Here is a 49,071-nt window from a genome sequence, read left to right as displayed (position 1 = left end):
CAGGGTACGGGTCCTGGCCCCCGGCGTCCGGGGAGGCAATGCGCGGGCGGCTATGCCCAGAGCTGGCCCTGCAGCGTTTCGATCGCCGCCTCCGTCGTGGGCGCGGTGTAGACCCCCGTCGACAGGTACTTCCAGCCGCCGTCGGCGACGACGAAGACGATGTCGGCCCGCTCGCCGGCCTTGACCGCCTTGTTGCCCACGCCGATCGCGGCGTGCAGCGCGGCCCCGGTGGAGACGCCCGCGAAGATGCCCTCCTGCTGGAGGAGTTCGCGGGTGCGGGTGACGGCGTCGGCCGAGCCGACGGAGAAGCGGGTGGTGAGGACCGAGGCGTCGTAGAGCTCGGGGACGAAGCCCTCGTCGAGGTTGCGCAGGCCGTAGACCAGGTCGTCGTAGCGCGGTTCCGCGGCGACGATCCTGATGCCTTCGACGTTCTCGCGCAGGTAGCGGCCCACGCCCATGAGCGTGCCGGTGGTGCCGAGGCCCGCCACGAAGTGGGTGATCGACGGGAGGTCGGTGAGGATCTCCGGGCCGGTGGTGGCGTAGTGGGCGCCCGCGTTGTCGGGGTTGCCGTACTGGTAGAGCATCACCCAGTCCGGGTGCTCCGCCGACAGTTCCTTGGCGACGCGGACGGCGGTGTTGGAGCCGCCCGCCGCCGGGGAGGAGATGATCTCGGCGCCCCACATGGCGAGCAGGTCGCGCCGTTCCTGCGAGGTGTTCTCGGGCATGACGCAGACGATGCGGTAGCCCTTGAGCTTGGCCGCCATGGCGAGCGAGATGCCGGTGTTGCCGCTGGTGGGTTCGAGGATGGTGCAGCCGGGGGTGAGCCGGCCGTCCTTCTCGGCCTGCTCGACCATGTGGAGTGCGGGGCGGTCCTTGATCGAGCCGGTGGGGTTGCGGTCCTCCAGCTTGGCCCAGATGCGGACGTCGTCCGACGGTGACAGCCGCGGCAGGCGGACGAGCGGGGTGTTGCCCACTGCGGCGAGCGGGCTGTCGTAGCGCATCAGTTCATGCCACCGGCGACGGCCGGGAGGATGGTGATGTTGTCGCCGTCGCTGAGCTTGGTGGAGATGCCGTCGAGGAAGCGGACGTCCTCGTCGTTCAGGTAGACGTTCACGAAGCGGCGGAGCTGGTCGCCGTCGACGATGCGCTCACGGATGCCGGTGTGGCGGCTCTCCAGGTCCGTGAAGAGGTCGGCGAGGGTGTCCCCGTTGCCCTCGACGGCCTTGGCGCCGTCGGTGTAGGTGCGGAGGATGGTCGGGATGCGGACCTCGATGGCCATGGCGTGGGCTCCTGTCGAAGCGGAGTGGTGGCGGTGGGCGTGGGGCGCGCGGCTCTGCCCCCGCGCAGGGGTGGGGCGTGTGTGGGTGGGGCCCGGACGGGCGGCGCCGGGCCTCGGCCGGGCTCAGGCCTCGCGGCCGGCGGCCCGGTGGTTCGTACAGATCGCGCTGGAGAGCCGGCACAGGTCGACGTGCAGGCGCGCCACGAGCAGCATGCCCGGCGTCTTGTCGCTCACGTCATGGAGAACCATGCGGTCATCGTATCGATTCCCGGCCCGGGAATCGGAAGGGGATCTCACCTGATGGACGATTGGTGTTCGACAGGCGGACAGGGCCGCGGTCGGCGGCCCTGTCCGGCCGGTGCGCGGGGTACCGGCGGCCGCGGTCAGACGGCGGTGTAAGCGTCGACGACCTCGACGTCCTCCTCGGTGATCTCTCCGTCCACGATGCGGTACGAGCGGAACTGGAAGGGTCCCTCCCCGTCGGCGTCGGCGGTCGATACGAGGACGTAGTGGGCGCCTGGTTCGTTGGCATAGGTGACGTCGGTACGGGAGGGGTAGGCCTCGGTCGCCGTGTGCGAGTGGTAGACGATCACGGGTTCCTCGTCGCGGTCGTCCATGTCGCGGTAGAGCTTGAGGAGGTCGGCCGAGTCGAATTCGTAGAACGTGGGTGAGCGGGCCGCGTTGAGCATGGGGATGAAGCGTTCGGCGCGGCCGGTTCCGGCCGGCCCGGCGACCACGCCGCACGCCTCGTCGGGGTGGTCGGCGCGGGAGTGCGCGACGATCTGGTCGTACAGCGCCTGGGTGATGGTCAGCATGGCGCCAGGATAGGACGGCGGGCCGCCGCGTACCGAGGAGTGGTACACGGCGGCCCGTATCGTGGACGCGGCCCTTGGGGCGGCTGACCGTCCGGGGGATGCGCCAGTGGGTTCAGCGGCCGGCGAAGGCCTTGTTCCCGGGGTTGCGGGCCTTGAGGACCAGGTACGAGACGCCGAGGATCAGGGCCCACAGGGGTGCGCAGTACAGCGAGATCCTGGTGTCCTTGTCGATGCCCATCATGACGATGACCAGGCCGAGGAAGGCGAGGGCGAAGACGCTGGTGTACGGGGCTCCGGGGGCCCGGAAGGCGGACTGCGGGAGGACTCCGCGGTCGGCCAGCCGGCGGTAGCGGATCTGGCTGATCAGGATCATGATCCAGGCCCACATGCCGGAGATGGTGGCGAAGGAGACGACGTAGGTGAAGGCGTCGCCGGGCCACTGGTAGTTGATCCAGACGCCGACGAGCATGAGGGCGGCCGAGACGGTGGTGCCGACGAGCGGGGTGCCGCTCCTGGTCAGCCGGGTGAAGAACTTCGGGCCCTGTCCGTTGAGCGCGAGGTCGCGCAGCATGCGGCCGGTGGAGTACATGCCGGAGTTGCAGGAGGAGAGTGCCGCGGTCAGGACGACGAAGTTGACGATGCCCGCGCCGAGGCCGAGGCCCATCTTCTCGAAGGCCTCGACGAACGGGGAGACGCCCGGTGAGAACTCGGTCCAGGGGACCACCGAGAGGATCATGATGAGCGCGCCGACGTAGAAGACGGCGATGCGCCACGGCACGGTGTTGATGGCCTTGGGCAGGACGGTCTTCGGGTCCTTGGACTCGCCCGCGGTGACGCCGACGAGTTCGACGGCGAGGAAGGCGAACATCACGATCTGCAGGGTCATCAGGGTGCCCTTGATGCCGTGCGGGAAGAATCCGCCGTCGGCCCAGAGGTGGGTGACGGTCGCGGTGTCACCGGCGTCGGAGAAGCCGAGGGTGAGGATTCCGGCGCAGATGAGGATCATGCCGATGATGGCGGTGACCTTGACCATGGAGAACCAGAATTCGAGCTCGCCGAAGAGCTTCACGGAGATCAGGTTCACGCCGTACAGAATGATCGTGAAGATCAGTGCGGACACCCATTGCGGAATGTCGAACCAGAACGTCATGTACTGGGCCGCTGCGGTGACTTCGGTGATTCCGGTGACCACCCAGAAAAGCCAGTAGGTCCAGCCGGTGACGAATCCGGCGAAGGGCCCGATGAATTCGCGGGCGTACTCCGAGAAGGAGCCCGTGACCGGGCGGTACATGAGGAGTTCGCCGAGCGCCCGCATGATGAAGAAGATCACCAGGCCCGCGATGGCATAGGCGAGGATGAGGCTGGGTCCGGCCTTGGCGATGGCCTTGCCGGCACCGAGGAAGAGGCCGGTGCCGATGGCGCCGCCGATCGCGATCATCTGGATCTGGCGTGCGCCGAGGGCGCGCTGGTAGCCCTCGGCAGAGGTGGTGCCCGCGGCCGCGGCCTGCGGGTCCTCCTGTCCCTGGTCGACCTTTGCCGATGTCATGTGGTGCGCCTTTCTCCACGCCGATCCGAGCCTTGCGGCTGCGGATCAGGTCCTGATCCCCCCGGATATGGATGGAGTGCCACCGGCTGTTGCCGGTTCTTAGCGCCCTCGGGAAACAGGGGTGGCGTCCCCCGAGTGGTCGTGAAGATTTATCACGGGCACCTCGGTGATCCACCGGACATTATGTGGCGCACACCACAGGAAAAAGCGGACAACGGGGTCCAGCTCACTGCAAAGAAGGCCGATCAGGTGACGTGATCGTTATTTGGATTTGAGCGTCCGTTGAGCGAACACGATGCGGTGGCGCGTATGCGCCGGGTTACGGCATCAGGGTCTCGACAAGCGTTTCCTGGAGTGCGCCGAGCCAGAGATAGGCCATGACCATGGGCTTGCGCGGATCACTGTCGGGCAGCCGGTAGAGCGAGCCGTCCTCGCCGCCGTCCTCGTCGGAGACCTCCAGCCGGGTGCCGATGGTCAGCCTCAGGTCGTTGAGGGAGCCCAGCCAGCTGCGGCACTCGTCGGCGGTGAGCCCGAGTACGGCGCCGCTGTCGTCGGCGGGCGTGAGCGCGTCGAGAGTACGGACGACGACCAGGGCGTCGTCGCGCTTGCGGGTGCGCAGGTCGTTCTCGGTGAAGCGGCGGAACTCGGCGGACGCGGCTCGCAGTTCGCTGTCCTCGTCGCCGTAGGCCTCCGGGAAGAGCCGCGCCACGGCCGGGTCGCTGGGCGGCTCGCTGGGGCCTTCGGTGAAGAGCGCGGCGAGCGGGTCCTCGCCCTCGGCGGGTTCGTCGCCGGGGCCGATGAGCTCCAGCAGCTGGACGGCGAGGGAGCGCAGGATCGCGATCTCCACCTCGTCGAGCGCGACGGCCGCGCCGCCGCCGGGGGTGGCCTCGAAGTGGCCGGCCATGGGTTGACTCCGATGGTGGTCGGGCGGGGACGTCGGTGCGGTGCGGGTGCCGCTGCGGCGAGCCGCTAGTTGCGGTCCTGGGTGAGTGTGGCCCACAGCCCGTAGCCGTGCATGGCCTGGACGTCGCGTTCCATCTCCTCGCGGCTGCCGCTGGAGACGACGGCGCGCCCCTTCTGATGGACGTCGAGCATCAGCTTGTGCGCCTTGTCCTTGGAATAGCCGAAATAGGCCTGGAAGACATAGGTCACATAGCTCATGAGGTTGACCGGGTCGTTGTGGACCAGCGTCACCCAGGGGACGTCGGGCTCGGGGACAACGAGGTTCTCCTCGGCCGATTCGGGACGTTCGATCTCTACGGGGGCGACGCTCACCTACCCCATGCTGCCACCCGGGAGGGGTCATCGCACAAACGGCCCCGGCATCGTGGCGGGCCCGGCACCCCCATCTCGTCACTTTGACGAAATAGGGGTAGCATCCCCGGCATGAACTCTGCGGACCTTGGGCGACGGGTCGGTGTGCCCTCGACAGCGCTCTTCACCGACCAGTACGAGCTCACGATGGTGCAGGCCGCGCTGAAGGCCGGCACCGCCGACCGGCGCTCGGTCTTCGAGGCGTTCACCCGCCGGCTGCCCGAGGGGCGGCGCTACGGCGTCGTCGCGGGCATCGGGCGGGTTCTGGACGCCGTCGAGAACTTCCACTTCGACGACGAGATGCTCACCTTCCTGCGCGACCAGAACGTCGTCGACGGGCCGACGCTCGCCTATCTGGCCGATTACCGCTTCAGCGGGGACATCTGGGGCTACCCGGAGGGCGAGGTGTACTTCCCCGGCTCGCCGATCCTGCGCGTCGAGGGCTCCTTCGCCGAATGCGTGCTGCTGGAGACGGTGATCCTTTCGATCCTCAACCACGACTCGGCCATCGCCGCCGCCGCCTCACGGATGTCGGCGGCGGCGGGCGGCCGCGGGCTGATCGAGATGGGTGCACGACGCACCCATGAGCTGTCGGCGGTGGCCTCGGCCCGCGCCGCGTACATCGGCGGCTTCGACACCACATCCGACCTCGCCGCGGGCTTCCGCTACAACATCCCGACCGTCGGGACGAGCGCCCACGCCTTCACCCTGCTGCACGACTCCGAGCGCGACGCGTTCCGGGCCCAGGTCGACTCACTGGGGCGCGACACGACGCTGCTGGTCGACACGTACGACGTCACGGCAGCGGTCCGTACCGCGGTCGAGGTCGCCGGGACGGAGCTCGGGGCGGTACGGATCGACTCCGGCGACCTGCTGCTGGTCGCACACCGGGTGCGCCAGCAGCTGGACGAGCTGGGTGCGACGGGTACGAAGATCGTGGTGACCTCGGACCTGGACGAGTACGCCATCGCCTCGCTGGCCGCCGCGCCGGTGGACGCGTACGGGGTGGGCACCCAGCTGGTGACCGGCAGCGGGCAGCCGACCTGCTCGATGGTCTACAAGCTGGTCGCCCGAGCCGGCTCCGCCGATCCGGCGGACCCGCTGCGGCCGGTGGCGAAGAAGTCGCTGGGCGCGAAGACCTCGATCGGTGGCCGCAAGTGGGCGGCGCGCCCGCTGGACGAGGACGGGGTGGCCGAGGCCGAGGTGATCGGGACCGGTCCCGTGCCGCCGGAGCTGGCCGACCGGCAGCTGCTGGTCGAGCTGGTCCGGGACGGTGAGGTGGTCGCGGCCGCGCGGGAGCCGCTGGATGCGGCGCGTGAGCGGCATATCGCGGCGCGGGCGGGGCTGCCGATGTCCGCGATGCAGTTGTCGCGGGGTGAGCCGGTGCTGCCCACGTTGTACGTGTGAGGGGGCGAGGTGCGGTGCGAGGTGCCGGGGGCGCCCGGTGGCCGCTTTGTCCTCAAGCGCCGGACGGGCTTGGTTGGCCCGATGGGCTCGATGTGCCGGACGGGCTTGGTTTTGCCCGACGCGCTTGATATGGCCGCGCCTCTCCCTAAGGGGTGGCCGAGTCTCTAGGCTCGGTGTCACCCCCGTAACCGCCTCTCCTCCCTCTCCCCCACCTAAGGACACCCGCCATGCACCGCGCCTTGATCGTCGTGGACGTTCAGAACGACTTCTGTGAGGGCGGCAGCCTCGCGGTGACGGGGGGCGCGGATGTCGCCGCCGCCATCACCGATCTGATCGGTGACGCCCAGCCGGGCTACCGGCACGTGGTGGCCACCCGTGATCATCACATCGACCCCGGCGACCACTTCTCGCAGGCGCCGGACTTCGAGCACTCCTGGCCGGCGCACTGCGTGGCCGGGACGGAGGGGGTGGGCTTCCACCCCAATTTCGCGCCCGCGGTCGCCTCCGGCGCCATCGACACGGTCTTCGACAAAGGTGCCTACGCCGCCGCGTACAGCGGCTTCGAGGGCCTGGACGAGAACGGTGTGACGCTGGCCGAGTGGCTGCGCGACCGCGGGGTCGACGCGGTCGACGTGGTCGGCATCGCGACCGACCACTGCGTCCGGGCCACCGCGCTGGACGCGGTCCGTGAGGGCTTCGCCACGCATGTCCTGCTCGATCTGACCGCGGGCGTCTCCGAGGCGACGACGGACCGGGCGCTGACGGAGCTCCGGGGCGCGGGCGTGGTGCTCACCGGCAAGCCGGTGGTCTGAGCCGTCGGAGCGGTCAGCTCTGCCGGGCCGGCAGGGCGGGCCTCAGGAGCGCCTGGATCGGGTGCCAGAGCTCCTGCGCCCGCTCGGGTCTCGCGCGCCAGAGCAGGCCGTCCGGGTGGTGCAGGACGGCGGTGATCTCGTCCGGGGTGGGCGGTTCGGCGTTGCCTCGGAGGTAGACGGCGCGCAGTCCCAGATTGCGCAGCCGGGTCAGTGCGCGGGCCCGGTTCACCGCGTGCACGAGTACGCGTACCGGGGTGTCCGGTCCCACGCTCTGCGCCGGACTCGACAGGGTGATCGCGACGACCACGCTGCCGTTCGGCAACTTGCTGAATCCTCCGCCGGCCATACTCCGAGCTCCCCCGTAAGACGTGGTGTCAATAAGAAACGGAACAAGAGGCACCTAAACACGATCGGCCGCCGCCCGCTAGAGGGCGACGGCCGATCATGCTGTGACCTGCGGTGATAACGGATTACTTCTTCGAGGCACCAACCTGGACGGTCATCGTGTCGCCGCTGAGCGGCTCGCTGATGATCGAGATCTTGGTGTTGGTGTCAGCGACCTGAACGCTTCCGGTCTTGTTCTCCTTGTACCAGTAGGTTCCCTTGTGGTCGTCGAAGGCCGGCACGCCGAGCTGCGGCTTGATCTTCGTGGCCACGTCACCGTTGTGCAGCGTGAAGCCGTCGGTGGGGTACCAGCTGAACGGGGCGTCGAAGGGCTGGATCTTGTTGCGGATGACCGTGCCGTCCGACCACTTCAGCGGCTTGGCGTGCGCGTCGACCGGCAGGATCAGGCCCTGGCCCGGGTGGACCGAGACGTTGTTGTCCTTCTGGGAGGTGTCCCAGAGCCAGATGAGCAGACCGTTCTGGTACGGGAAGTGCTCGACCCAGTCCGGACGGGTGTTGGAGAAGCCGAAGTTGTACGGGCCGACCTTGAGGGTCTGGTCGTAGCTGACGTACTGGCGGTTCTCCGCGAGGTAGTACTGCGGGTAGTCCTTGGTGAACGACTTGCCGACCCGCGAGAAGCCCTTCGCGGTCCAGCCGTTGTCGTCGCCCTCGGCGTTGTCCGTGAAGAGCGCGGCACCGTCCGCGTTGACCGCGATGGTGTCGGCCGCGAAGCCCACGCCGCCCGCGCCGCCGTCGGTGGCGTAGCGGAAGCGGATGTCGATCTTCTTGCCCGCGTAGGCGTCCAGCGAGTACGAGAGCTTCTGGTACTTGCCGGAGACGTCGGTCAGGGCCGGCTTGTCACTGGCGTCGCGCGGGATCGCCTTGCCGTCGGCGGTGCCGTCGATCGCGGTCCAGCTGGTTCCGCCGTTCTCGGACACCTCGGTGTAGAGGTAGTCGTAGTCCGCCTCGATGTCCCACCAGCCGGCGAGGTCGAGGGAGGCCTTGGACTTGCCGGTCAGGTCGACCGGGCGGGACAGGGTGTTGCTGAGGTTGTCACCCATGTCGCTCCACCACTGCTTGGCGCCCTCCGCGGGCTCCGTGACAGAGGTGGTGACGGCCTTGTCGGGCAGCGTGACGACGAGCGCCTGTTTGTCCTTGGTGTTGTACTCGGACACGCCCAGCTTGTGGGTGGACTTCGTCGCGGCCTTGGCCTCGCCGTAGTTGAGCCAGCCCAGCTGGAGCTTGTCCCAGGCGGTCATGTCGCCGGGCAGGTCACCGATGCTGTTCTTACCGGTGCCGAGCCAGGAGCCGGCCGACATCAGGGACCAGAAACCGACCGAGTTCTCGGCGGTGTTGGTGGTGTCGTAGAGGTCCGGCAGACCGAGGTCGTGGCCGTACTCGTGGGCGAAGACGCCCAGGCCGCCGTTCTCGGGCTGTGCGGTGTAGTCGCCGACCCAGACGCCGGTGTCACCGATCTGGGTGCCGCCGGCCTTGTTCTCGGCCGGGCCGGTCGCGCCGGCGTCCGTGCCGTAGGCGTACCAGCGGTGCGCCCAGATGGCGTTGGTGCCCTCGACGCCGCCGCCGGCCGACTCGTCCTCACCGGCGTGCACGACCTGGAAGTGGTCGATGTAGCCGTCCGGCTCGTTGAAGTCGCCGTCGTTGTCGTAGTCGTAACGGTCCCACTGGTCGTACTGGGCGAGATCGGTCTTGATCTGCTCGGGCGTACGGCCCTTGGCCTTCTGGTCGGCGGCCCAGGCGGTCACGCCGTCCTTGATCATGTCCCAGGCGTTGGAGCAGTTGGTCGAACCGCAGTAGTTCGAGCCGTAACGCGCCTCGTTGTACGGGACCTTGACCCAGTCGGAGACCTCGCCGTCGACCGAGTAGCGCCCGGAGGACGTCTTCTCGTAGTAGGTCTTGAGCGAGTCCTTGCCGGCACCCTCACCGAAGTACAGGTCCTGGAAGTGGGCCTGGTTGTAATCGGCCTGCCAGGCGGTGCTGTTGTCCTTCTTGGGGTCCGGCTCGGCTATCTTGTTGTGCGCCGGTCCGGGCGTGCCGCCGTACTTCGGGACGGGCGGCTTGGGGCCGTCGCCGTCCGGGTCGTACGTGGTCGTGTTGTCGACCTTGTCGCCGAACTCCACCAGGATGGTGAAGATCTTGTCGGTCTTCTCCCGGCCGAGCTCGACGTACTTGTTGGTGTCGAGCTTGACGACGTTGGAGCCGCTGCGCGCGGACACCTTCTTGTCGCCGGATATGACCTGTTCCAGGGCGGCCTGACGCTGAGCGTCCTGCTGCTTGCTGAACGGGCCCTCCAGGTTGTGCGCGTCGCCCTCGGCCGACCCCGGGTCCCGGCGGTCGATGCTGGTGGCGGCGGTTCCTGACGCCTTGTCATCAGCCTGAGCGGTGGCGAAGGCGGATGCGGTTGCGGCGGTCGCGGCCATGGCCACGACAACCGCTCCGGTGCGAAGCGCCCGTCTCTTAATGATCACGTGATGCAGTCCTCCCCGGCGCCCGCGGCTGCGGCCTGGGAGTGTGAAGGGGCCGCGCGCGGAAACGCGTCACAAGTGACGACATTCGACCGGAGTTACGTGAGAAAAGACAGACCTTGACTTGAACAGACCAAGTGCACTATGCAGGAGGACATTTCCGTTATCCGGACGAGTGCTCCGCGGCCAACCGGCGCGCCGAAGCCCTCAATTGGAACAGAGAATGACTCCGTGCGCCCCCCGTGCTCCGGCACTGTGGGTTAGGTCATGCTTACTACACGTTCCGCCAGGGCATCCACCGTCGTAGAGTCGCTTGACAGTGCGACCGTGTTGAGAGACCGCCCATCCGACGTCCCGAGGACGGATAACGCCATGCCGCGTCCTACAGCTGCACAGCTCTCCTACGGTTCGGTCACCGTCGTCTTCTCGACCCTCGCCATGCTGCTGCTGTCCCGCACCAGTTCGGACCTCGGCATCGCCGTGATCGGTACGGTCGCGCTCGCGCTCGGCCTGCTGGTGGCCGTCACCGTGCCCGCCCCGGCGCGCCGGCGGACGGCAGGAGCGACGACGGGAGCCACGGTGCCCGCACACCGGGGCACCCGCCCCGCCGCCGGACCCGAGGGCCGCTCCCTCGATCACGTACAGCGCAGGATCCCGGCCGCACGCGAGCACTCGCTGCGGCGCTGACAGCCGACCGGGCCGGGAGAGTGCCGACACGCCCTCCCGGGCCGATCCGCCCCTGATCCACCGGACAGCCCTCAGGTGTTGGTGGTCACCACCACCGTCTTGGCCGCCTTGTCCTGCAGCCCCTGCCGGTACGGCTTGTCCGTGAACATCAGCACGATGTTGATCAGCCACCACAGGCACGGGCAGCACAGCAGCGCCGGGAGCCACAGCACCACGGCCCGCAGGAACGAGCTCCCGGTGTCCGGCACACTGCCGTCGTTGAGCATCGCGACCCGCAGCTTCAGCAGCCGCTTGCCGAGGGTCCGGCCGTCCTTGTGCGTGAAGTACGTGTCGTAGCCGACGTAGATCACCAGGCCGATCAGCGACCAGAGCAGCTGATGGCCGCTGTACGTCTGGGCGAAGATGTCGCCCACGTCGTCGTTTCCGTTGTCGTTGTTCGACACCTCCACCGCGCCGCCCCAGGGCAGCGAGATGAGGTACAGCGGGATCGAGATGATCAGGAAGTCGATCAGCCGGGCCAGGATGCGCTTGCCGGGCTCGGCGAGCGGTGGCATGCCCGCGAGCGGATCCGCGCCTCCGAACCCACCTCCGCCGTAGGGGCCGGGATCGTACGGCGGAGGTGGCGGCGCGCTGTCGTAGGGCGAACCCGATGACGGCGGCTGGGGCTCGTGCGGCTTCTTGAGGAACGGGTCGTCCTCGGGCGGCTGACCGGACGTCGGCTGATCGTTGCTCATGGGGGCAGTGCACCCCGCCGCACAGGCCCCCGCAACGGCTCAGGTGCGTTCGGGGGAACGGAAACCGTCCGACGGCCCTCACCCGATGAGCCGTCAGCCGTGCGGGTCCGTTCCCGACCCGGGGGCAGGGGCCCGCTCAGCCGGCCACGAAGGTGCGGGCCGCCTTGTCGTGCCAGCACTGGCGCCACGGCTTGTCGATCAGGCACCACAGCACGTTGACGACCCCGATCACCAGGACACCCAGCACGCCGTAGACCAGCCAGCGGCGCAGCGCGGCGCCGAAGGTGGGCGCCTCGCGGGATTCGATGTCCTGTACGTCGAGCCCGCAGAGCTTCTTGCCGAGCGTACGGCCCCACTTCGCGGTCGGCAGCGCCTCCAGGAGGACGCCGAGCACCAGGAAGGCGCCGAGGACCGCGGCGGCCAGTCCGGCCGTGGTGGAGTCCAGCAGCCAGACGGTGACCGTCTCGCCGGACACCTTGGCCGCGTCGATCTTCTCGTCGATGTGGTCCGCGGCCTGTGTCGCGAGGGGTACGGCGACGGCGCCGACCAGTGCGGACAGGACGACGGTGTCGATGAGCCGGGCGGCGAACCGCTTGCCGAGCGCGGCCGGCCGGGCCGACGTCCGGGCGGCGGCGAGTTGCTGGAAGTGGTCGTCGACCGGGGGCTTCCAGGGCACGACGGGCTGGTCCGGCTGGGATTGCTGAGCTGCCTGGGACTGCTGAGGGAAGGCGGGCCGCTGCTGCGCGGGCGCCCGCGGCAGGGCGGTCTGCTCGGGCCCGGCCTGCTGCGGGCCCTGCTGGGCCCAGGAGGCGGCGCCGGGGCCGGGCGCCGGCGGGCTGTTGAGCCGGGCCGGGTCCTGGGCGGCCGGATCCTGCCGCGCGGGCCCCGGAGCGGGCGTGGAGGGCCGGGGGGAGGCCGGTGCGGCGGGCCCGGAGGATCGGGGGGAGGCCGCAGCGGCGCCGGGGCCGATCGCGCGGATCGTCATCGTCCCGTCGGCGGGCGGCTGTTCCGCGTCGCGCGGGGCCGGCGGCGTGCGGCCCGGGCCCAGGGCGCGGATCGCGACCGTGCCGTCGGCGGGCGGGTGCCCGGTGTCCCGGTCGCCGCCGCCGGGGCGGCCGGGGCGGGCGACCCGGATGGCGACGGTGTTCTCGGCTCCGTCGCCGCCGTCCCGCATGCCCGGCAGCGCGCCGTCTGCGGGCTCCGGCCGCACGGGGCTGCGGGGGTCGGCCGGCGTGCGGTCGGCCGGGGTATCGGCTGCGGGGGTGCGGACGGCCGGGGAACGGTCGCCGGAGGAACGGACGGCCGGGGAGCGGTCGGGCGTGTCGGCCGCCGGGGCACCGCTCGCGGGCGTACGCGGACCGGGGCCGGGCTCCGGCTGTCCGCCCTGCTGCGGGGGCTGTCCGGTGCCGCCCCAGGAGACCCGGCGGTCGCGCTCGCCGCCGAAGCCGTTCTGCCGGGAGACATCGGCCTGCCAGGCGGTCGACGGTTCGGGCCGGCCGGCGTCGTCGAGCGGCTCCTCGTCGAAGAAGAGCGGACCTGTCTCGTCCACCGGGGCGGGGCCGGGCTGCTGCGGTCCTGCCGCCTCCGCGGTGGGTGCCGCGGGCATCGCCTCGCCCCCCTGCGGGGCGGGCCTGCTGGTGCCCGGCACCCACGAAGCGCCGTTCCAGTACCGGACGTATCCGGGAATGGACGGGTCGGGGTAGTACCCCTCGCGGGGGCTTTCGTCACCGGGTGCCGGGGTTGGGGCGCTCATCACCGTGGTCCCGTATCTCTTCGAGGCTTTGGACCGGCCGGCAGTTGGGGGGAGCCGGTCCTCATACAAGGGTCCACATCTATCAGACGCCCGCGTACCCCCGGGCCCGTCCGGGTGTTTGGGACACTTTCCGGTCACCCCGAAATTTTTTCCCGAAGTCGCGTAATGGATGGCGGGCAGGGCGCTCTCTCCCTGTGCAGGCCGGTCGTGGGACCGGCTCACAGGCCTGGAAAGGACGCCTCATGGACACCGTCGTGGAACGCGAGCTGGAGCTCAAGCTGGTCCTGTCGCCCGAGCGCAGCATCCCCGTGCCCGCCCGGCTGACGTATCGCACCCAGGACCCGTACGCCGTGCACATCACCTTCCACATCGGCTCGGACGCCCCCGTCTACTGGACGTTCGCCCGCGATCTGCTGGTGGAGGGCGTGTTCCGGCCGTGCGGGCACGGGGACGTGCGGATCTGGCCGACCAAGGTCGACCGCCGCAGCGTCATCTGTGTGGCGCTGACCTCGCCCGACGGCAACGCCCTGCTGGAGGTGCCGTCGGTCGCGGTGGCCACCTGGGTGGAGCGGACGCTGGTGGTGGTTCCGCCCGGTACGGAGAGCGGGCGGCTCGGCATCGACGAGGGCCTCGCCGAGCTGCTGGCGCCGCTGCCGGCCGACGACCTGTGGATGAGCGACCCCTGGCCGTCGGACGAGTCGCAGGACGGGGAGAGTTGAGATGCCCGCGGGGGCGCGGTCAGAACACCTTGCCCGGGTTGAGCAGCCCCAGCGGGTCGAAGGCCTGCTTGATCCCCCGGTGCAGTTCGACGCTCACCTCGCCGAGTTCCCGGGCGAGCCACTCCTTCTTGAGTACGCCCACGCCGTGTTCGCCCGTGATCGTGCCGCCGAGTTCGAGGCCGAGCGCCATGATCTCGTCGAAGGACTCGCGGGCCCGCCGGGACTCGTCGGCGTCGGTGTGGTCGAAGCAGACGACGGGGTGGGTGTTGCCGTCGCCCGCGTGGGCGCACACGCCGATGGTGAGGTCGTACTTCTCTGCGACGGCCGCGGTGCCCTCCAGCATGGCGCCGAGCCTGGAGCGCGGGACGCACACGTCGTCGATCATCGTGGCGGACTTGACGGTCTCCAGGGCGGTGAGCGACATCCGCCGGGCCTGGAGCAGCATTTCGGACTCGGCCTCGTCGTCGGCGGGGACGACCTCGGTGGCGCCGGCGGCCGTGCAGAGCTCGGCGACGGCGGCCAGATCGGCCGCGGGGTCGGGAGTGTCGAAGGCGGCGAGCAGGAGCGCCTCGGTGGAGTCGGGGAGGCCCATGTTCGCCATCTTGTTGACGGCACGGACTGTTGTACGGTCCATCAGTTCGAGGAGTGACGGGGTGTGCCCCCGCTCCATGATCCGGCAGACCGCGTCGCAGGCGCTCGCCGCGCTGGGGAACTCGGCGGCCAGGGCGAGCTGCCGGGGCGGCTGCGGCTTGAGCGCGAGCACGGCCTTGACGACGATCCCGAGGCTGCCCTCGGAGCCGACGAGGAGCCGGGTGAGGTCGTATCCGGCGACGCCCTTCGCGGTGCGGCGGCCGGTGCTGAGGAGGCGTCCGTCCGCGAGGACGACGTCGAGGCCGAGGACGTATTCGGCGGTGACCCCGTACTTCACGCAGCACAGCCCGCCGGACGCGGTGCCGATGTTGCCGCCGATGGTGCACATCTCCCAGCTGGAGGGGTCCGGCGGGTAGTACAGCCCGTGCTCGTTGACCGCCCGGGACAGCACCGCGTTGATGACGCCCGGCTCCACCACGGCGATCCGGTCGACGGGGCTGATCTCCAGGATCCGGTCCATCCTGACCAGGGAGAGCACGATGCAGCCGTCGGAGGCGTTGGCGGCGCCCGACAGGCCCGTGCGGGCTCCCTGGGGGACGACCGGGACGCGCAGCGCGGTGGCGGTGCGCATGATGTGCTGGACCTGCTCGACGGTGCGTGGGAGGGCGACCACGGCCGGGGTGCCCGCCTCGCAGAAGCTCGCCATGTCGTTGGCGTAGGAGGCGGTGATGTCCGGATCGGTGATCAGGGACTCGGCCGGCAGCCCCGCACGCAGTAGTTCGAGAAGATCGTCCATGATCCAAGACTGGCACCCGGGCCCATTGGTGTGAACCCGTATGCGGCAGCCTTCATAAGACGCGGTGCGATCTTCGTACTGACGCAGAGTGATCGGCATGGACGTCACTCCGCAGCAGCCCCCGGCGGCCCCCGGGTCGGACCACTCCCCCGACACCGCGTACGCCCCGCCCTGTGAATCCCCTCCCCCCTTGCCGCCGGACCCCGTGTCTCTGGCCGAGCCGCCGCCCGCCTCGATGCGCACGACCCTGCGCCGGGCCGCGTTCGGCGCGGTGGCGGGTGCGGTGCTGGTGACGGGTGCGGTGGTCGCCGTGCCCGACGAGGACAAGGACGCCGCGCCACCGCTCCCCGGTCCTGTGTCCCGGGCGATGACGGCCACGACGGCCGGCTCCCCCGCCTCGCTCTCCGATCTGACGGCGCTCATCGGGGACCGGCAGAAGTGGGTGGGCACCCACCCCTCGGACGCGCAGTCGTGGGCGGTGCTGGGGTCGGCGTACGTGGAGTGGGGCCGGCGCGCCGCGGACGCGGCGTACTACACCCGGGCCGAGCAGGCGCTGAAACGGTCGCTGAACGTGCAGCCGGGCGACCGGGGGAACGAGGCGGCCTGGGTGGGTCTCGCCTCGCTCGCCAACGCCAGGCACGACTTCACCACGGCGAAGAAGTGGGGCGAGACGGTACGGTCCCGGCAGCCGAAGCAGTGGGCGGTGTACCCGGAGCTGATCGACGCGTACAACGGCCTCGGCGACCTCAAGTCGGCGACCACGGCGGTGGAGAAATACGCGGCGCTGCGGTCGGGCGTCCCGTCGCTGGGCCGGACGGCGGAGATGTACCGGGACCGCGGCTGGCGCGAGGACGCGCTCGCCACCGCGCAGGACGCGGCCGGCCGGGCGGGGACGCCCGCGGAGAAGGCGGCCTGTCTGTCCCGGCTGGGCGAGCTGGCCTGGGAGCGGGGCGAGCCGGAGGAGGCCGTGGCCCAGTACGGGGCCGCGCTGCGCACCGACGGCGCCCATCACCCGTCCCTCGCGGGACGGGCGCGTGCGCTGGCGGCCCTCGGCCGCACCGACGAGGCGCTGCGGGACTACCAGGCGGCCATCGCCAAGTCCCCCCGCCCCGAATACCTGCTGGAACTGGGCGAGTTGTACGAGTCGCTCGGTCTGGACGGCGACTCCGTCAACCAGTACGCGCGGCTGCGCAAGGCGCTGGCCGGTGCCGGGAGCCAGGGGGTGGACGACGCGCTGCTCCTCGGCCGGTTCGAGGCGGCGCACGGGGATGCGAACGCCGCGGTGGAGCAATTGCAGTCGGAGTGGGACCGCGGGCACCACAGCGCGGCCGTGTCCGACGCGCTGGGCTGGGCACTGCACCGCTCGGGCGATTCGGCCTCGGCTCTGGAGTACGCGCAGAAGGCGGTCGACTCGGGCGGCCAGAACGCGTCGTACGCGTACCACCTGGGTATGGTCCAGCGGGCGTTGAACGACTTCGGTCCGGCCCGCCGCCATCTGGAGGAGGCGCTGCGTACGAACCCGAAGTTCTCGCCGCTGGACGCACCCCTGGCGCAGGAGGCGCTGGACACCCTGGGGACGCCGCCTGCGGGTGGCCCGCAGGACATGCAGCCGGCCCCGCCGCCGGCGCCCGACCCCGCGCAGCCCCCCGCGCCCGAGCCCGATCCGGTGGAGCCTGCGGCGCCCGCCGGGGGTTCCGGGCAGGCTCCGGCTGCCGCGGCGGGGCCGCAGGGGCAGAAGGCGGAGCCTGCTCCGCGGAAGTCCGCCGCGGGGGGTGCCGGCAGCGCCCCGCACACCCCGGCGAAGCCGTCCGCCAAGCACTCGCCGGCTGCCGGCCACTGACGCGACGCCGACGGGCGGGCCGGAATCCGGCCCGCCCGTGGTGGTCGCCCGCGCCCCGACCGGGGCGCGCCTGGGATCAGAGGTTGCCGCGCCGCTCCTGCTCGCGCTCGATCGCCTCGAACAGGGCCTTGAAGTTGCCCTTTCCGAAGCCCATCGAGCCGTGCCGCTCGATCATCTCGAAGAACACGGTGGGCCGGTCCTGGACCGGCTTGGTGAAGATCTGCAGCAGGTAGCCGTCCTCGTCGCGGTCGACCAGGATCTTCAGCTCGCGCAGGGTCTCCACGGGCACCCGGGTCTCGCCCGCCCACTCGCCGAGCGTGTCGTAGTAGGAGTCCGGGGTGTCGAGGAACTGGACACCGGCCGCGCGCATCGCCTTCACGGAGGCGACGATGTCGTTGGTGGCGAGCGCGATGTGCTGGACGCCGGCGCCGCCGTAGAACTCCAGGTACTCGTCGATCTGGGACTTCTTCTTGGCGACGGCCGGCTCGTTGATCGGGAACTTGACCTTGAGCGTGCCGTCGGCCACCACCTTGGACATGAGTGCGGAGTACTCGGTGGCGATGTCGTCGCCCACGAACTCCTTCATGTTGGTGAAGCCCATGACCTTGTTGTAGAAGCCGACCCACTCGTTCATCCGGCCGAGCTCGACGTTGCCGACGCAGTGGTCGATGGCCTGGAAGGTGCGCTTGGCGGGCGGCTCGACGATGGGGGCGGCCGCTGCGTAGCCGGGGAGGTAGGGGCCGTCGTAGCCGCCGCGCTCGACGAGGGTGTGCCGGGTCTTGCCGTACGTGGCGATGGCGGCCAGGACGACCGTGCCGTGCTCGTCCTTCACCTCGTGCGGCTCGGTCAGGCCGAGAGCGCCGTGCCCGACCGCGTAGGCGTACGCGGCGCGGGCGTCGGGGACCTCGATGGCCAGGTCGACGACACCGTCGCCGTGCTCGGCCACGTGCTCGGCGAGGAAGCGGCCGTGGTCCGTGGCCGGCTTGATGACGGAGGTGAAGACGAAGCGGGCGGAGCCGGTGGTCAGTACGTAACTGGCCGTCTCGCGGCTGCCGTTCTCCGGTCCGGAGTAGGCGACCAGCTTCATGCCGAACGCGGTCGAGTAGTAGTGCGCGGCCTGCTTGGCGTTGCCGACCGCGAAGACGACCGCGTCCATGCCCTTGACCGGGAAGGGATCGGCCTGCCGGGAGGTGTCGGGGGTGCTGTGCATCGTCTCAGTCATGTCCGAAGGTTCCCGCCGCTTCGCAAGGTGCGCAACAGTTCGCGTATTCGCTGGGCATTCTGCCCAGCGGATGGCCATGATGGCCGGACTATCTGTACATCGTGACCATCCCTGTGCCCTCCCGGAGGCGGACCGTGGCGATCGATCATCTGGACGGGCGGCTCATCGTGCTCCTGGCGCGCGAGCCCCGGATCGGCGTGCTGGAGGCATCGCGCCGGCTCGGCGTGGCACGCGGGACGGTGCAGGCGCGGCTCGACCGGCTTCAGTCGAATGGCGTCATCCGCGGATTCGGCCCGGACGTGGATCCGGCGGCGCTCGGCTATCCCGTCACGGCGTTCGCGACGCTGGAGATCAAGCAGGGCCAAGGCGTCGACGTGCGCACGCATTTGAGCTCCGTACCGGAGGTGCTGGAGCTGCACACCACGACCGGGCAGGGCGACATGTTCTGCCGCCTCGTGGCCCGTTCCAACGCCGATCTTCAGCGGGTGATCGACCGGGTTGTCGGATTTGATGGCATTGTCCGGGCCTCCACGGCCATCGTCATGGAGAACCCCGTACCCCTGCGCATCATTCCGCTCGTCGAACAGGCGGCGCAGGACACCGACTGAGCCGAGGAGTGCCGTGTGAGCTTCTGGGAGTATCTGAGCAACCGGCACCAACAGCTGCTGACCGACGCGTTCCAGCACGTCAGCGCAGTCTTCCAGTGCATGGTCATCGCGACGCTGCTGGGCGTTCTGATCGGTGTCGTCAGCTACCGCAGCGGCTGGGGCGGCTCGCTGGCGATCACCTCGACGGCGACCGTCCTGACCATTCCGTCCCTCGCCGCGATCGGTCTGCTGATCCCGCTGGTCGGCCTCGGTGTGGCACCGACCGTGATCACCCTGACGCTGTACGGGCTGCTGCCCATCGTCCGTAACTCCATCGTCGGACTGCGCGGCGTCGACCCGGCGCTCGTGGACGCGGCCAAGGGCATCGGGATGTCGCGGGTCGCCCGGCTCCTCAAGGTGGAACTCCCGCTCGCCTGGCCGCCGATCCTCACCGGCATCCGGGTGGCCACCCAGATGCTGATGGGCATCGCCGCCATCGCCGCGTACGCCTCCGGGCCGGGCCTCGGCAACGAGATCTTCCGCGGCATCGCCTCGCTGGGCAGTGCCAACGCGATCAATCAGGTGCTCGCCGGCACGCTCGGCATCGTCATCCTCGCCCTGCTCTTCGACGCCGCGTACGTGCTGCTGGGGCGGCTCACCATCCCGAGGGGGATCCGTGTCTGAGACCGCCGCCGAGACCGATCCGGCACCGCAGGTCAACGCCACCTCCGGCGCCACCATCCAGCTGGAGAACCTGACGAAGCTCTATCCGGGCAATCCCAACCCGGCCGTGGACAACGTCTCGATGGACATCAAGGCGGGCGAGACCGTGATCCTCGTCGGCCCGTCCGGCTGCGGGAAGTCGACCACACTGAAGATGATCAACCGGCTGATCGAGCCGACGTCCGGCCGGATCCGGATCGGCGACGAGGACGTCACCGACATGGACCCGGTGAAGCTGCGCCGGAAGATCGGTTACGCGATCCAGTCGTCCGGGCTCTTCCCGCACATGACGGTCGCCGAGAACATCGCCCTCGTACCGAAGATGATCGGCTGGTCGAAGTCGAAGGTGAAGGACCGGGTGGAGGAGATGCTCGACCTGGTCGGCCTCGACCCGCGCGAGTACCACGGCCGCTACCCGCGCGCCCTGTCCGGCGGCCAGCAGCAGCGGGTGGGCGTGGCCCGGGCGCTGGCCGCCGATCCGCCGGTGCTGCTGATGGACGAGCCGTTCGGCGCGGTCGACCCGATCACCCGCGACCACCTCCAGGACGAGCTGATCCGGCTCCAGCACGAACTGCACAAGACGATCGTCTTCGTCACCCATGACTTCGACGAGGCGATCAAGCTGGGCGACCGGATCGCCGTGCTGCGCGAGCGCTCCCACATCGCGCAGTTCGATACCCCGGAGGCCATCCTCACCAACCCGACGGACGACTTCGTCTCCGGTTTCGTCGGGGCCGGTGCGGCGCTGAAGCGGCTCAACCTCACCCGGGTACGGGACGTGGAGATCGCCGAGTTCCCCACGGTGACGGTCGACGACCCGCTCCAGTCGATCTTCAACAAGCTGCGCAGCGGCTCGCACAACGAGCTGCTGATGCTGGACCGCAGGAACCGCCCCTACAAGTGGCTGCGGCGTGGTGACCTGATGCGGGCGCGCGGTTCGCTGGCGCGGGCCGGGCAGCTGGTGCACGACACGGTGACCAGAGACGCGACACTGCACGACGCGCTGGAGGCGGTGCTGATCGACAGCGGCGGGCGGGTCGCGGTGACCGGGCGGCGTGGCGAGTTCATCGGGGTGGTCGACATGCACACCCTGATGAACTCCGTCCAGGAGCTCCTGGAGGCCGACCGGCTCACCGCCATCGAGCACCAGCACGACCTGGAGGAGCTGCGCTCCCACCAGACCGTTCAGGAGCTGGAGGGCGGTGCGGACGTATGACGCCCAGCTCCCGGTCCCCCGGTCCCACCGGACGGGTCCCGGCATCCGACCGTGACCGCCCGCCGGGCGAGCACGACGTCAAGGGCCATGTCTTCCGTGACGAGGAGGAGGAACCGCCCCCCGCGCAGGCCCGGCCGGCGCGCCGGATCACCTGGCGCAAGCTGGTGACGGTGCCGGCGGCGCTCGCGGTGGTGCTGATCGTCACCTACGTGTGGATCAACAACATCCACCTCGATCCGATCGCGGAGAACTCGCTCGCGGGCGACACGGTCCAGGTCAGGTGGTGGCAGCACGTCAGGCTGACGGCCATCTCGACCTTCTGGGTGCTCATCATCGCCATTCCGCTGGGCATCGCGCTGACCCGGCGGCGGCTGCGCAAGGGCGCCCCGGTGGTCACGGCGATCGCCAACATCGGGCAGGCGACCCCGGCGATCGGCCTGCTGGCGCTGCTGGTGATCTGGCTGGGCATCGGGCCGTCGACGGCGATCACGGGCATGGTGATCTACGCGGTGCTGCCGGTGCTCTCCAATACGGTCGCCGGCCTGAAGGCGATCGAGCCGACCCTGGTGGAGGCCTCGCGCGGCATCGGGATGTCGGCGACGGGGACGCTCACCAAGGTCGAACTGCCGCTCGCGGTACCGCTGATCCTGGCCGGGGTGCGGACCGCGCTGGTGCTCAACGTGGGCACGGCGACCCTGGCGACGTTCGGGGGCGGCGGCGGGCTGGGGGACCTGATCACCTCGGGCATCCAGACCCAGCGGATGCCGGTGCTGGTGCTCGGTTCCGTACTGACGGTGGTGCTGGCGCTGCTGGTGGACTGGCTGGCTTCGCTGGTCGAGGTGGCCCTGACGCCGCGCGGACTGGAGGTGGGGTGATGCGCCCGGTGAACAGGCGTACGAGGCGCGGGGTGCGGGCCGGTCTGGCGGGGGCGGCGGCGCTGGCGCTGCTGCTCTCCGGATGCGGCCTGAAGAGCGGTTCGCCGATGGTCGACGACGTGCGGCCGGGGTCCGTGGGCAAGGGCGAGCCGCTGGACGGCGCCTCGCTGACCGTCACCTCGAAGAACTTCAGCGAGAACATCATCCTGGGCCAGATGATCGGCCTGATCTTCAAGGCCGCCGGCGCGGAGGTGCTGGACCGGACGAACCTGCCCGGGTCGATCAGCGCGCGCGAGGCGATCCGCCAGGGCGACGCCGATGCGATGTACGAGTACACGGGCACCGCCTGGATCACGTATCTGGGCCACTCGAAGCCGATCGTCGACCCGCTGAAGCAGTGGCAGGCGGTGCGCGACGCGGACCGTAAGAACGGGGTGGTCTGGCTGCCGCAGTCCACCCTCAACAACACCTACGCGCTGGCGATCAGCAAGAAGAACAACGCGAAGTACCACCTCAAGACGCTCTCCGACGTCGCCGCACTGGCGAAGAAGAACCCCTCGGCGGTGACCGTCTGCGTGGAGAACGAGTTCGCCTCCCGCAACGACGGGCTGCCGGGCATGGAGAAGGCGTACGGAATGTCGCTCCCGGCCTCCAACATCAAGAAGATGGACGCGGGGATCGTCTACACCCAGGTGTCGAAGTCCAACTCCTGCCTGCTGGGCGAGGTGTTCACCACCGACGGCCGGATCAAGGCGATGAACCTCGATGTGCTGGACGACAACAAGCACTTCTTCCCCAACTACAACGCGGCGCCCGTCATCCACGCCGCGACCTTCGAGAAGTACCCCGTGATCGCGGCCCTCCTCGACCCGCTCAGCGCCCGGCTGACCACGGAGGTCGCGCAGGTGCTGAACGCCAAGGTGGACGTCGAGGGGGAGGACCCGCACGAGGTGGCGAAGGACTGGCTGGTCAAGGAGGGGTTCATCAAGGAGGGCTGAGCGGGCCGGGTTGCCGTCGGCCGAGTTGCCGTCGGCCGGGTTGCCGTCGGCCGAGTTCCAAAGAAGTCGCTGCAAAGAACCTGTTGCAAAGCTTCCTTTGTAACTCTATGGTCGGGACATGGCAGAGAACGAGGCAGGGCAGAGCGGCACCCCGGCAGGCACCCCCGACATCCACATGGTGAACGCCCGCACCCTGCGCGGGCTGGCCCACCCCCTGCGGATGCGGCTGCTGAGCACCCTCCGGGAGTTCGGCCCGGCCACCGCGTCCGGGCTCGCCGACCGGCTCGGCGAGTCCAGCGGCGCCACCAGCTATCACCTGCGGCAACTGGCCGCGTACGGCTTCGTGGAGGACGACCCGGCGCGCGGCAAGGGCCGCGAGCGGTGGTGGAAGGCCGTCCACATGGGCACGGGGTTCGACCACAGCGCGGACTTCCTCCACCACCCGGACCCGGAGATCCGCGGCGCCATGGGCGTCGTCCTGCACGAGATCGCCACCGCGCATGCCCAGGAGGTGAACACCTGGCTCGGCACCATGCACGAATGGCCCCAGGAGTGGCTGCGCTCCTCCGACCTCAGCGACTTCAAGATGCGCCTCACTCCCGAACTCGCCCTGGAACTCACGGAGAAGGTCCACGAACTCGTCGAGAGTTACCGGGACCGCGTCCCGGAGGACACCGAGGGCTCCGCCGTCGTCCGCACCCATCTGCACGTCTTCCCGCGCCCGAACGACTGAAGGGAACACCACGCCATGCATCCCGACACGCACCTTCGGCTCCACCGCATCCGCTCCGCCGAACTGCAGCGCCAGGCAGCTGACTTCAGCCTCGGCCACCACTGCCGCGCTCCGCGGAAGAGCCTGCGGACCAGGCTGGGCTGGACCATGGTCGGACTGGGCCTGCGCCTGATACCGGACCGGTCCGCGACACCGTCCTGCGCGCCCCGAACGGCGTAGCCGGTGAACGGGGGGAGAACCAACAAGCAGGACCGGGTGCCGCTGACCGCCGTCCTGGCAGCCAACTCCATATCTACCGCCGGTACTTCACTCACCCTCATCGGCGTTCCGTGGTTCGTCCTGGAGACCACGGGCAGCGCCGGCCGGGCCGGGGTCGTCGCCTTCTGCGCGACGCTGCCGATCGTCGTTTCCGCGCTGATCGGCGGGCCCCTCATCGACCGGACCGGACGGCGCCGGGTCTCCGTCGCCTCCGACCTGGCGTGCGGACTCGCCGTCGCCGCAGTCCCGTTGCTCCACTACGCCGACGCGCTCGCCTTCTGGATGCTGTGCGCCCTGATGGCCGTCAACGGACTGGTCCACACCCCCGGCAGCACCGCGCGCTACGTGCTGGTGCCGGACCTCGCCGCACGCGCCGGCATCACCCTCGCCCGCGCCGCCAGCCTCTTCGACGCGGCATCGCGCGGGGCACGGATGGTCGGGGCGGCGCTGGCCGGAGTGCTGATCGCCCTGGTCGGCGCGGAGACCGTGCTGCTGCTGGACGCGGCGACCTTCCTGACCTCGGCCGCGCTGATCGCGGCAGGGGTGCGGGGCGTTCGCGCGGCGGAACCGGTCAAGGCCGCGGCATCGGTCTCGCTGCGCACCTACCGGCGCGAACTGCGCGAGGGCTACGCCTACTTGCTCGGCAACCGGCTGCTGCTGGGCGTCGTGGTGATGGTCCTGTTCATGAACGGCACCGACCAGGGCTGGAACGCCGTCCTGCTGCCGGTGCACGCGTCGGCCGAGCTGGGCGGGGCGCGGGATCTCGGGCTGCTCACCGCGCTGTTCGGGGCGGGCGGACTGACCGGGGCGCTGCTGTACGGGGCGGTGGGGCACCGCTACTCACGGCGGACCGTGTTCAGCGTCTGCGTGGTGCTGTGCGGGGCGCCGAGGTTCCTGGTCGCGGCGCTGACCGGGACGACGCTGCCGCTCGCCGTGACGATGGTGCTGAGCGGGGTCGCGGGCGGCGTCCTGAACCCGATCCTGACGACGGTGATCTATCGGAGTGTCCCCGACGAGCTGCGCAGCCGGGTGTCCGGGGCCATCACCGCCGGGTGCGAGCTGGCCATGCCGGTGGGCGGGCTGGCGGCGGGCCTGCTGGTGGAGAGCGCGGGCGCGTCGGGGGCGCTGCTGGCGATGGGCGGGGTGTACCTGCTCGCGACGCTGAGCCCGCTGGTCTTTCCGGCCTGGCGGGCGATGGACGACGAACCGGCCGCGGCGCCGGGTGGTCCACCGGGCCTTGCCGGTCCGCCGGTCAGCAGCTCGGAACCTTGCCCCCGTGATCAAGCGCCCGCAGCGAGGAGACCGCGCCCTTCAGGGTCGTGACCGGGATCAGCCGGAGCCCGTCGGGAAGCTCGGCGTGCGCCTCCTTGCACTCGGCCTTCGGTACGAGGAAGACGCTCGCCCCGTCCCGGCGGGCCGCCTGCGTCTTGAGCGAGACGCCGCCGACCGCACCGACCTCGCCGTCCGCCTTGATGGTGCCGGTGCCCGCGACGGTGCGGCCGCCGGTGAGATCGCCTCCGGAGCCGTCGCCGTCCAGCTTGTCGACGATGCCGAGCGCGAAGAACAGACCCGCGCTCGGGCCGCCCACGTCGGCGAGGTGCAGGGTCACGTCGACGGAGCCGGGCTTCCTGCCGAGATAGTGCAGGGCAGCACCCACCGCCGAGTCCTGCGACTCCACCATGTCGTCGAGGTTGTGCTTCTCGATCTCCTTCTCGGAGCCGCCGGTCGGATAGACGGAGTCGCGGGGCATGACCGCCCGGTCCGTCCGGAACCAGCTGTCGATCACGTCACCGACGCCGACATCGGCCGTGGGCGCCGTCGCCACGATCGTCGTCATCCGCAGCTGGCCCTTGGTGGGCCGGGTGGGGGTGCCCTTGATGCTGATCACGGGGGTGCCGTGATCGTCCCCGAGCACATTCGCCGTCGTACCGGGCTGCGCCAGCGTGAACGGCAGCGGCGCGAAGGCGGCCACGCCGAAGAGGGCGAGGACGGGGAGGGCGCAGAGGGCGAGGGTGCGGGGGCGCGAGAGACGTGTGAGCACCCGCCCAATCTAACCGGGGCCGCCCGGCCCCGTTTCGGCCCACCCGACCAAACCAAGCCCACCCGGCCCATCTTTCAGCCCGCCCGGCCAAACCAAGCCCGCCCGGCCCATCTTTCAGCCGCCCGGCCCATCTTTCGGCCCGCCCGGCCACACCAAGCCCGCCCGGCGATTGAGGGCATCTTTCAGCCCGCCCGGCGTTTGAGGGCGGAACCGGGGCGCCGGGGCAACCCCGCACACAGGGAGCCGGCCCCCGCCCTGCACGGTTCCGTCCTCAAACGCCGGACGGGCTGGGGGTGCCCGCAGCACGGGACGGGCTGGGGGTGCCCGCAGCACCGGACGGCCTGGGGGGTGCCCGCAGCACCGGACGGGCTTGGGGGCCCGCAGGGCCGGGCGGGCCCGGGGCAGCCGCGCTAGCGAAGCGCGTCGGCGACCTCGCGGGCCGCGTCCACCACACGAGGCCCCACCCGCTCCGGAACCGCGTCGGCCAGCATCACCACACCGACGCTGCCCTCGACCCCCGTCACCCCCATCAGCGCGGCCGCCGCACCGCTCGCCCCCGCTTCGAGCTCGCCGTGGGTGAGCGTGAACGCGGTCTCGCCCACGGGCTTCCGCCGGGCGGCAAGGATCGCCCGGCCCGCGGCACCCCGGTCGAGCGGATGGCGGAAGCCGGCCCGGTACGCCACGTGGTAGTCCGTCCAGGTCGGTTCGACGACCGCGACCGCGAGCGCGTCCGTGCCGTCGACGAGCGTGAGGTGGGCCGTGGCACCTATGTCCTCGGCCAGGGACCGCAGCGCGGGCAGCGCGGCTTCCCTGACGAGCGGATGCACCTGACGGCCCAGGCGCAGCACGCCCAGGCCCACTCTGGCCCGTCCGCCCAAGTCGCGCCGGATCAGCGTGTGCTGTTCCAGCGTGGCGAGCAGGCGGTAGACCACGGTGCGGTTGACGCCGAGTTTGTTGGACAACTCGGTGACCGTCAGTCCGTGGTCGGTGTCGGCAAGCAGCTTGAGGACACGCAGTCCTCGGTCGAGCGTCTGGGAGGTCTCCGCGGTCACGACGCCCTCTCCTCTTTGGTGAGCGGCGGCGGCTGGTTCCCACGGATTGTGCGCCACCGGTCCCAGCGGCGACGCACGGAGAGGCCGCCGGCCTGGCCAAGGCACCGGCTGCGCTCCGCGGCGGCGTTGCCACGGGGCGTTCACATTTTTGGGACAGTAGCGAGCCAGTCCGCTCAGCGGAAGACCTCGTCCAGAATCCGGGCGCCTGCGGAAAAGCGCTTGTGCCGAAGGAGCATAAGTGCCGGTCAGCGAGGCGTCGGCCGAACGGCGCGCATCTACGCGCGTCCATGTCGGCCGACTCCCTCGCGACGCTCCGTAGACCGGAGGTGAACCGTCGTTAACTCACCGTGAACAATTGCTGCACTGTTTTACCGTTCACCAGGACCTCGCAGGCCCGGATCGCCTTCGTCGCCGGGTCCCGGACGGTGAAGTTGAGGGCGAACGTGCCGTCGAGTCCGATGACCCGGGTGACGTAGGAGTCGGACGTCTGCTTCCCGTCCGCGGTGCGTCCGGTCACGGAGACCGTGGCGACGGGCGCGAAGCCCCGGCCGGTCACCTGGACCACCGTGCCGACCGGTCCTTCGGGCGGCGAGAGCGCGAAGGACGGTCCGGCCGGGGCCGTGCCGTCCTGGACGGTGAACGCCGCCGTCTCGGTACGCGGGTTGACGAGCACCTCGCGGACCCGGATCGCGACGGTGTCGGCCGCGTTGACGGTGAAGGTCTGCGAGAACGCCCCGTCGAGGCCGACCACCTTGGTCTTCGCCGGGTCGGAGGTCTGGGAGCCGTCCGCCCGCAGCCCGACGATCGACACGGTCGCCACCTTCGCGAAGCCCTGTCCGAGAACGGTGACGGCGGTGCCCTTCGGTCCGGAGGCCGGGGTCAGGACGAGGTACGTCGGGGAGACCGTCAGCTGGGTGAGGGCCTCGGAACCGCCCGCGGTGACGCGGAGCGCGTACACGCCGCGCGGGGTGGATCCGGCGACGGTGACCGTGCCGGTGAGGGTGCCGTCGGCGGCGACCCGGAGCGTGGCGGCGCTGATCCCGGCCGCGTCGCAGCCGCTGCCGTCGGTGGCGCACAGCGCGGCGGCCGGGGTGACACCGGACGGCCAGCCGTCACCGGAGACGGCGATGGCCCCGCCCGGTTTGACCTTGGCCGCGCCCGCCGAGAGCGTCGCGGTGGCCTCGGTCACGGTGAACGGCGTGGTCAGTACGGTCGCCGGGTCATTGGCCTCGTCGACCTGGATCGCGACGATCGCCGGATCCGAGACGGTGAAGTCGACCGCGAACTTTCCGTCGGGGTCGCTCTTCACGTAGACGGCGGTGTCGTCGAGGGTCGCCCCGCTCGCGTCGAGGCCGACCGTGTTGATCCACCGGTCCTGGAAGTAGTTGCCGCCGGTCACGGAGATGACGCTGCCGACCGGCCCGCTGGCGCGGGACAGCGCGATCGCGCGGGGCCCGTCGGGGACGAAGGCCCGGACCGTCAGGGGTGCGGTCGCCTCCTTCGTACCGTCGCCGACCTTCACCAGGTACGAGCCGTCCGGCACCGCGCCCGCCTCAGCGAGCACGGCGTTGCCGGTCAACTGCCCGGAGCCGTCGATCGCGAGAGTGGAGGAGGCGAACTTCCCGGGGTCGCAGCCGCCGCCGTCCGCCGCGCAGAGCGACGGCACGGGCGTGCCGCCCGCGGTCCACCGGCTGCCCGACAGGGCCACGGAGGTGGACGGCCGCGCCGGCGTGGTGGGCGCGACCAGGGTGGCCGGCTGTCCGGCGCTGCCCTCCACGGTCACGGTGCCGACGGAGCCGCCGCCTGCCGTCACGTCGCACGGTGTCTCGTACGTGGAGCCGAGCACCTTCGTACGGGTCAGATTGCGCACCGGGGTGAAGGAGACCGGCCCGCTCGCGTCGGTGGGGACGAGGAAGTCCCCCTCGTACGGCGGGATCTCGATCGGTTTCCCGGACGGGATGTCGAGGGAGACCTGGGGTCCTGTGACGGTCACCGTGCCGGTGGCGCCGCCGGACATGGCGAGGTCGATGCTCGGGGTGGTGGGCACATCGCTGAGGCTGAGCCCACTCGTGGCGGGGGACGGGCCGAGCGTCACCTTCGCGTGGACCTTGCCGCCCGGGTCGACGACGTCGGGCGAGAGTTCGACGCTCATCTCCTGCGGGCCGGTCGCCTCGCCCTGGCCGGCCGGCAGCGTGCAGTGGACGGTCGGGGTGACCGTGCCGGCCCGGGCGAGGGGTGCGAGGGCGAGGGCTCCGCCGGTCCAGACGAGCAGGGTTCCGGTGCCGAGGGCGACGGCGCGGCGTAATGCCGAACCGCCCGGTCTTCTCGTACCGACGGGTCTGCGATACGCGAACATGCGGCTCCTCCAGAGAAAGCGGAATGGGAATGATCCGAATGCGGAATGGGAAACGCCCGCCCGCTCCATTGCCGTATGGAGCGGGCGGGCGTCCGGCAGGACTTTCCCGGACCTCGTTACAGCAGGGTCAGGGTCAGGGTGGCGCTGTAATCTCCGGGCCGGGTGAATTCGGGAACCGTGAGGCCGAGATCCGCATCGGCGTCGAACTTCCCGCCGGTGAACGGACGTGATCCGTCCGGATCCACCCGGCAGAGGCTCGCCGCCTCGCTCCCGAGCGCCGTGGGCGCTCCGGCCACCGGTGTCCCCACGCTCCCGTCCTGTGCCGAACAGGCCGGAGTCCACCGCACGGCATAGGCCGGGATGGTGTTCCCGTCGGTGCTCGTGAAGCGGCTCAGGGTGGCGGTCAGCGACCATCCGCTGTTGACGCCGCGGGCGTCCTCCACCTCGACCCGGTTGAGCCGGGCATTCTGCTCACCGGTGCCCGCACCCAGGACCGTGGTGCCGAAGTCGACGGTGTCGCCGGCCTGGGTCATGGACAGTGTTCCTGCCCTGACCTCGGTGTTCAGCCGTTGATCGGCCTCACCTCCGTCGTCCCCGCCGCCCTCGGTGGTGACGGTGAACGGCGCCGTGCGTACGGTCGCCGGGTCGTTGCCCTCGTCGGCCTGGACGGCGGCGACGGCGTCGGAGATGACGGTGAACTCGACGGTGAAGGTGCCGTCGGAGCCGCTCTTGACGTAGACCGCACTGTCGTCGAGCGCGGTGCCCGCCCCGTCGAGGCCGATGACGTTGATCCAGCGGTCCGGGTTGTAGTTCCGGCCGCTGACGGTGACCACGCTGCCGACCGGGCCGCTGTCGGACGACAGCGATATCTCGCGGTTCCCCGCCGCGACGGCCTTCACGGTGAGGGGTGCGGTGGCCTCCTTCGTGCCGTCGTTGACCTTCACCTCGTAACTGCCGTCGGGCACCGCCCCGGCCTCGCCGAGGGTCGCGGTGCCGGTGAGCGTTCCGTAGGGGTCGATCCGCAGGGTGTGGGAGACGAACTTCAGCGGATCGCAGCCGCCACCGCCCACGGCGCAGAGCGACGGTACGGGCGTGGCGTCCGGGGTCCACTGCGAACCCTGCAGCTTGACCGCGGTGTTCGGGCGCACCGGGTCACCGGGTGCGGTCAGGGTGGCGGGCTCGGCCGCGGAACCCTCCGCCGTGACGGTGCCGACGCTGTCTGTCCCACCGACCACGTCGCACGGTGTCTCGAAGACCGATCCGAGCACCTTGGTCTGGGTCAGGGTGCGGACGGGGGTGAGTGAGATCTCCCCGGAGGCGTCCGCCGGCACCAGGAAGTCCCCTTCGTACGCGGGGAGTTCGATGGGCACCCCGGCGGGCACGTCCATGGTGAACTCGGCGCCGCGCACGGTGACGGTGCCGGTGGCCCCGCCGGACATCGCGAGGTCGAGGCTGGGGATGGTCGGCACGTCGTCCAGGGCGATGGCGCTGGTGGCGGGGGATGCCCCGAGCGTCACCTTGGCGTGCACCTTGCCGCCGGGGGCCACGACCGCGGGCGACAGCTCGACGTTCATGTCCTGCGGCCCGGTCGCCTCACCCTGGCCCGCGGGCAGGGTGCAGTGGACGGTCGGGGTGACCGTGCCGGCCGCTGCCGCCACCGCGACGGAGACGGGCGGGGGAAGCGGTGCGGCGGCCCCGACACAGCCCAGCGACAGCACGAAGCAGGCAGCGAGCAGACCGGTCATGCCGGGTCTTCGTCGTCGGATCACCTGACACCCTTTCATGGCCCATTGATTGCGCACATTGAGGAGGTCCGGTGCAGAGAAGTCAAGAGACACCCGATTGATCCTTTCGGAAATGCCCGAAAAGCATTTCAGAAAGCCATTCCTGCACATCTGTTGACATCTTTGAAGATCACCGTTTCACTGCACCCGACATGCCGGGCCCGGCGAATCCACGGAATTCAAACCGGAAGGAGTTCCACCCGTCATGTCGATCTCTTCAGGCCACACATCGAGCCGAAGACGGCTGCCGCTGGTACTGAGCGCGGCGTGTTCCGCGGGCGCGCTGCTGGCGCTGTCCTCCCCCTCGGCCTCGGCAGTCGGCCCGCTCACCGCGACGGCCACCTACGACTGCGGCTCCTGGGGCAGCGGTGTCGCCACGCTGACCGCCGCCGACTCGGGCACGAGCAAGACCATCAAGATCACGTCGACGGCGATCACGATGCCGGCCGGCACGAGCGCCGACCCGAACAGCATCACGACGACGCTCAAGCTCAGCAAGACCTCGGGCGGCGTCACCAGTGAGGTCCAGTTCTCCGCGAAGACCAATCCCGGTCTGAGCGGCGGCAACCCGATCACCCTCGGCCCGCTCAAACTCACCTCCGGCACGCTCGCGGCCGGGGACAGCACCGATTCCGTGGTGCTGCCCACTCCCCCGGGCGCCACCAACTGGTCGCTGCAGATCGTGGCCTCGTCCCCGACGTCGGCCACCGTGCCGTGCGTGGCGACGACCGCCCAGTCCGCACCGTTCGTCTGGTAGCGGCGGCTCCACTCATGACACCGGCCCCGGCCCCATGAGCCGGTGCCGTTCATGACGCCGGCCCGGGGCCAGGACGGCTGTCCTGTGCCCCGGGCCGGTGCGCCCGCGTGCCCGTGCGGGCTCAGGACATCCGGGTGGCCCACTCCTGGACCTTCTTGATCCGCTGCTCGATCTGCCCGGCCGTGGCCTCCGCGCTCGGCGGCCCGCCGCAGACCCGCCGCAGCTCGGTGTGGATGACCCCGTGCGGCTTGCCGCTCTGGTGCGTGTAGGCCGACACCATGGTGTTCAGCTGCTTGCGCAGCCCCAGCAGCTGCTTGTGCGTGACCACCGGCCGGTCCTCGGCCGCCTTCTCCAGCAGATCGGCCTCGGAGGCCGGCTTCTGGCGACTGTGCGCGATCTGCCGGGTCTGCCGCTTCTGGAGCAGCAGCTGCACCTGGTCGGGTTCGAGCAGCCCGGGGATCCCGAGGTAGTCCTGCTCCTCCTCGCTGCCCGGGTGCGCCTGCATGCCGAATTCGGCACCGTCGTACAGCACCCGGTCGAAGACCGCGTCGGATTCGAGGGCCTCGAAGGGCAGCTGCTCCTCGGTCTCCTCGTCCTCCAGCTTCTCGGCGTCGGCGAGGAGCTTGTCCTCCTCGGAGAACGGGTTCTCCTCGTCGCTGCCCTTCTTGGGCTTGTCGAGGACGTGGTCCCGCTCGACCTCCATCTCGTTGGCGAAGTCGAGGAGCATCGGGATCGTCGGCACGAAGACCGAGGCGGTCTCGCCGCGCCTGCGGGAGCGCACGAAGCGGCCGACGGCCTGGGCGAAGAAGAGCGGCGTCGAGATGGTGGTGGCGTACACACCGACCGCGAGGCGCGGCACGTCGACCCCCTCGGACACCATGCGGACGGCGACCATCCAGCGCGATCCGTCGTCGGTGAACTGATCGATCTTCTTCGACGCGGCCTTCTCGTCGGAGAGGACCACGGTCGCCTTCTCGCCGGTGACCTTCTTGAGGATCTTGGCGTACTCGCGGGCGGACTCCTGGTCGGTCGCGATGACCAGACCGCCGGCGTCCGGGATGCCCTTGCGGACCTCGGTGAGCCGCTTGTCGGCGGCGCTGAGCACGTTGGGGATCCACTCACCGGTGGGCGCGAGCGCGGTGCGCCAGGCCTGCCCGATGGCGTCCTTGGTCATCGGCTCGCCGAGCCGGGCGGCGATCTCGTCCCCGGCCTTGGTGCGCCAGCGCATGTTGCCGCTGTAGCTGAGGAAGATCACGGGGCGGACGACGCCGTCGGCGAGCGCGTTGCCGTAGCCGTAGGTGTAGTCGGCCGATGAGCGCCGGATCCCGTCGTTGCCCTCCTCGTACGCGACGAAGGGGATCGGGTTGGTGTCGGAGCGGAACGGTGTACCGGTGAGCGCGAGCCTGCGGGTCGCCGGGTCGAACGCCTCCTGGCACGCCTCGCCCCAGGACTTCGAGTCACCGGCGTGGTGGATCTCGTCGAGGATCACCAGGGTCTTGCGCTGCTCGCACCGGTTGCGGTGCAGCATCGGACGGACCCCGACACCCGCGTACGTGACCGCGACCCCGTGGTACTCCTTGCTCACGGGGCCGGCGCTGTAGTCGGGGTCGAGCTTGATCCCTATCCGGGCCGCCGCCTCCGCCCACTGCTTCTTGAGGTGCTCGGTCGGTGCCACGACGGTGATCTGCTGCACGACGTGGTGGTGCAGCAGCCATGAGGCGAGGGTCAGCGCGAACGTGGTCTTGCCGGCGCCGGGGGTCGCGACCGCGAGGAAGTCGCGCGGCTGCTCCTGGACGTACCTCTCGAGGGCGCCCTGCTGCCAGGCTCGCAGCTTGCCGGCCGTCCCCCAGGGGGCGCGGCCGGGAAAGGCGGGTGAGAGGTGGTGGGAGGCGGTAGTAGTCACGGTCTCCGGTTCGGGTCTCTCGGGTACGTGTGGTGCTGTCCGCACGGGCCGGGACGGGCTCGCACGCGATACGACAACCGGGCCACCTTACCGGTGACCCGGTCCGGCCCACGTATGAACGACACCGCCATGCAACCCCGCGAGACCGGGGTCACATGGCGTCGCGCAGTGCCCGCAAGCGGTCTGCGATCCGCTCCACGTCTTCGAGACTGCCCATCGCCACTTCAATGACGAGCTTGTACGCCTCGTCCTGGTCGATGTCGAGCATTTCGGTCCCGTTGAAGTCGAGAAACACGACCGTGGACATCCAGGCCATGCGCTTGTTGCCGTCCACAAGAGGATGGTTCACCGCAAGCGACTGCAACAGCGCCGCAGCCTTCTGGAAGAGATCCGTGTAGGCCTCGACGCCGAACATGGCCGACTGCGGGCGGTGCACCGCCGAACTGAGCAGACCCAGGTCGCGCACGGCGACCTGCTGCCCCTCGCAGGCCAGCTCCGCAAGGTCCAGGACTTCCTGGACTGTCAGATACTTCACCTACTCCCCCAACCGTCGCAGCAGGTCGGCGTGACCCACCGCGTACTTGGCTCCGAGCCGCTTTACCGACTCCCGATCCGCTTCGACCTCCAGATACCGGTCGATCGCCTGAAGCACTATGGCGTGCATGCTCCGGCCCTCCTCTTCAGCCCGGAGCTTCAACGCCTCTTGCTGATCCTCGCGCATACGCAGATTCATTGCCATACCGAAACGGTACCACTAGCGGGGTCCACCTGGTACTACTTTGCGCTCCGCACCCGCGTAGCCACCCACGCCCCCACCACCGCGACCCCCGCCATCGGCAGGAAGACCACCGCGAACGCCCCCGGGTGCGAGCCGGAGGCCCCCGCCTCCACGGCCTCGTGCACGGCGCCCACCGCTCCCCCGCCGAGCGCGCCGAACGCCGCGCCGCCGGCGGCCAGCAGCAGGGCGTTGGAGAGGCCGTCGGAGATCTGCAGGGCCGCGGAGTTCGCCCCCGCCTCCTCCGGCGCGGACAGCTTCAGCAGCAGCACGCTGGTCGACGCGATCACCGTGCCCATCCCGTAGCAGCCGACGGCCCAGGCCACGGCGACCGTCCAGACCGGCACCCCGTCGATCAGCACCGCGGGCGCGGTCGCGATCGCCGCGGCGACCAGCACCATGCCGCCCACCATCAGCCGCTCGCGGTACGGCTCCAGGCGCGGCCGGGACTGTACGAACGAACCCAGCGCCCAGGTACCGCCGCCGGCCGCGAGCGAGAGTCCGGCCAGCGTCGGGGACAGTCCGCGCTGGGTGACCAGCATCAGCGGGACGAACGACTCGGCGGCGATGAACGACCCGGCCGCCACGCCGCGCAGCAGCACCACCGCGGGCAGTCCGCGCGCCGCCCGGCCGGTGCCCGGGGGCAGCAGACCGCGGACCGCCGGGACGAGCAGGGCGACCCCGGCGACGAGCGGCAGCAGCGAGAACCAGTTCCGCTCCTGCCCGGCGTACTGGAGCAGTCCCGCGCCCAGCGAGATGCCCAGCGCGAGCACGATGCGCCGGCGGTCGAACCGCTCGACGGGCGCCGCCGGGTCCGCGGGCCCCGACGCCATCCGCCGGATCGCGGGCAGCGCGAGCGCCAGCGGGAAGACCACCAGGACCGGGATGCCGATGAAGACCCAGCGCCAGCCCAGATGCTCGGTCACGCTCCCGGAGGCCAACGGCCCGACCACCGACGGGATGACCCAGCTCGCGGCGAACCCGGCCAGGATCGCCGGCCGCAGCGGATCCGGGTAGGCGCGGCTGACCACCACGTACAGCGCGACGATCACCAGGCCGCCGCCGAGCCCCTGCACGGCGCGCCCCGCGACGAACATCCACATGGTGCCCGCGGTCCCGGACAGCAGCAGACCCAGTCCGAAGGCGCTGATCCCGGTGGCGAGCGGCGCCAGCGGCCCGCGCCGGTCGGCCCACTGCCCGGACAGCACCATGGCGAAGAGGCTGGTGGTGAAGTACGCCGAGAACGCGAACGCGTACAGCGGGATGCCGTGCAGCTCACGTGCGGCGACCGGCATCGCGGTCCCCACGGCGGTCGCCTCGAAGGCGATCAGGAAGACGACGGAGACGATGCCGATGCTGAGTGCCCGGTAGGTCCGCCCGAGCACTCCTTCCTGCGCCGCCGCGACAGTGGTCCCGCGCGATTCTTCGGTGAGGTGGGTGCGTGCCGAGAGCTCGGCGTCACGGGGTTCCAGGGCGGTCATGAGCCCTAGAGTAAGGGGCAATATCCGCTGTGAACCCTGTCGTGAGTCGCTCCTGTGCTCGTCCCTTGGTCGTAGGACCGGCCGGCCGATCGTGAACGCCGTATGGCAGTCCCGTTGCGGGGGCGCCGGCACCCTTGGCGTCGCGGGCGCCGGGGCATACGGTCGGGACAAGAACAACGCACGGCCGTGTGCCCGAGAGGCTTAGGGGCTCGACTGCAACTCGAGTTACACCGGTTCGATTCCGGTCACGGCCTCCACACGGAACCGCCCGTCCCTCGTCTGAGGGGCGGGCGGTTCCTGTTGTGGCGCACGCCCCCTCATTCGACTACCGGCGGCACAAGGCCTCGGCCCGGCGGCTGCTGCCAGGTCTCCTCGTCCTCGGTGAGGCCGTCCGGCCGCCCGCCGGAACGCGGTGCACCGCGCCTGGCGGCACCGCCCGCGCTGCCGGATCGCACCAGGCCCGAGCCACCGGGCGTGAAGGGGTGCGCCGCCCCCGTACGTCCCACGGCGCCGCTTCCCCCCACCGGCCCGGCGGGACCGCGGTCCGCGCCCTCTCCCCCGGCCACCGTGCCGCGTGGCAGCGCCACCGCCGGGCGATCCGGAGTGTGCGCCACGGCACGGCCCCCGCTGATGCCGCGCCCGCGCGGCAGGGCTGTACCGGAGCCGGCCGGCGCGACTCCGGCTCCCCCTTGGGGCCCTTCGGGCTGCGCAGGTACGCGCGATCCGGCGGGAGCGGGCCCCGGCCGGGCCGTCCCCCGGCCGGGGGAGACCGGTCGGGCAGACATGACATGAGGCGCCGAAAGCCCCGGAGGCACCGGAGGCAGGAGACCCGCGCCCGGTCCGCTCGCACCCGGTGAACTCGCCGGGACCGTCGGGGAGTCCGGCGCGGGCGCGGGAAGGGAGGCGACCCCGTCGATGCTCATGGTCACCGGCGTTGCCTGCGGGCCGGTGACCGGCGGCCGCATGCCCTGGGCCTCGGCCGCGCCACCGGCCGTCTCCGCGTGAGGGGGTGCCGCCCGGCCGGACAGGCCCCCGTGCGACACGCCACCGCCGCCGGCCACCGCGGCCACGTACCGGCGCTCACCGTTCGCTCGCGGCCCGCCCTCCGGCAGGACCTCCGCCGGCAGCGCCGGAAACACCGGCTGCTCCAGGGCCGCAAGCTGCGACGCCGAGAGCTCGTACGTCTGGGCCAGCCTCCGCATCTGGGCCGCCGCCTCCTGGCGGTCCTCCTCCGCCGCGGTGAGGAGGGCTTCCGCCGAGCGCCGTTCGGCCGCAGGCGCGGTCGGGTCGTTCCTCGTCGCCAGGGCCGCGTCGCGGCTCGGGCGGGTGCCGGGGCGGGGGATCGACGCCTGGGCCGAGGCGATGGCCTCCGACGCCTCCGTCAGCCACTTCGCGGCACCCTCGCCGTAATCCCCCAGGCGCAGCGTCGCGTTGGCCAGGTCCGCGCTCCAGGTGCGGAACGCGTCGGCGCCCTCGCCCCTCCACTCCACCCGCTGAGGGCGGACCCTCAGCTCCTCGGCGATGCGGCGGATCTCCTTCACCGCGCCCACCAGCCGGTCCGCAGCGGTCCGGACCTCGCCATCGGCGGCCTCGTCGAGCCACCGCAGCATCTCCTCGTGCGTCATGCGCTCGAAGTCCGTGGTCACAGCGCCGCCGGCTTCGCGGCCGGGTGGCCGTTCGTGTGCCTCCTGATGGCGAGCGCGCGGTCGCGGACGTCCACGTCGACTCTCTCGTAGCCCTGGTGGGAGGCGAGGACGGCGATGCCGAGGCCCTCGATGGAGTCGGACAGCAGCGTGGACAGCCGCTCCAATTCGTCGATGACGCCGCGGTACGCCCCGTGCAGCGCGTCCGCCTCGGCCCAGCTGCCCCGGCCGCCGCCCAGCCGCCCGCGGCCCAGGGGGTCCGCGCCGAGCTTCCCCGGGGCCGCCGGGGATGCCCCGAGGCCGCGCAGGAGTTCGTCGACGCGGTCGCGGAAGGCGGTGAACGACGACAGCTCGGCGACCAGTTCGCCGCGGGTGTCCGGCGCGGCCGGCCCCGCGCCAGGACCAGGATGGATCGGCGTCACAGCAGTCTCCCCGTGAAGTGCTCCGGAGATCACCTTAGGCAGCAGCACCGACCCGGCGCGGCGCCGGATTGCGGGTGCAATCCGGCGAACGGCGTCCGTCGGGCGCCCAGGACGTGACGCCCGAGAGGGGACACCGGGTCACGTTCCCCACAGGGTTCGGAATGCGAATATCCGGTGCGTCAACCCGCGCGTCAACCGGCGCGTCCAGGAGGGCCGGAGGGATGCATCCCGGCGGGGCGGGCGGTCGGCGGAGTCAGCCGGCGGACACCGAGTCCGGCTCCGAGGCGCCCTCGCGCCCGGTCCCGGACGGCACCGGACCGCTGCCGCGCGCCCTGCGCACCGCGTACGCGACGAGAACGACGGCCAGACTGCCGACGCTGGTGAGCAACTGGGTGCGCTGGTCGGCGATGACGGCCATGGCCACCAGCACAGCGGCGAAGCCGGCCATCACCACCCAGGTGAGGTAGGGGAAGAGCCACATGCGCAGGGTCAGCCGCTCGGGTTCCTCGCGCTCCAGCCGGCGGCGCATGCGCAGCTGGGACACGCCGATCATCAGGTACATGAAGATGGCGATCGCACCCGAGGAGTTCACCAGGTAGGTGAAGACGGTGTCCGGCGACAGGTAGGCCAGGAGCACCGAGATCCAGCCGACCACGGTGCCGGCCAGGATCGCGCGGACCGGGACCTGGCGCTTGTTCGTCGCCACCAGCCAGGTGGGGGCGTCGCCGTGGGTGGCGAGTGCCCGCAGCATCCGCGAGGAGACGTAGACCGAGGAGTTGAGCACGCTCAGCACGGCGGTGAGGATCACGACGTCCATCACGGTGGACGCACCCGGGAGCCCGATGATCTTCCACGCCGCGACATACGGACTGGCCAGGACCTGGGCGCTGTCCCACGGCACGATGGCGACCACCAGGGCGATGGAGCCGACGTAGAAGAGGACGATCCGCCAGATGATCCCGGTGGTGGCACGGGCCACCGAACGCTCGGGCTCCTTGCTCTCGGCGGCGGCGATGGTGACGATCTCGGCTCCGCCGAACGCGAAGATGACCACGACGATCGCGGAGAAGATCGCGGTGAAGCCGTTCGGCGTGAAGCCGCCGTGCGCGGTCAGGTTGGAGAAGTCGAAGTGCGAGTCCGGCCAGCCGCCGAAGACGTAGAGACCGCCGACGATCAGGAAGGCCACGATCGCGGCGACCTTGACGGAGGAGAACCAGAACTCGAACTCGCCGAACGACTTCACGGAGAGCAGGTTCGTCGCCGTCATGACGACCATCAGGCCCATGGCCAGCACCCAGAGCGGCAGGTCGAGCCACGCGTGCAGGATCGCCGCGCCCGCGACGGCCTCCACGGCCACGATGATGACGTAGTAGTACCAGTACAGCCAGCCGATGGTGAAGCCCGCCCACGGCCCGATGGCCGTGCGGGCGTAGTCGGCGAAGGAGCCCGCGGACGGCTTCGCCACGACCATCTCGCCGAGCATCCGCATGGTGCACAGCACGAGTGCGCCGGCCAGGCAGTACGACACGATCGCGGCGGGGCCGGCGGTCTTGATCACCGAACCGCTGCCGACGAACAGCCCGGCGCCGATCGCACCGCCGATCGCGATCATCGACATGTGGCGGTTGCGCAGGGAGCGGCTGAGTTCCGGTTGCGGGCTCTGCGGCTCTCTCTGCGGTGCGGATGAATTCATGGCAGCTCCAGTCATGGGCAACGTCGTACGGGGGTGCGGAACACCCCGGGCAGGAGGGGGCGTGCCGTCGAAGGTGCGCGGCCGGGCGGCTCGGTCCGGGCCTGCCGCGGTGTTCTCAGGTCCAGTCGCCCTCGCGACCGCTTCCGATCACCCAGCTGAGCGCCCGGAAGCGGCGCAGCGCCGTCACGGCGTCGGGGGTCTCCATCCGGACGGTCCGGGGGCCGGACAGTTCGACTCCGGACAGCGCGCCTGCACGGTCCGCGAGGTGCGGGCTGTCCACGTCGACCTCCACCACGTGCGGTGCGGGGCGTGGAACGGGGCGGGGCGGCGGCGCCGAGAGGGCCGCCGCGGCCTCACGGCGGATGTCCGCCGCCGTGACGGCGGGGGTGCGGCAGACGGCCGCGTGCCGGGAGATCGCCTTCTTCACGGTGACGGTCCGGCAGCCGGGGGCGTACCCGGCGGCTTCGCGGCAGGTCACGTCGTCACCGGTGACGAGAACGACGGGGACGCCCGCCTCGGTGGCGACGAGGGCGTTGAAGTGTCCCTCGCCGACGGGTTCGCCGTCGATGCGTACCCCGAGGATGCTGTGCGAGAGGTAGGTGTGCGCGAGGACGCCCTGCTCGCCCGCACCCGTGTGGTAGCCGATGAACGCCACCGCGTCGACGTCCTCCTCCAGTCCTTCCATCATGCCGAGCGGCTTGTGCCGGCCGACGATCAGGACGGCACGCGGGTCGAGTTCCTCGATGAGCACGTTGTCCATGCCGCAGTGCGCGTCGTTGACGACGATCTCGTCCGCGCCCGCGTCCGCGAACCCCGCGACCGCCGCGTTGACGTCCCGGGTGAGCAGCCGACGGAAGCGTTCGTAGCGAGGCGTCCCCGCTGCCACGTCCGCCGGGGAGACGGTGCCCGTCGCCCCTTCCATGTCGGCGGATATGAGAACACGCTTCACCCCGCCACCTCCTTCGTCGTTCCTTGCTCCGGCCCGTCCGCGCACAGCGCCACGAGGGCGTCCGCGTGGGAGAGGCCGCTCTCCTCGACGACTTCGCGCACGCTCTGGGCCTCACGGACCACAGCGAGACGTACCTGGCCGGCAGAATCCGCGCGATATCCGTATACAGCGGGTCTGGGCAGGGAATTGTATGAGAAGTGCGAAGAGAAGTAGTACGCGCCTGTGTCGTACAGCGCCACCACATCCCCGGGGTCGACCGCCGGGAGTTCGCGGGCGGTCGCGGTCAGGTCCCCGGCGAAGCAGCACGGTCCCGCGATGTCCACGATCTGGAGAGGCCCCTCCTTCGGGCGGCCCCCGGCGTCGAACACGCCGACGCGCAGGGGCCAGGCGTCGGGCATGAACACCGTGCGGGTGGCCACCTGGGCTCCGGCGTGGGTGACCGCGATCTGCCGGCCGCCGGCCGACTTGGTGTACTCGACGACCGAGCCGATGGTGCCGCTCTTGGCCAGCAGTGAGCGGCCGAACTCGGTGACGAGGGTGTAGCGGCCGTCGAAGAGCCCGGGGGCGGCGCCGCGCAGCTCGGCGACGTAGTCGGCGTAGGTGGGGCTGTCGTCCTCGCTGTCGAAGTTGACGGGCAGGCCGCCGCCGATGTCCAGGCCGGTGATCCGGGCGTGCCCCAGCTGTTCGTTGATCCGCTCGGCCAGGTCGTACGCGGCAGCGACCCCCTGGGCGATGAGCGGCAGGGGGCAGCCCTGGGAGCCGACGTGCGCGTGCAGGCGGTTGAGCCAGGGCCGCCGGGCGAAGGCGTCGATCACCGCGTCCACGGCTCCCGGGTCGCGCAGCGCGACACCGAATTTGGACGTCGCGGTCGCGGTGCTCATCGCCCCGATGGCACCGGCTCCCACCTGGGGATTCACCCGCAGGCCGATGGGTCCGGCGGGCTCGCGTCCGGCGAGCAGCCGGTCGACGCGCTCCAGCTCCTGGAAGTTGTCCAGGTTGATCGCGATGCCGTGCTCCAGCGCGAACTCCAGCTCCTCGACCGTCTTCGCCGGGCTGTCGAAGACCAGCCGGTCCGGGCTGAAGCCGGCCGCGAGGGCCTGTTCCAGCTCGCCCGGCGAGGCCACTTCGCAGCCCATGCCCGCCTCGGCGAGCAACCGCAGTACGGGCACCAGTCCGCAGGCCTTGGCCGCGAACGTGTGGTGGACCGTGGCCGGTCCCTCGAACGCCTCGTTCAGCGCGTCCACCGCGGCCAGCACCCCGTCGACGTCGAGCAGGCCGACCAGGGGCGAGCCGGGGCCGAGCAGCCCCTCATCGACGGCGCGCGCGAGCGCCGCCTCGCGGGCGCGCTTGCGCCGGTGGGCCGGACCGGATGTCACCTGAAACACACTCCTCTGTGATGGACCGCTCGTGCACCGCGCTCGTCCAGCCGCGGGCCGTTGTGCCCAGCTTCGGTGTGCGGAGCCCGGCATGTCTTCGTCCCAAGCGACCAGGACCGGCCGGATCCCCTGTCCGCACTCACAGCTGAATGATCATGGAATGCGTCTTGGTGACCTCCACGGCCTAGCCGGTACGGCGTCCCAGGCGCAGTCCGACGTCCGCCAGAAGCCGCACGGCCGGGTCGGCCAGATCCAGGCCGAACAGCTCCCGGGCCCTGCGCAGCCGGTACCTCAGGGTGTTGGAGTGCACATTGAGGCGTCGCGCGGCAGCGGCCGTGTCGCCGAAGGCATCCAGGTACGCGGCGACCGATTCGCCGTACCGCGCGCCGTGTGCCCGGTCGTGCTCCAGCATCGCGTGCACCGGCCCCGACAGCGTCTCCCACAGCGGTTCCACCCGGTCGAGCAGTCGCAGCACCGCGGCCTCGGCCGCCACCTCCGCGTACGAGGCCACCTCCGACCCCGCCCCGGCGGCGGGCAGCCGTGCGGCCCGCTCCCCCAGCACCCGTACCACCAGCTCCGCGGCCTCCCGGGAGGCGGGCAGTTCCGCCAGGTCCGCCACCACGGGCCCGGCACCGGCGAAGACCACGCCCCCGGGCACGGAACGGACCGTCGCCAGCAGGGTGCGGGCGGGGTCCGTCTCACCGTCCGTGGCAGGCACCAGGGCGTACAGCCGTTGCCCCGACCGCGCGGTCACGCAGCCCGGGCGGTAGGCGGCTGCCTGGAGCGCGAGGACGTCGAGCACCCGTTGCCCGACCTCCTCCGGCGCGGGCTCCCGCCCTTCGTACACCTCCGCCACCATCACGGCGTACGGCCGGCCCCGCACGATCCCGACGTCGTGCGCCGCCTGGGCGCTTCCCGCCAGGAGTGCGTGGACCGCTCCCTCGCGGGCCCGCGCGGCGGCCCGCCCCCACGTCCGGTGGTGCGACAGATGCGGGACGGCGGCCCGGCCCGCCGTCCGCAGCGCCGCCACCGCGTCCTCGGCCAGCGGACGCCCGTCGGCGGCGGCCCAGATCGAGCCGAGTACCTCGGATCCGTGCCGCACGGCGACGGCCAGGCGTTCCGCGTACCGGTCGTCGGCGGGGCGCCGCACCACGTCGTCGGTGTTCCACAGGGCCTGGAAGAATCCGCTCTCCCGCAGCTCGACGACCCGCCAGCGCGGCACCTCCCGGCCGAGGATCGTGAGCCTGCGCATCGGATCGGGCTCGTGGTCCATGCGTGAGTACGCCAGCACCCGCGACTGCGGGTCCTCGATCGTGATCGCGCCGCCGACGAGGTCCGCCACGGTGTTGGCCAGGCCCGAGAGGTCTCCCAGCCGCAGCCCGCCGACGCCGCCCGCATCCCCGGAACGGTCCGCGGCGCTGTGCACCAGTGCGGTCCGCAGTTGGCCGAGCACCTCGGTCCAGCCCTGTCCCGGCCGCCGGGTCAGCAACGCCGTGCGCCCCCGCTCCGCCGCCTCCAGCAGCGCCGTGCCGGGTCCCCGGGCGCCGCGCCGCATCACCACGGCCGCCGCCCCGGCACGGTCCGCGGCGCGCAGCACATCGACCGCCCCGGGCGAGGCGACCTCCACCCCGACGGCGAGCAGCACCAGCCCGGTGGCCGCCCAGGCCTCCTCGTCCCGTTCCTCGCCCGGATCGTGCAGCACCACGTCGGACACGGACACGCCGGTGCCTCGGGGTGCCACGACCAGGTCGAGTGTCCCGGCGGCGATCAGTTCGAGGAGCTGCGCCAGCGTGGGGCCGTGGTCGGTGCCATCCGTTCCGGAGAAGTGCATCCGCCCATACTCGCCGCATGCCGCCGCGGCCTGCCATGGCCCCCGTCACTGCGCCGGGGCGCCGGAATCAGGACCTGGGTACCGCGACCGCCGCCTGGGGTCTGATCGGGAGGCGGTTGATCGGCCGGCCGGTGGCCGAGCGGACCGCGGCGGCCACCGCGGCCGGGGAGGTCACCACCGGGATCGCGGACGCCGGCTTGGCGCCGAAGGGGGCCACCACGTCACGTTCCTCGACGAGTCTGACAATGCGGATGTCCGGCGCGTCGAGGGAGGTCGGCAGCGCGTAGCCCGTCAGGTCGGGGTGCCGGATCAGACCGCGTGCGGTGCGGAGGTTCTCCGTCAGGGCGGTTCCGATGCCCTGGGTGATGCCCGCCTCGATACGGGCCGCCAGCTGGGACGGGTTGAGGACCCGGCCGACGTCCTGGGCGACGGCCATCTCCACGACGCGGACCGAGCCGAGTTCGACGTCGACGTCCACCACCGCACGGATCGCGCAGAACGCGAGGCCGACGAAGGCGTCCCCCTGGCCGGACTCGTCGAGCGGCTCGGTGGGGTGCGGGCGGCACTGGGCGGTGGCCCAGAGCTCCTTGCCGTCCATCGCCTCGGTGACGGTCGTGGACAGCACTCCGTCGTACGAGGTGATCTTGCCGTCGGCGATCTGGAGGAGCTCGGTGGACATGCCGAACTTGTGGGCCAGCGGCTGGAGCAGCTGGGTGCGGACCATCTTCGCGGCGCGTTCGACCGCGCCGGCGGAGACCCAGGTGTGGCGGCCGTGCGTGGCCGGTCCCGCCGGGGGCTGGTCGGTGTCGACGGCGGCCACGTGGACCTCCTCGATGCCCAGGGTCTCCTGCACGACCTGGCGGGCCAGTGTCGAGAAGCCCTGGCCCGTCTCGACCGCGGCGCAGATGACGGTGGCGACTCCGTCGTGGACCCGGACCGTGGCGGTGGAGACCTCGTCGGTGCCCTCGGCGCCGAGCATGTGGACCATGCCCAGCGCGTAGCCGACCCCGCGCCGCACCGCGCCGGGTTCGCCCGCGCCCTCCGGGCCGCCCGGCAGCAGCCAGTCGTCCTGCGGGGAGTCCTTGGGGAGCGAGGGGAGCGGGAAGTCACGTACCGAACGGAGGAGTTCGGCGACGGGCGCCGGGCACGTCACCGTCTGTCCTGTGGGCAGGATGTCGCCGGTGGACAGGGAGTTGCGCAGGCGCAGCTCGGCCGGGTCGATGGAGAGCCGGGCGGCCAGCTTGTCCATCTGGCCCTCGTACGCGGCGCAGACCTGCATCGCGCCCTCACCCCGGACATGGCCGGACGGCGGGTTGTTCGTACGGACGGCCCAGCCCTCGATGAAGGCGTGCGGGACGACGTAGGGGCCGCAGGCGAACGCGACGGCGGCGGCCAGCGACTCCGACGAGGAGTCGGCGTACGCGCCGGAGTCGAGGAGGATCTGGGCCTCGACCTTCACCAGACGGCCCTCGGCGTCCGCGTGGTGGCGGTAGCGGAGCAGGGTCGGGTGACGGTGCGCGTGGCCGAGGAAGGACTCCTCGCGGGTGGCCGCCAGTTTGACCGGGCAGCCGGTGCGCAGGGCGAGCAGGCCCAGCGGGAGCTGGAATCCGGGGTCCTCGCGGTCGCCGGTCGCGCCGGGGACACCGGTGACGACGACCTTCACCCGGTCCGGTTCGAGGCCGAAGCAGGCGGCGGCCAGATCACGGTCGGTGTGCGGGTCGGTGGAGGCGGTGTAGATCTCGACGCCGCCGTCGGGGCGGGGGACGGCGAGCCCGGCCTCGGCACCGATCGGCGCCGGGTCCTGACGGCCGATGCGGTACAGGCCCTCGACGACGACCTCGCCCACGATCTCCGGGTCGCCGTAGCGCAGCGGGATGTGGCGGATCAGATTGCCGTCGGGGTGCAGCGGTTCGGCGGCGAAGGCCTTCTCCGGGTCGGTGACCGGTTCCAGCACCTCGTACTCGACGGCGATGGCGGCTGCGGCCAGCCGGGCCGTGTCGGGGTGGTCCGCGGCGACCGCGGCGATCGGCTCGCCGTGGTGGCGGACGAGGTCGGAGGCGAAGACGGGACGGTCGACGACGCGGCGTCCGTAGTCGCTCTCGCCGGGCACGTCCTCGTGGGTGACGACCGCGCGTACGCCCGGCATCTCGACCGCGGCCGAGGTGTCGATCGACAGGATGCGGGCATGGGGGTGCGGGGAGCGGAGCACGGCCGCCCAGAGCAGTCCCTCGGCCCACAGGTCGGCGGCGTACGGGAAGGTGCCCTCGGTCTTGGCGCGGGCGTCGGCCGGCGGCAGCGAGGCGCCCAGGCCGAGCAGCGGCTGCTCGCCCTCGGGGCCGCCGGGGCCGTCCAGTGAGGGGATGCTGATCGCCGTGTGGGTCGCGCCGGCCGCGGTGGCTGCGTCGTTGCTCACGCCATGCCTCCGTCCTGCAGATGGGCCTGCACACTACCCGCGCCCGGGGCCGCCTGGTGCGGGATGCGGGCCTCGTCCTGTCCGGCGGATTCCGGTGCGGATGCCGAGGCCGCGTCGGAGGCCGCCTCGCGGCCCGCGATCACCTCGTTCACCGCGTCCAGGACGCCGCGGTAACCGGAGCAGCGGCAGAGGTTGCCGCAGAGCGCCTGACGGGTCTCCAGCTCGCTGGGGGCGTGGTTGCCCTCCAGCAGGTCGTGGACGGTCATGGCCATTCCGGGGATGCAGAAGCCGCACTGGACCGCGCCGCAGCCGGCCAGCGCCCGCTGGACGTCGGACGGCTCCCCGTCGACGGCCAGACCTTCGACGGTACGGACCTCGCTGCCCGCCGCGGTGGCCGCGGGGACCAGGCAGGAGGCGACGAGACGGCCGTCCACCTGGACGTTGCAGGCCCCGCACTCGCCCTGCGAGCAGCCGTCCTTGGCGCCGGCGAGGCCGAGACGCTCGCGCAGCACGTAGAGCAGCGACTCGCCGATCCAGGCGTCGGTGACGGGCCGGTCGGCGCCGTTCACATGCAGCACGTACGAGGCGGAGGGGTGCTCGCTGGGCAGGTCGAGCCCTGCGGCGGGCACGGCGTCCGCGGCCTCGGGGTCGGGGTCGCCGGGCACGGGGTCGGTGGCCTCGGAGTCCGGGAGCGCGGTCGCTTCGGCGTCCGGTCCGGTCGCCGCGGACCCGGTCCCGGGCGGACCCGCGTCGAGCGGGGGTGCGTCCTGGAGTGCGGCTTCCGGCAGGTCTTCGGGTGCGGCGTCGGGCTCCTCCGCGGAAGCCTCCGGGGACGGCGCCCCGGTGTCCTCGTCCGGGGCCCGGTCCACGGCGTCGGCCGGCTCGTCCGGTGCACCGCCGAGGTCCGTGCCCAGCGGCGGGGTGTGCGCGGGCTCAGGTTCCGGCTCCGGCTCCGGCTCCGGCGCCTGCGTCGCCCAGGGCGCGGGCGCCCCGCCCGGCAGGGTGGCCGGCCGGTCCGCGTACCAGCCCGCGGCCAGTGCGGAGGCCGAGAACTCGCCCGACTCCTCCGGGAGATCGCCGTCGGCGACCGGGATCTGCCACTGTCCGGTGTGCCCGGCGGGCTCGGCCGACTCGGCGAAGTTCCACTGGCCGGTGGCGGCCGGGTTCTCGCGGTACTGGTCCCCGTACTGCTCCCCGGGCGCCTGCGGCTGCTGCCCGGTCCCCGGGTACCCGTAGGGCGTCTCGTACGGCGTCTGCTGCTGGTTCGGGTCCGGCCAGTGCACCGCCTCGGGCACGGACTGCTCCGCCTCCGGGCCGCTGCCCTGCGAGGGCTCCCGGCTCGGTGTCTGGACGACCCAGCTGCCGGTGGCCGCCGGGTCGAGCCCGGCCGCGGGGGTCAGCGGAACGATCATCGGCGGTACGTAGCCCTGGCCGGGCGCTGCCAGCGGGGCGTTCGCCAGGTCCTCCGGCGGCAGGTGGACGAAGGCGGTCGCCTCCGCGTCGTACTCGCCGCTCTGCGGGGTCGGCTCCCATCCCCCGTGCTGTTCGGCGTGGTCCTCGTTGCTCACGACAGTGCCCTCCCCAGCGCGCGTCGGGCCAGCGCGGCGACGGTGCGCCGCAGGTGCAGTACTGCGGGGGGCAGCGGTGGTGCCTCTCCCCCGTCGGCGGGCGGCGCCTCGTCCGGGATGCAGGCCGCGGCGACGTACTCGCCGAAGGCCGCCAGCGCGTCGGGCGCCAGGCCCCGTTCGCCGTCCCAGTCGATCAGCGAGGCGATCCAGCGTTCGGCCTCCAGCGGCCGCAGCGGCATCGGCGCGATGGCGCCGACCGCGCAGCGCACGCCGCGCCGGGCCGGGTCGAGGACGATCGCCACGGACGCGGTGGCCCGGCCGGGGCCGGTGCGGCCGGTCGCCTTGAGGAAGACCTGCGGGGCGTGCAGCAGCGGTACCCGGACGAAACCGATCAGCTCGGCGGGCTCCAGCATCTCGCGGCCGGCCAGCAGGTGCGAGACCGGGATCTCGCGGCGGGCGCCGTCGGGGCCCGCGATGACGAGATCGGCCTCCAGCGCGGCGAGCACCGGCAGGGCGTCACCGGTCGGGGCGGCGGTGGCGATGTTGCCGCCGAGCGTCCCGGCGTTGCGGATCTGCGGCGGGCCGGCGGCGCGGGCGGACGCGGCCAGGGCGGGGATGAGGGCGGCGAAGTCCGGACGCCCCATGCGGGCGTGGGTGAGTCCGGCGCCGAGCAGTGCGTGGCCGTCCTGGTAGTGCCAGCCGCGGAGTTCGCTGATCCGGCCGAGGCCGACCAGTCCGGAAGGGCGCAGAAGGCCCTTGTTGACGGCCGACATCAGGTCCGTGCCACCTGCCACGGGGACGGCGGCAGGCATGGCGCCGAGTGCCGCCACGGCCTCGTCCAGCGAGGCAGGCAGCGTGACGGACTGCGTCGCCTGCGGTGCTTGCGTGGTCAACCCAGCTGCCCCTTCCCGGTGTCCCGGCTGTCCCGTCTGTTTCGCCGTACGGTACGTGCTCAAAGCCTGGACGTGGCAACTCTGGCACATCTTCGGACCGGCCCGACGCGAGGGTCCGCGAAGGGAGTATCCGTCCCTGGCCAGGGGGATGATCCCGATTCGCACCTCTTCGGCGCAGAGTGCGAATTGCCACTATTCAGCGAGCTTGTACGACTTACTACGTTCAGCGGGAGGTCCGGCGGAAGGGCCGGAGCGGGAGCGGTTCCCGCCGCCCCGGTCGATGGGTCCCGGGGGGCGGGTGACGTCCGCGCCCCGGGTCACACCCACCGGGGCGCGCCATAGAACGGGCGTCCCCCAAATCC

General features: G+C 71.3%; 44 protein-coding genes and 1 tRNA gene. 15 read left to right on the top strand and 30 right to left on the bottom strand.

The features are described from left to right. Window positions 1-50 precede the first annotated feature (50 nt). The 7 genes from ACFVW8_RS18580 to clpS form a co-directional block, all read right to left on the bottom strand. On the bottom strand, window positions 51-1,001 hold the full coding sequence (locus ACFVW8_RS18580; protein ID WP_389691210.1) for a PLP-dependent cysteine synthase family protein: 951 nt from the start codon (window positions 999-1,001) through the stop codon (window positions 51-53). Beyond that, window positions 1,001-1,279 carry a MoaD/ThiS family protein gene (locus ACFVW8_RS18575; RefSeq protein ID WP_266779301.1) on the bottom strand — a complete coding sequence of 93 codons (279 nt, stop codon included), beginning with the start codon at window positions 1,277-1,279 and terminating at the stop codon, window positions 1,001-1,003. Before ACFVW8_RS18575 ends, ACFVW8_RS18580 begins: the two co-directional genes overlap by 1 nt. 123 nt (window positions 1,280-1,402) lie before the next feature. Continuing rightward, window positions 1,403-1,528, bottom strand: a complete 126-nt coding sequence (locus tag ACFVW8_RS18570) for a putative leader peptide (RefSeq protein ID WP_389691208.1) — start codon at window positions 1,526-1,528, stop codon at window positions 1,403-1,405. Between the two features lie 134 nt (window positions 1,529-1,662). After that, entirely contained in the window at window positions 1,663-2,094 is a 432-nt protein-coding gene (locus ACFVW8_RS18565) for a Mov34/MPN/PAD-1 family protein (RefSeq protein ID WP_389691206.1), read from the bottom strand. Window positions 2,095-2,206: 112 nt separating this feature from the next. Beyond that, a complete protein-coding gene (locus ACFVW8_RS18560) occupies window positions 2,207-3,640 on the bottom strand; it encodes an amino acid permease (RefSeq protein ID WP_389691204.1) in 1,434 nt (477 codons plus the stop codon). 319 nt (window positions 3,641-3,959) lie between these two features. Beyond that, complete coding sequence (locus ACFVW8_RS18555) at window positions 3,960-4,544, bottom strand: DUF2017 domain-containing protein (protein ID WP_389691202.1); 585 nt, start codon at window positions 4,542-4,544, stop codon at window positions 3,960-3,962. A gap of 65 nt (window positions 4,545-4,609) precedes the next feature. Next, complete coding sequence (clpS, locus tag ACFVW8_RS18550) at window positions 4,610-4,915, bottom strand: ATP-dependent Clp protease adapter ClpS (RefSeq protein WP_018555894.1); 306 nt, start codon at window positions 4,913-4,915, stop codon at window positions 4,610-4,612. A 111-nt stretch (window positions 4,916-5,026) separates the two neighbouring features. Between clpS and ACFVW8_RS18545 the strand changes: the two genes are divergently transcribed. Next, window positions 5,027-6,361: a nicotinate phosphoribosyltransferase gene (locus ACFVW8_RS18545; protein ID WP_389691199.1), complete on the top strand. Its 1,335-nt coding sequence runs from the start codon at window positions 5,027-5,029 to the stop codon at window positions 6,359-6,361. A gap of 227 nt (window positions 6,362-6,588) precedes the next feature. Beyond that, window positions 6,589-7,173: an isochorismatase family protein gene (locus ACFVW8_RS18540; protein WP_389691197.1), complete on the top strand. Its 585-nt coding sequence runs from the start codon at window positions 6,589-6,591 to the stop codon at window positions 7,171-7,173. A gap of 13 nt (window positions 7,174-7,186) precedes the next feature. Here ACFVW8_RS18540 and ACFVW8_RS18535 read toward each other — a convergent pair whose 3' ends face one another. Both ACFVW8_RS18535 and ACFVW8_RS18530 read right to left on the bottom strand, forming a co-directional pair. Further along, window positions 7,187-7,519, bottom strand: coding sequence for a hypothetical protein (locus tag ACFVW8_RS18535; RefSeq protein ID WP_389691195.1), 333 nt, complete (start codon window positions 7,517-7,519; stop codon window positions 7,187-7,189). A 124-nt stretch (window positions 7,520-7,643) separates the two neighbouring features. Continuing rightward, window positions 7,644-10,043: an immune inhibitor A domain-containing protein gene (locus ACFVW8_RS18530; protein WP_389691193.1), complete on the bottom strand. Its 2,400-nt coding sequence runs from the start codon at window positions 10,041-10,043 to the stop codon at window positions 7,644-7,646. A gap of 369 nt (window positions 10,044-10,412) precedes the next feature. On the opposite strand from ACFVW8_RS18530, the gene ACFVW8_RS18525 reads away from it, so the two are divergent. Then, window positions 10,413-10,727, top strand: a complete 315-nt coding sequence (locus ACFVW8_RS18525) for a hypothetical protein (RefSeq protein ID WP_389691191.1) — start codon at window positions 10,413-10,415, stop codon at window positions 10,725-10,727. A gap of 71 nt (window positions 10,728-10,798) precedes the next feature. Here the strand turns inward: ACFVW8_RS18525 and ACFVW8_RS18520 are convergent, their stop codons facing one another. Together ACFVW8_RS18520 and ACFVW8_RS18515 are read right to left on the bottom strand one after the other, a co-directional pair. Continuing rightward, window positions 10,799-11,461, bottom strand: a complete 663-nt coding sequence (locus ACFVW8_RS18520; RefSeq protein ID WP_389691189.1) for an RDD family protein — start codon at window positions 11,459-11,461, stop codon at window positions 10,799-10,801. A gap of 136 nt (window positions 11,462-11,597) precedes the next feature. After that, complete coding sequence (locus ACFVW8_RS18515; protein WP_389691187.1) at window positions 11,598-13,214, bottom strand: RDD family protein; 1,617 nt, start codon at window positions 13,212-13,214, stop codon at window positions 11,598-11,600. A 242-nt stretch (window positions 13,215-13,456) separates the two neighbouring features. On the opposite strand from ACFVW8_RS18515, the gene ACFVW8_RS18510 reads away from it, so the two are divergent. Further along, complete coding sequence (locus ACFVW8_RS18510; RefSeq protein ID WP_389691185.1) at window positions 13,457-13,933, top strand: SsgA family sporulation/cell division regulator; 477 nt, start codon at window positions 13,457-13,459, stop codon at window positions 13,931-13,933. 19 nt (window positions 13,934-13,952) lie between these two features. On the opposite strand, the gene ACFVW8_RS18505 is transcribed toward ACFVW8_RS18510, so the two are convergent. Then, window positions 13,953-15,320, bottom strand: a complete 1,368-nt coding sequence (locus ACFVW8_RS18505; RefSeq protein WP_389691183.1) for an FAD-binding oxidoreductase — start codon at window positions 15,318-15,320, stop codon at window positions 13,953-13,955. A 97-nt stretch (window positions 15,321-15,417) separates the two neighbouring features. On the opposite strand from ACFVW8_RS18505, the gene ACFVW8_RS18500 reads away from it, so the two are divergent. Next, the gene (locus tag ACFVW8_RS18500) at window positions 15,418-17,160 is read left to right on the top strand and encodes a tetratricopeptide repeat protein (protein ID WP_389691181.1); all 1,743 of its coding nucleotides are present in this window, start codon (window positions 15,418-15,420) and stop codon (window positions 17,158-17,160) included. Between the two features lie 76 nt (window positions 17,161-17,236). Here the strand turns inward: ACFVW8_RS18500 and hppD are convergent, their stop codons facing one another. Further along, window positions 17,237-18,382, bottom strand: a complete 1,146-nt coding sequence (gene hppD, locus ACFVW8_RS18495; protein WP_389691179.1) for a 4-hydroxyphenylpyruvate dioxygenase — start codon at window positions 18,380-18,382, stop codon at window positions 17,237-17,239. A gap of 134 nt (window positions 18,383-18,516) precedes the next feature. On the opposite strand from hppD, the gene ACFVW8_RS18490 reads away from it, so the two are divergent. From ACFVW8_RS18490 to ACFVW8_RS18455, 8 genes are all read left to right on the top strand, one after another. Beyond that, on the top strand, window positions 18,517-18,990 hold the full coding sequence (locus tag ACFVW8_RS18490; RefSeq protein ID WP_389691177.1) for an Lrp/AsnC family transcriptional regulator: 474 nt from the start codon (window positions 18,517-18,519) through the stop codon (window positions 18,988-18,990). Window positions 18,991-19,005: 15 nt separating this feature from the next. Next, the gene (locus tag ACFVW8_RS18485) at window positions 19,006-19,653 is read left to right on the top strand and encodes an ABC transporter permease (protein ID WP_389691175.1); all 648 of its coding nucleotides are present in this window, start codon (window positions 19,006-19,008) and stop codon (window positions 19,651-19,653) included. Next, entirely contained in the window at window positions 19,646-20,908 is a 1,263-nt protein-coding gene (locus ACFVW8_RS18480) for a betaine/proline/choline family ABC transporter ATP-binding protein (protein WP_389691173.1), read from the top strand. Before ACFVW8_RS18485 ends, ACFVW8_RS18480 begins: the two co-directional genes overlap by 8 nt. Then, window positions 20,905-21,783 (top strand): ABC transporter permease, encoded by an 879-nt coding sequence (locus ACFVW8_RS18475; RefSeq protein ID WP_389691171.1) that lies wholly within the window; start codon window positions 20,905-20,907, stop codon window positions 21,781-21,783. Before ACFVW8_RS18480 ends, ACFVW8_RS18475 begins: the two co-directional genes overlap by 4 nt. Next, window positions 21,783-22,781 (top strand): glycine betaine ABC transporter substrate-binding protein, encoded by a 999-nt coding sequence (locus tag ACFVW8_RS18470; RefSeq protein ID WP_389691169.1) that lies wholly within the window; start codon window positions 21,783-21,785, stop codon window positions 22,779-22,781. Before ACFVW8_RS18475 ends, ACFVW8_RS18470 begins: the two co-directional genes overlap by 1 nt. Window positions 22,782-22,899: 118 nt before the next feature. Further along, window positions 22,900-23,514 carry an ArsR/SmtB family transcription factor gene (locus ACFVW8_RS18465; protein WP_389691167.1) on the top strand — a complete coding sequence of 205 codons (615 nt, stop codon included), beginning with the start codon at window positions 22,900-22,902 and terminating at the stop codon, window positions 23,512-23,514. 15 nt (window positions 23,515-23,529) lie between these two features. After that, window positions 23,530-23,733, top strand: a complete 204-nt coding sequence (locus ACFVW8_RS18460; protein ID WP_389691165.1) for a hypothetical protein — start codon at window positions 23,530-23,532, stop codon at window positions 23,731-23,733. A gap of 3 nt (window positions 23,734-23,736) precedes the next feature. After that, a complete protein-coding gene (locus tag ACFVW8_RS18455) occupies window positions 23,737-25,095 on the top strand; it encodes an MFS transporter (protein WP_389691163.1) in 1,359 nt (452 codons plus the stop codon). On the opposite strand, the gene ACFVW8_RS18450 is transcribed toward ACFVW8_RS18455, so the two are convergent. The 4 genes from ACFVW8_RS18450 to ACFVW8_RS18435 all read right to left on the bottom strand — a co-directional run bounded on the left by ACFVW8_RS18450 (window position 25,025) and on the right by ACFVW8_RS18435 (window position 30,966). Continuing rightward, window positions 25,025-25,813, bottom strand: a complete 789-nt coding sequence (locus ACFVW8_RS18450) for a S16 family serine protease (protein ID WP_389691161.1) — start codon at window positions 25,811-25,813, stop codon at window positions 25,025-25,027. The two genes, ACFVW8_RS18455 and ACFVW8_RS18450, sit on opposite strands and share 71 nt — an antisense overlap. A 410-nt stretch (window positions 25,814-26,223) precedes the next feature. Further along, entirely contained in the window at window positions 26,224-26,865 is a 642-nt protein-coding gene (locus ACFVW8_RS18445; protein ID WP_389691159.1) for an IclR family transcriptional regulator, read from the bottom strand. 337 nt (window positions 26,866-27,202) lie between these two features. Then, complete coding sequence (locus ACFVW8_RS18440; RefSeq protein WP_389691157.1) at window positions 27,203-29,221, bottom strand: hypothetical protein; 2,019 nt, start codon at window positions 29,219-29,221, stop codon at window positions 27,203-27,205. Window positions 29,222-29,337: 116 nt separating this feature from the next. Continuing rightward, a complete protein-coding gene (locus ACFVW8_RS18435; RefSeq protein ID WP_389691155.1) occupies window positions 29,338-30,966 on the bottom strand; it encodes a WxL domain-containing protein in 1,629 nt (542 codons plus the stop codon). Between the two features lie 244 nt (window positions 30,967-31,210). On the opposite strand from ACFVW8_RS18435, the gene ACFVW8_RS18430 reads away from it, so the two are divergent. Beyond that, entirely contained in the window at window positions 31,211-31,762 is a 552-nt protein-coding gene (locus ACFVW8_RS18430) for a hypothetical protein (protein ID WP_389691153.1), read from the top strand. A gap of 121 nt (window positions 31,763-31,883) precedes the next feature. On the opposite strand, the gene ACFVW8_RS18425 is transcribed toward ACFVW8_RS18430, so the two are convergent. The 4 genes from ACFVW8_RS18425 to ACFVW8_RS18410 all read right to left on the bottom strand — a co-directional run bounded on the left by ACFVW8_RS18425 (window position 31,884) and on the right by ACFVW8_RS18410 (window position 35,921). Next, a complete protein-coding gene (locus tag ACFVW8_RS18425) occupies window positions 31,884-33,665 on the bottom strand; it encodes a DEAD/DEAH box helicase (RefSeq protein WP_389691151.1) in 1,782 nt (593 codons plus the stop codon). 151 nt (window positions 33,666-33,816) lie between these two features. Then, on the bottom strand, window positions 33,817-34,200 hold the full coding sequence (locus ACFVW8_RS18420) for a type II toxin-antitoxin system death-on-curing family toxin (RefSeq protein ID WP_389691149.1): 384 nt from the start codon (window positions 34,198-34,200) through the stop codon (window positions 33,817-33,819). After that, complete coding sequence (locus ACFVW8_RS18415; RefSeq protein ID WP_382735205.1) at window positions 34,201-34,398, bottom strand: Arc family DNA-binding protein; 198 nt, start codon at window positions 34,396-34,398, stop codon at window positions 34,201-34,203. Window positions 34,399-34,439: 41 nt separating this feature from the next. Continuing rightward, window positions 34,440-35,921: an MFS transporter gene (locus ACFVW8_RS18410; RefSeq protein ID WP_389691147.1), complete on the bottom strand. Its 1,482-nt coding sequence runs from the start codon at window positions 35,919-35,921 to the stop codon at window positions 34,440-34,442. Window positions 35,922-36,103: 182 nt separating this feature from the next. Between ACFVW8_RS18410 and ACFVW8_RS18405 the strand changes: the two genes are divergently transcribed. Beyond that, window positions 36,104-36,178, top strand: a tRNA-Cys gene (locus ACFVW8_RS18405). Between the two features lie 60 nt (window positions 36,179-36,238). Here the strand turns inward: ACFVW8_RS18405 and ACFVW8_RS18400 are convergent. The 9 genes from ACFVW8_RS18400 to ACFVW8_RS18360 form a co-directional block, all read right to left on the bottom strand. After that, a complete protein-coding gene (locus ACFVW8_RS18400) occupies window positions 36,239-37,546 on the bottom strand; it encodes a hypothetical protein (RefSeq protein WP_389691145.1) in 1,308 nt (435 codons plus the stop codon). Between the two features lie 17 nt (window positions 37,547-37,563). Further along, window positions 37,564-37,986 (bottom strand): hypothetical protein, encoded by a 423-nt coding sequence (locus ACFVW8_RS18395; RefSeq protein WP_389691143.1) that lies wholly within the window; start codon window positions 37,984-37,986, stop codon window positions 37,564-37,566. Window positions 37,987-38,239: 253 nt separating this feature from the next. Next, window positions 38,240-39,679 carry an amino acid permease gene (locus ACFVW8_RS18390; protein WP_389691141.1) on the bottom strand — a complete coding sequence of 480 codons (1,440 nt, stop codon included), beginning with the start codon at window positions 39,677-39,679 and terminating at the stop codon, window positions 38,240-38,242. A 115-nt stretch (window positions 39,680-39,794) separates the two neighbouring features. Further along, window positions 39,795-40,628 (bottom strand): M55 family metallopeptidase, encoded by an 834-nt coding sequence (locus tag ACFVW8_RS18385; RefSeq protein ID WP_389691139.1) that lies wholly within the window; start codon window positions 40,626-40,628, stop codon window positions 39,795-39,797. Then, window positions 40,625-42,004 (bottom strand): diaminopimelate decarboxylase, encoded by a 1,380-nt coding sequence (locus ACFVW8_RS18380; RefSeq protein ID WP_389691137.1) that lies wholly within the window; start codon window positions 42,002-42,004, stop codon window positions 40,625-40,627. Before ACFVW8_RS18380 ends, ACFVW8_RS18385 begins: the two co-directional genes overlap by 4 nt. Window positions 42,005-42,188: 184 nt before the next feature. Further along, window positions 42,189-43,835: a PucR family transcriptional regulator gene (locus ACFVW8_RS18375; protein WP_389691135.1), complete on the bottom strand. Its 1,647-nt coding sequence runs from the start codon at window positions 43,833-43,835 to the stop codon at window positions 42,189-42,191. Between the two features lie 67 nt (window positions 43,836-43,902). Beyond that, complete coding sequence (locus ACFVW8_RS18370; RefSeq protein ID WP_389691133.1) at window positions 43,903-46,248, bottom strand: xanthine dehydrogenase family protein molybdopterin-binding subunit; 2,346 nt, start codon at window positions 46,246-46,248, stop codon at window positions 43,903-43,905. After that, a complete protein-coding gene (locus ACFVW8_RS18365) occupies window positions 46,245-47,816 on the bottom strand; it encodes a 2Fe-2S iron-sulfur cluster-binding protein (protein WP_389691131.1) in 1,572 nt (523 codons plus the stop codon). Before ACFVW8_RS18365 ends, ACFVW8_RS18370 begins: the two co-directional genes overlap by 4 nt. Further along, entirely contained in the window at window positions 47,813-48,709 is an 897-nt protein-coding gene (locus tag ACFVW8_RS18360; RefSeq protein WP_389691129.1) for an FAD binding domain-containing protein, read from the bottom strand. Before ACFVW8_RS18360 ends, ACFVW8_RS18365 begins: the two co-directional genes overlap by 4 nt. Between the last annotated feature and the right edge of the window lie 362 nt (window positions 48,710-49,071).

It is taken from the genome of Streptomyces sp. NPDC058221 (assembly GCF_042882365.1).
Taxonomy (GTDB): domain Bacteria; phylum Actinomycetota; class Actinomycetes; order Streptomycetales; family Streptomycetaceae; genus Streptomyces.
The sequence above is the reverse complement of the archived record's forward strand: the minus strand, read 5'-3'. Positions and strand labels throughout refer to the sequence as shown.

What these genes read in the sequence shown, in the direction of transcription:
- ACFVW8_RS18580 (WP_389691210.1), bottom strand. Translation starts at nt 1,001, where the DNA reads ATGCGCTACGACAGCCCGCTCGCCGCAGTGGGCAACACCCCGCTCGTC.
- ACFVW8_RS18575 (WP_266779301.1), bottom strand. Translation starts at nt 1,279, where the DNA reads ATGGCCATCGAGGTCCGCATCCCGACCATCCTCCGCACCTACACCGAC.
- ACFVW8_RS18570 (WP_389691208.1), bottom strand. Translation starts at nt 1,528, where the DNA reads ATGGTTCTCCATGACGTGAGCGACAAGACGCCGGGCATGCTGCTCGTG.
- ACFVW8_RS18565 (WP_389691206.1), bottom strand. Translation starts at nt 2,094, where the DNA reads ATGCTGACCATCACCCAGGCGCTGTACGACCAGATCGTCGCGCACTCC.
- ACFVW8_RS18560 (WP_389691204.1), bottom strand. Translation starts at nt 3,640, where the DNA reads ATGACATCGGCAAAGGTCGACCAGGGACAGGAGGACCCGCAGGCCGCG.
- ACFVW8_RS18555 (WP_389691202.1), bottom strand. Translation starts at nt 4,544, where the DNA reads ATGGCCGGCCACTTCGAGGCCACCCCCGGCGGCGGCGCGGCCGTCGCG.
- ACFVW8_RS18545 (WP_389691199.1), top strand. Translation starts at nt 5,027, where the DNA reads ATGAACTCTGCGGACCTTGGGCGACGGGTCGGTGTGCCCTCGACAGCG.
- ACFVW8_RS18540 (WP_389691197.1), top strand. Translation starts at nt 6,589, where the DNA reads ATGCACCGCGCCTTGATCGTCGTGGACGTTCAGAACGACTTCTGTGAG.
- ACFVW8_RS18535 (WP_389691195.1), bottom strand. Translation starts at nt 7,519, where the DNA reads ATGGCCGGCGGAGGATTCAGCAAGTTGCCGAACGGCAGCGTGGTCGTC.
- ACFVW8_RS18525 (WP_389691191.1), top strand. Translation starts at nt 10,413, where the DNA reads ATGCCGCGTCCTACAGCTGCACAGCTCTCCTACGGTTCGGTCACCGTC.
- ACFVW8_RS18520 (WP_389691189.1), bottom strand. Translation starts at nt 11,461, where the DNA reads ATGAGCAACGATCAGCCGACGTCCGGTCAGCCGCCCGAGGACGACCCG.
- ACFVW8_RS18515 (WP_389691187.1), bottom strand. Translation starts at nt 13,214, where the DNA reads ATGAGCGCCCCAACCCCGGCACCCGGTGACGAAAGCCCCCGCGAGGGG.
- ACFVW8_RS18510 (WP_389691185.1), top strand. Translation starts at nt 13,457, where the DNA reads ATGGACACCGTCGTGGAACGCGAGCTGGAGCTCAAGCTGGTCCTGTCG.
- ACFVW8_RS18505 (WP_389691183.1), bottom strand. Translation starts at nt 15,320, where the DNA reads ATGGACGATCTTCTCGAACTACTGCGTGCGGGGCTGCCGGCCGAGTCC.
- ACFVW8_RS18500 (WP_389691181.1), top strand. Translation starts at nt 15,418, where the DNA reads ATGGACGTCACTCCGCAGCAGCCCCCGGCGGCCCCCGGGTCGGACCAC.
- hppD (WP_389691179.1), bottom strand. Translation starts at nt 18,382, where the DNA reads ATGACTGAGACGATGCACAGCACCCCCGACACCTCCCGGCAGGCCGAT.
- ACFVW8_RS18475 (WP_389691171.1), top strand. Translation starts at nt 20,905, where the DNA reads ATGACGCCCAGCTCCCGGTCCCCCGGTCCCACCGGACGGGTCCCGGCA.
- ACFVW8_RS18470 (WP_389691169.1), top strand. Translation starts at nt 21,783, where the DNA reads ATGCGCCCGGTGAACAGGCGTACGAGGCGCGGGGTGCGGGCCGGTCTG.
- ACFVW8_RS18465 (WP_389691167.1), top strand. Translation starts at nt 22,900, where the DNA reads ATGGCAGAGAACGAGGCAGGGCAGAGCGGCACCCCGGCAGGCACCCCC.
- ACFVW8_RS18460 (WP_389691165.1), top strand. Translation starts at nt 23,530, where the DNA reads ATGCATCCCGACACGCACCTTCGGCTCCACCGCATCCGCTCCGCCGAA.
- ACFVW8_RS18440 (WP_389691157.1), bottom strand. Translation starts at nt 29,221, where the DNA reads ATGTTCGCGTATCGCAGACCCGTCGGTACGAGAAGACCGGGCGGTTCG.
- ACFVW8_RS18435 (WP_389691155.1), bottom strand. Translation starts at nt 30,966, where the DNA reads ATGACCGGTCTGCTCGCTGCCTGCTTCGTGCTGTCGCTGGGCTGTGTC.
- ACFVW8_RS18430 (WP_389691153.1), top strand. Translation starts at nt 31,211, where the DNA reads ATGTCGATCTCTTCAGGCCACACATCGAGCCGAAGACGGCTGCCGCTG.
- ACFVW8_RS18415 (WP_382735205.1), bottom strand. Translation starts at nt 34,398, where the DNA reads ATGAATCTGCGTATGCGCGAGGATCAGCAAGAGGCGTTGAAGCTCCGG.
- ACFVW8_RS18410 (WP_389691147.1), bottom strand. Translation starts at nt 35,921, where the DNA reads ATGACCGCCCTGGAACCCCGTGACGCCGAGCTCTCGGCACGCACCCAC.
- ACFVW8_RS18400 (WP_389691145.1), bottom strand. Translation starts at nt 37,546, where the DNA reads ATGACGCACGAGGAGATGCTGCGGTGGCTCGACGAGGCCGCCGATGGC.
- ACFVW8_RS18390 (WP_389691141.1), bottom strand. Translation starts at nt 39,679, where the DNA reads ATGAATTCATCCGCACCGCAGAGAGAGCCGCAGAGCCCGCAACCGGAA.
- ACFVW8_RS18375 (WP_389691135.1), bottom strand. Translation starts at nt 43,835, where the DNA reads ATGCACTTCTCCGGAACGGATGGCACCGACCACGGCCCCACGCTGGCG.